58 protein-coding genes and 1 other annotated feature (1 of these 59 cut by a window edge) are annotated in these 57,671 nt (G+C 36.3%); of the genes, 36 read left to right on the top strand and 22 right to left on the bottom strand.

Annotation, left to right across the window (positions count from 1 at the left end; translation table 11 throughout):
• Nucleotides 1-716, top strand: partial view of an LTA glycolipid anchor biosynthesis glycosyltransferase, IagA/BgsA family gene (locus ACIQ38_RS11360; RefSeq protein WP_402822570.1) — the 3' portion only. The gene continues 343 nt to the left of window position 1, outside the view; the window shows 716 of its 1,059 coding nt (coding positions 344-1,059); its start codon lies off the left edge, out of view; the stop codon is at nucleotides 714-716.
• 81 nt (nucleotides 717-797) lie between these two features.
• Nucleotides 798-1,976, top strand: a complete 1,179-nt coding sequence (locus ACIQ38_RS11355) for a glycosyltransferase family 4 protein (protein WP_402822567.1) — start codon at nucleotides 798-800, stop codon at nucleotides 1,974-1,976.
• 274 nt (nucleotides 1,977-2,250) lie between these two features.
• On the opposite strand, the gene ACIQ38_RS11350 is transcribed toward ACIQ38_RS11355, so the two are convergent.
• Entirely contained in the window at nucleotides 2,251-2,622 is a 372-nt protein-coding gene (locus ACIQ38_RS11350) for a VOC family protein (protein ID WP_402822500.1), read from the bottom strand.
• Nucleotides 2,623-2,923: 301 nt separating this feature from the next.
• On the opposite strand from ACIQ38_RS11350, the gene ACIQ38_RS11345 reads away from it, so the two are divergent.
• The 4 genes from ACIQ38_RS11345 (at nucleotide 2,924) to ACIQ38_RS11330 (ending at nucleotide 7,678) form a co-directional block, all read left to right on the top strand.
• Entirely contained in the window at nucleotides 2,924-3,286 is a 363-nt protein-coding gene (locus ACIQ38_RS11345; protein WP_402822497.1) for a DUF1801 domain-containing protein, read from the top strand.
• Between the two features lie 50 nt (nucleotides 3,287-3,336).
• Nucleotides 3,337-3,555 (top strand) — a binding site (T-box leader).
• 46 nt (nucleotides 3,556-3,601) lie between these two features.
• Nucleotides 3,602-5,041, top strand: a complete 1,440-nt coding sequence (gene proS, locus ACIQ38_RS11340) for a proline--tRNA ligase (RefSeq protein WP_402822494.1) — start codon at nucleotides 3,602-3,604, stop codon at nucleotides 5,039-5,041.
• Nucleotides 5,042-6,303: 1,262 nt separating this feature from the next.
• On the top strand, nucleotides 6,304-6,816 hold the full coding sequence (locus ACIQ38_RS11335; protein ID WP_402822491.1) for an RNA polymerase sigma factor: 513 nt from the start codon (nucleotides 6,304-6,306) through the stop codon (nucleotides 6,814-6,816).
• Nucleotides 6,803-7,678 carry a hypothetical protein gene (locus tag ACIQ38_RS11330; RefSeq protein ID WP_402822488.1) on the top strand — a complete coding sequence of 292 codons (876 nt, stop codon included), beginning with the start codon at nucleotides 6,803-6,805 and terminating at the stop codon, nucleotides 7,676-7,678. The genes ACIQ38_RS11335 and ACIQ38_RS11330 overlap by 14 nt, the downstream gene beginning before the upstream one ends.
• A gap of 45 nt (nucleotides 7,679-7,723) precedes the next feature.
• Here the strand turns inward: ACIQ38_RS11330 and ACIQ38_RS11325 are convergent, their stop codons facing one another.
• The 3 genes from ACIQ38_RS11325 to ACIQ38_RS11315 form a co-directional block, all read right to left on the bottom strand.
• On the bottom strand, nucleotides 7,724-8,785 hold the full coding sequence (locus ACIQ38_RS11325) for an ATP-grasp domain-containing protein (protein ID WP_402822485.1): 1,062 nt from the start codon (nucleotides 8,783-8,785) through the stop codon (nucleotides 7,724-7,726).
• A gap of 265 nt (nucleotides 8,786-9,050) precedes the next feature.
• Complete coding sequence (locus ACIQ38_RS11320; protein WP_402822482.1) at nucleotides 9,051-9,566, bottom strand: hypothetical protein; 516 nt, start codon at nucleotides 9,564-9,566, stop codon at nucleotides 9,051-9,053.
• Nucleotides 9,567-9,569: 3 nt separating this feature from the next.
• On the bottom strand, nucleotides 9,570-10,259 hold the full coding sequence (locus ACIQ38_RS11315) for a B3/B4 domain-containing protein (RefSeq protein ID WP_402822479.1): 690 nt from the start codon (nucleotides 10,257-10,259) through the stop codon (nucleotides 9,570-9,572).
• 55 nt (nucleotides 10,260-10,314) lie between these two features.
• Between ACIQ38_RS11315 and queG the strand changes: the two genes are divergently transcribed.
• From queG to ACIQ38_RS11295, 4 genes are all read left to right on the top strand, one after another.
• Complete coding sequence (gene queG, locus ACIQ38_RS11310) at nucleotides 10,315-11,454, top strand: tRNA epoxyqueuosine(34) reductase QueG (protein WP_402822476.1); 1,140 nt, start codon at nucleotides 10,315-10,317, stop codon at nucleotides 11,452-11,454.
• 12 nt (nucleotides 11,455-11,466) lie between these two features.
• Nucleotides 11,467-11,940, top strand: coding sequence for a tRNA (uridine(34)/cytosine(34)/5-carboxymethylaminomethyluridine(34)-2'-O)-methyltransferase TrmL (gene trmL, locus ACIQ38_RS11305; protein ID WP_402822474.1), 474 nt, complete (start codon nucleotides 11,467-11,469; stop codon nucleotides 11,938-11,940).
• Between the two features lie 300 nt (nucleotides 11,941-12,240).
• Nucleotides 12,241-12,423: a hypothetical protein gene (locus ACIQ38_RS11300; protein WP_093270605.1), complete on the top strand. Its 183-nt coding sequence runs from the start codon at nucleotides 12,241-12,243 to the stop codon at nucleotides 12,421-12,423.
• Nucleotides 12,424-12,462: 39 nt separating this feature from the next.
• Complete coding sequence (locus tag ACIQ38_RS11295) at nucleotides 12,463-13,293, top strand: aldo/keto reductase (protein WP_402822470.1); 831 nt, start codon at nucleotides 12,463-12,465, stop codon at nucleotides 13,291-13,293.
• 32 nt (nucleotides 13,294-13,325) lie between these two features.
• Here ACIQ38_RS11295 and ACIQ38_RS11290 read toward each other — a convergent pair whose 3' ends face one another.
• Entirely contained in the window at nucleotides 13,326-13,898 is a 573-nt protein-coding gene (locus ACIQ38_RS11290; protein ID WP_402822466.1) for a hypothetical protein, read from the bottom strand.
• Nucleotides 13,899-14,878: 980 nt separating this feature from the next.
• On the opposite strand from ACIQ38_RS11290, the gene ACIQ38_RS11285 reads away from it, so the two are divergent.
• On the top strand, nucleotides 14,879-15,592 hold the full coding sequence (locus ACIQ38_RS11285) for a hypothetical protein (RefSeq protein WP_402822464.1): 714 nt from the start codon (nucleotides 14,879-14,881) through the stop codon (nucleotides 15,590-15,592).
• A gap of 65 nt (nucleotides 15,593-15,657) precedes the next feature.
• On the opposite strand, the gene ACIQ38_RS11280 is transcribed toward ACIQ38_RS11285, so the two are convergent.
• From ACIQ38_RS11280 to ACIQ38_RS11270, 3 genes are read right to left on the bottom strand one after another with little or no spacing between them, the layout of a single operon-like run.
• On the bottom strand, nucleotides 15,658-16,506 hold the full coding sequence (locus ACIQ38_RS11280; RefSeq protein WP_402822462.1) for an RluA family pseudouridine synthase: 849 nt from the start codon (nucleotides 16,504-16,506) through the stop codon (nucleotides 15,658-15,660).
• A 51-nt stretch (nucleotides 16,507-16,557) separates the two neighbouring features.
• Entirely contained in the window at nucleotides 16,558-17,028 is a 471-nt protein-coding gene (locus tag ACIQ38_RS11275) for a thioredoxin family protein (protein WP_402822459.1), read from the bottom strand.
• A 2-nt stretch (nucleotides 17,029-17,030) separates the two neighbouring features.
• Complete coding sequence (locus tag ACIQ38_RS11270; protein ID WP_402822457.1) at nucleotides 17,031-17,456, bottom strand: disulfide formation protein C; 426 nt, start codon at nucleotides 17,454-17,456, stop codon at nucleotides 17,031-17,033.
• Nucleotides 17,457-17,587: 131 nt separating this feature from the next.
• Here ACIQ38_RS11270 and ACIQ38_RS11265 point away from each other — a divergent pair, with 131 nt between their 5' ends.
• The 5 genes from ACIQ38_RS11265 to ACIQ38_RS11245 all read left to right on the top strand — a co-directional run bounded on the left by ACIQ38_RS11265 (nucleotide 17,588) and on the right by ACIQ38_RS11245 (nucleotide 23,207).
• On the top strand, nucleotides 17,588-19,129 hold the full coding sequence (locus ACIQ38_RS11265) for a GNAT family N-acetyltransferase (protein WP_402822454.1): 1,542 nt from the start codon (nucleotides 17,588-17,590) through the stop codon (nucleotides 19,127-19,129).
• Between the two features lie 18 nt (nucleotides 19,130-19,147).
• The gene (locus ACIQ38_RS11260) at nucleotides 19,148-20,869 is read left to right on the top strand and encodes a phospho-sugar mutase (RefSeq protein WP_402822451.1); all 1,722 of its coding nucleotides are present in this window, start codon (nucleotides 19,148-19,150) and stop codon (nucleotides 20,867-20,869) included.
• A 175-nt stretch (nucleotides 20,870-21,044) separates the two neighbouring features.
• The gene (locus tag ACIQ38_RS11255; protein WP_402822449.1) at nucleotides 21,045-21,152 is read left to right on the top strand and encodes a putative holin-like toxin; all 108 of its coding nucleotides are present in this window, start codon (nucleotides 21,045-21,047) and stop codon (nucleotides 21,150-21,152) included.
• 280 nt (nucleotides 21,153-21,432) lie between these two features.
• On the top strand, nucleotides 21,433-22,548 hold the full coding sequence (locus ACIQ38_RS11250) for a GAF domain-containing sensor histidine kinase (protein ID WP_402822446.1): 1,116 nt from the start codon (nucleotides 21,433-21,435) through the stop codon (nucleotides 22,546-22,548).
• A gap of 11 nt (nucleotides 22,549-22,559) precedes the next feature.
• On the top strand, nucleotides 22,560-23,207 hold the full coding sequence (locus tag ACIQ38_RS11245; protein WP_402822443.1) for a response regulator transcription factor: 648 nt from the start codon (nucleotides 22,560-22,562) through the stop codon (nucleotides 23,205-23,207).
• Nucleotides 23,208-24,067: 860 nt separating this feature from the next.
• Here ACIQ38_RS11245 and ACIQ38_RS11240 read toward each other — a convergent pair.
• Both ACIQ38_RS11240 and ACIQ38_RS11235 read right to left on the bottom strand, forming a co-directional pair.
• Nucleotides 24,068-24,955 (bottom strand): cation diffusion facilitator family transporter, encoded by an 888-nt coding sequence (locus ACIQ38_RS11240; protein ID WP_402822440.1) that lies wholly within the window; start codon nucleotides 24,953-24,955, stop codon nucleotides 24,068-24,070.
• Nucleotides 24,956-25,036: 81 nt separating this feature from the next.
• Entirely contained in the window at nucleotides 25,037-26,377 is a 1,341-nt protein-coding gene (locus ACIQ38_RS11235; protein ID WP_402822438.1) for a hemolysin family protein, read from the bottom strand.
• A gap of 237 nt (nucleotides 26,378-26,614) precedes the next feature.
• Between ACIQ38_RS11235 and chrA the strand changes: the two genes are divergently transcribed.
• From chrA to ACIQ38_RS11215, 4 genes are all read left to right on the top strand, one after another.
• The gene (gene chrA / locus ACIQ38_RS11230) at nucleotides 26,615-27,757 is read left to right on the top strand and encodes a chromate efflux transporter (protein ID WP_402822564.1); all 1,143 of its coding nucleotides are present in this window, start codon (nucleotides 26,615-26,617) and stop codon (nucleotides 27,755-27,757) included.
• A 389-nt stretch (nucleotides 27,758-28,146) separates the two neighbouring features.
• The gene (locus ACIQ38_RS11225; RefSeq protein WP_402822435.1) at nucleotides 28,147-29,889 is read left to right on the top strand and encodes an ABC transporter ATP-binding protein; all 1,743 of its coding nucleotides are present in this window, start codon (nucleotides 28,147-28,149) and stop codon (nucleotides 29,887-29,889) included.
• The gene (locus ACIQ38_RS11220; protein WP_402822432.1) at nucleotides 29,886-31,625 is read left to right on the top strand and encodes an ABC transporter ATP-binding protein; all 1,740 of its coding nucleotides are present in this window, start codon (nucleotides 29,886-29,888) and stop codon (nucleotides 31,623-31,625) included. The genes ACIQ38_RS11225 and ACIQ38_RS11220 overlap by 4 nt, the downstream gene beginning before the upstream one ends.
• An 885-nt stretch (nucleotides 31,626-32,510) precedes the next feature.
• Nucleotides 32,511-33,767 carry an MFS transporter gene (locus tag ACIQ38_RS11215; RefSeq protein ID WP_402822429.1) on the top strand — a complete coding sequence of 419 codons (1,257 nt, stop codon included), beginning with the start codon at nucleotides 32,511-32,513 and terminating at the stop codon, nucleotides 33,765-33,767.
• Between the two features lie 32 nt (nucleotides 33,768-33,799).
• Here the strand turns inward: ACIQ38_RS11215 and ACIQ38_RS11210 are convergent, their stop codons facing one another.
• Entirely contained in the window at nucleotides 33,800-34,003 is a 204-nt protein-coding gene (locus ACIQ38_RS11210; protein WP_402822426.1) for a YheE family protein, read from the bottom strand.
• 72 nt (nucleotides 34,004-34,075) lie between these two features.
• Between ACIQ38_RS11210 and ACIQ38_RS11205 the strand changes: the two genes are divergently transcribed.
• The 5 genes from ACIQ38_RS11205 (at nucleotide 34,076) to ACIQ38_RS11185 (ending at nucleotide 39,527) form a co-directional block, all read left to right on the top strand.
• The gene (locus ACIQ38_RS11205) at nucleotides 34,076-34,465 is read left to right on the top strand and encodes a ferritin-like domain-containing protein (RefSeq protein WP_402822423.1); all 390 of its coding nucleotides are present in this window, start codon (nucleotides 34,076-34,078) and stop codon (nucleotides 34,463-34,465) included.
• A gap of 66 nt (nucleotides 34,466-34,531) precedes the next feature.
• Entirely contained in the window at nucleotides 34,532-35,674 is a 1,143-nt protein-coding gene (locus ACIQ38_RS11200) for a DUF445 domain-containing protein (RefSeq protein WP_402822561.1), read from the top strand.
• Nucleotides 35,675-35,689: 15 nt separating this feature from the next.
• Nucleotides 35,690-36,034, top strand: a complete 345-nt coding sequence (locus ACIQ38_RS11195) for a YlbF family regulator (protein WP_402822420.1) — start codon at nucleotides 35,690-35,692, stop codon at nucleotides 36,032-36,034.
• Between the two features lie 118 nt (nucleotides 36,035-36,152).
• Nucleotides 36,153-36,932: an enoyl-CoA hydratase gene (locus ACIQ38_RS11190; RefSeq protein WP_402822418.1), complete on the top strand. Its 780-nt coding sequence runs from the start codon at nucleotides 36,153-36,155 to the stop codon at nucleotides 36,930-36,932.
• A 468-nt stretch (nucleotides 36,933-37,400) separates the two neighbouring features.
• Nucleotides 37,401-39,527, top strand: a complete 2,127-nt coding sequence (locus tag ACIQ38_RS11185) for a sensor domain-containing protein (protein WP_402822416.1) — start codon at nucleotides 37,401-37,403, stop codon at nucleotides 39,525-39,527.
• Nucleotides 39,528-39,699: 172 nt separating this feature from the next.
• Here the strand turns inward: ACIQ38_RS11185 and ACIQ38_RS11180 are convergent, their stop codons facing one another.
• Nucleotides 39,700-39,885: a YhzD family protein gene (locus tag ACIQ38_RS11180; RefSeq protein WP_402822413.1), complete on the bottom strand. Its 186-nt coding sequence runs from the start codon at nucleotides 39,883-39,885 to the stop codon at nucleotides 39,700-39,702.
• 140 nt (nucleotides 39,886-40,025) lie between these two features.
• Here ACIQ38_RS11180 and ACIQ38_RS11175 point away from each other — a divergent pair, with 140 nt between their 5' ends.
• The 6 genes from ACIQ38_RS11175 (at nucleotide 40,026) to yhaM (ending at nucleotide 45,710) form a co-directional block, all read left to right on the top strand.
• Nucleotides 40,026-40,223, top strand: coding sequence for a helix-turn-helix transcriptional regulator (locus ACIQ38_RS11175; protein ID WP_402822410.1), 198 nt, complete (start codon nucleotides 40,026-40,028; stop codon nucleotides 40,221-40,223).
• A gap of 2 nt (nucleotides 40,224-40,225) precedes the next feature.
• On the top strand, nucleotides 40,226-40,537 hold the full coding sequence (locus ACIQ38_RS11170) for a DUF2178 domain-containing protein (protein WP_402822407.1): 312 nt from the start codon (nucleotides 40,226-40,228) through the stop codon (nucleotides 40,535-40,537).
• Between the two features lie 26 nt (nucleotides 40,538-40,563).
• Nucleotides 40,564-40,761: a hypothetical protein gene (locus ACIQ38_RS11165; protein WP_402822405.1), complete on the top strand. Its 198-nt coding sequence runs from the start codon at nucleotides 40,564-40,566 to the stop codon at nucleotides 40,759-40,761.
• A gap of 97 nt (nucleotides 40,762-40,858) precedes the next feature.
• Nucleotides 40,859-42,061, top strand: a complete 1,203-nt coding sequence (locus tag ACIQ38_RS11160) for a metallophosphoesterase family protein (protein ID WP_402822402.1) — start codon at nucleotides 40,859-40,861, stop codon at nucleotides 42,059-42,061.
• The gene (locus ACIQ38_RS11155) at nucleotides 42,058-44,775 is read left to right on the top strand and encodes an ATP-binding protein (RefSeq protein ID WP_402822399.1); all 2,718 of its coding nucleotides are present in this window, start codon (nucleotides 42,058-42,060) and stop codon (nucleotides 44,773-44,775) included. Before ACIQ38_RS11160 ends, ACIQ38_RS11155 begins: the two co-directional genes overlap by 4 nt.
• Complete coding sequence (gene yhaM, locus ACIQ38_RS11150) at nucleotides 44,772-45,710, top strand: 3'-5' exoribonuclease YhaM (protein WP_402822396.1); 939 nt, start codon at nucleotides 44,772-44,774, stop codon at nucleotides 45,708-45,710. The genes ACIQ38_RS11155 and yhaM overlap by 4 nt, the downstream gene beginning before the upstream one ends.
• A gap of 48 nt (nucleotides 45,711-45,758) precedes the next feature.
• Here the strand turns inward: yhaM and ACIQ38_RS11145 are convergent, their stop codons facing one another.
• Nucleotides 45,759-46,721 carry a peptidylprolyl isomerase gene (locus ACIQ38_RS11145; protein ID WP_402822393.1) on the bottom strand — a complete coding sequence of 321 codons (963 nt, stop codon included), beginning with the start codon at nucleotides 46,719-46,721 and terminating at the stop codon, nucleotides 45,759-45,761.
• A gap of 137 nt (nucleotides 46,722-46,858) precedes the next feature.
• On the opposite strand from ACIQ38_RS11145, the gene ACIQ38_RS11140 reads away from it, so the two are divergent.
• Nucleotides 46,859-46,963: a YjcZ family sporulation protein gene (locus ACIQ38_RS11140; protein ID WP_402822391.1), complete on the top strand. Its 105-nt coding sequence runs from the start codon at nucleotides 46,859-46,861 to the stop codon at nucleotides 46,961-46,963.
• A 123-nt stretch (nucleotides 46,964-47,086) separates the two neighbouring features.
• On the opposite strand, the gene ACIQ38_RS11135 is transcribed toward ACIQ38_RS11140, so the two are convergent.
• The 6 genes from ACIQ38_RS11135 to ACIQ38_RS11110 all read right to left on the bottom strand — a co-directional run bounded on the left by ACIQ38_RS11135 (nucleotide 47,087) and on the right by ACIQ38_RS11110 (nucleotide 50,865).
• Nucleotides 47,087-47,272: a hypothetical protein gene (locus ACIQ38_RS11135; RefSeq protein ID WP_402822388.1), complete on the bottom strand. Its 186-nt coding sequence runs from the start codon at nucleotides 47,270-47,272 to the stop codon at nucleotides 47,087-47,089.
• 69 nt (nucleotides 47,273-47,341) lie between these two features.
• Complete coding sequence (locus ACIQ38_RS11130; protein WP_402822385.1) at nucleotides 47,342-47,887, bottom strand: DUF3267 domain-containing protein; 546 nt, start codon at nucleotides 47,885-47,887, stop codon at nucleotides 47,342-47,344.
• A gap of 115 nt (nucleotides 47,888-48,002) precedes the next feature.
• Nucleotides 48,003-48,536, bottom strand: coding sequence for an HTH-type transcriptional regulator Hpr (locus tag ACIQ38_RS11125; protein ID WP_402822382.1), 534 nt, complete (start codon nucleotides 48,534-48,536; stop codon nucleotides 48,003-48,005).
• 781 nt (nucleotides 48,537-49,317) lie between these two features.
• On the bottom strand, nucleotides 49,318-49,692 hold the full coding sequence (locus ACIQ38_RS11120; RefSeq protein ID WP_402822379.1) for a YtxH domain-containing protein: 375 nt from the start codon (nucleotides 49,690-49,692) through the stop codon (nucleotides 49,318-49,320).
• A gap of 102 nt (nucleotides 49,693-49,794) precedes the next feature.
• Complete coding sequence (locus ACIQ38_RS11115) at nucleotides 49,795-50,319, bottom strand: tryptophan transporter (RefSeq protein WP_402822376.1); 525 nt, start codon at nucleotides 50,317-50,319, stop codon at nucleotides 49,795-49,797.
• A gap of 120 nt (nucleotides 50,320-50,439) precedes the next feature.
• Nucleotides 50,440-50,865: an HIT family protein gene (locus tag ACIQ38_RS11110; RefSeq protein ID WP_402822373.1), complete on the bottom strand. Its 426-nt coding sequence runs from the start codon at nucleotides 50,863-50,865 to the stop codon at nucleotides 50,440-50,442.
• A gap of 112 nt (nucleotides 50,866-50,977) precedes the next feature.
• Between ACIQ38_RS11110 and ACIQ38_RS11105 the strand changes: the two genes are divergently transcribed.
• Entirely contained in the window at nucleotides 50,978-51,727 is a 750-nt protein-coding gene (locus ACIQ38_RS11105; RefSeq protein WP_402822370.1) for an ABC transporter ATP-binding protein, read from the top strand.
• Complete coding sequence (locus tag ACIQ38_RS11100) at nucleotides 51,711-52,907, top strand: ABC transporter permease (protein ID WP_402822367.1); 1,197 nt, start codon at nucleotides 51,711-51,713, stop codon at nucleotides 52,905-52,907. The genes ACIQ38_RS11105 and ACIQ38_RS11100 overlap by 17 nt, the downstream gene beginning before the upstream one ends.
• A 30-nt stretch (nucleotides 52,908-52,937) precedes the next feature.
• On the opposite strand, the gene ACIQ38_RS11095 is transcribed toward ACIQ38_RS11100, so the two are convergent.
• The gene (locus tag ACIQ38_RS11095) at nucleotides 52,938-54,107 is read right to left on the bottom strand and encodes a M20 metallopeptidase family protein (RefSeq protein ID WP_402822364.1); all 1,170 of its coding nucleotides are present in this window, start codon (nucleotides 54,105-54,107) and stop codon (nucleotides 52,938-52,940) included.
• A gap of 263 nt (nucleotides 54,108-54,370) precedes the next feature.
• On the opposite strand from ACIQ38_RS11095, the gene ACIQ38_RS11090 reads away from it, so the two are divergent.
• Both ACIQ38_RS11090 and ACIQ38_RS11085 read left to right on the top strand, forming a co-directional pair.
• On the top strand, nucleotides 54,371-55,264 hold the full coding sequence (locus ACIQ38_RS11090) for a DMT family transporter (RefSeq protein ID WP_402822361.1): 894 nt from the start codon (nucleotides 54,371-54,373) through the stop codon (nucleotides 55,262-55,264).
• 133 nt (nucleotides 55,265-55,397) lie between these two features.
• The gene (locus ACIQ38_RS11085) at nucleotides 55,398-56,615 is read left to right on the top strand and encodes a transglycosylase SLT domain-containing protein (protein ID WP_402822358.1); all 1,218 of its coding nucleotides are present in this window, start codon (nucleotides 55,398-55,400) and stop codon (nucleotides 56,613-56,615) included.
• Between the two features lie 173 nt (nucleotides 56,616-56,788).
• On the opposite strand, the gene ACIQ38_RS11080 is transcribed toward ACIQ38_RS11085, so the two are convergent.
• On the bottom strand, nucleotides 56,789-56,998 hold the full coding sequence (locus ACIQ38_RS11080; RefSeq protein ID WP_402822355.1) for a DUF6440 family protein: 210 nt from the start codon (nucleotides 56,996-56,998) through the stop codon (nucleotides 56,789-56,791).
• Between the two features lie 68 nt (nucleotides 56,999-57,066).
• Nucleotides 57,067-57,555 (bottom strand): antibiotic biosynthesis monooxygenase family protein, encoded by a 489-nt coding sequence (locus tag ACIQ38_RS11075; protein ID WP_402822352.1) that lies wholly within the window; start codon nucleotides 57,553-57,555, stop codon nucleotides 57,067-57,069.
• Nucleotides 57,556-57,671: the final 116 nt, after the last annotated feature.

Below are 57,671 nucleotides of genomic sequence, written 5' to 3'. Positions count from 1 at the left end.
ATTCTAAAAGGCTCTTAGAAGGATACGGTTTAACTAAGCCTATTGTGAATATATCTAATGGGATTGATTTGCAATATTTTACGAAAAATAATCAATATAGTAAGAGGTTCAGAGAAAAGTATGGATTAGGTGAGCACGATAAGGTTATTATGTCAGTTGGACTTTATATAGAAAGAAAAGGAATATTAGACTTTGTGGAACTTGCAAAATCGATGCCAGAATATACGTTTATTTGGTTTGGTTATACAAATATAAATGTGGTATCAGCTAAAGTGAAAGCTGCAGTAGAAACTATTTTACCGAATTTATTTTTCCCTGGTTATGTTGATCGTGAACAACTGCGAGATGCATATAGTGGAAGTGATTTGTTTTTATTTCTGACACATGAAGAAACAGAAGGAATTGTACTACTGGAAGCATTGGCTATGAAAATACCAGTATTGGTTCGTGATATTCCAATTTACGAAGACTGGCTAACTAATAAAGAAAATGTGTATAAAAGTAATAATTTCGAACAATTTCAAGGAACCATTAAAGGAATAGTAAATAATGAATTCCCTTCTTTAGTGGAGCAAGGCTACGATGTAGTAAAAGAAAGGGATATTCGATTAATAGGACAACAATTAGAAAAAGAATATAGGAAGTTGATGGCCGCTTCAGATTTAGGATATATCATGAAGAAAGTAAAAAAGCTTAATGCAGATGATACTTTTTAAGTTTTAAAACAAGCGGAGAAAATTTACTCTACTTTACTAAAGGATGATTGGACGATCAGCTAAAAAAGAGGGTGCTTTGTGATGAAAATTGGACTTTTTACCGATACCTACTATCCACAAATTAATGGAGTAGCGACTTCTGTCTTAATTCTAAAAGAAAATCTAGAAAGACTAGGACATCAAGTGTATGTATTTACAACGACCGATCCGAACGCAATAGAAGATGAAAGCAATGTTTACAGAATGCCTAGCATTCCATTCGCAAGTGCAAGACGCTTAGGAATGTTCTATCATAGTGGTTTAGTAAAGTTTATAAAAGGACTAAAACTGGATATTATTCATACGCATACCGAATTTTCGTTAGGAGTTTTTGGAAGATCAATGGCAAGAAAATTAAATATTCCCCTTCTCCATACATACCATACCATTTATGAGGATTATACGCATTACATAGTAAAGTTTAAACTATTCGATTTTATTGCCAAAAATACAGCAAGGAAAATTAGTGCTAATTTCTGTAATTCTGTAGATCGAGTCATTGCTCCGACGGAAAAGGTGAAAGAATTACTACGTTCATATAAAGTAAATCAACATATATCTGTAATTCCAACGGGTATCGAGCTTAGTAAGTTCTCTTCATTTGCCAAATCATCCATGGCAGTTAAAAACTTGCGTACTGAATTAGGCATCAGAGAAAAAGATAAAGTGCTTTTATATATTGGAAGGATTTCAGAGGAAAAAAATATTGGAGAGCTACTAGTATCGATGCAACCCTTATTGATTAGTAACACTGACATAAAGTTTGTGCTAATAGGCGATGGTTTAGAAAAAAGTAATTTAGAAGAGCTGGCCATAAAATTAAGGATCAAAGACCAGACAATCTTCGCTGGGGAAAGACCTTGGGATTCCATAGGGATGTATTACCAATTGGGGGATGTTTTCATTAGTGCTTCCCAAAGTGAAACACAGGGGCTTACTTATATCGAAGCACTGGCTTCAGGACTGCCTCTTGTAGCAAAAGCAGACCAATGTTTAGATGGTGTTCTGCAAAATGGTGTAAACGGTTATACGTTTCAAGGGAAGGACGATTTTTTACAATCTATAAATGCAATTTTAACTAATGACAGCTATAAAGAACTAATGTCTATTGGAGCTGTCCAATCAGTAGAAAAGTTTTCTGCTAGGCATTTTGCTCTAGCTGTTGAGGCTGCTTACATGAATGTTCTTGTGGAGTGTAAAAGTTATCATAATGTTTCCTAATGAATTCAATTATTTTAGCGCAAAGTCATCCTTTTAATAGGGCGGCTTTGTGCTTTTTTATGCAAAGTATTACGATGGTTGCCGAGTTGGACAATAAAACATGAGAAGTGGACAATCTTAACTGATAGTTGGACAAACTTTCAAAATATGCTCCCTTTGCTAGAAAAAAGTATGTAAGCATTATTAATATGACAATATCTTAAATAAAAAGCGCATTCTTCTACTAATGACTGTAGAAGAATGCGCTTTTGTTCTTGGATTCAGCGATACTTTTTTAACGATGTTGATCTACAAGAATTTGATTGCCGTCTGGATCTTCGATTGTAAAATGTGCTGGTCCTTCACTAGTTTCATCTGCTTCTGTTAGCATCTTGATTCCTTTTGCTTTATACTGCTTTTGAATTTCACGAATATCTGTAAAAGAATCGAGATTCTCTGCATTTTGATTCCACCCTGGATTAAAGGTCAGAATGTTCTTCTCAAACATTCCTTGAAATAGTCCGATAACGCAATCACCATTCTTTAAAATAAGCCAATTTTGAGTGATGTCCCCACCTAAAACTTCAAAGCCAATGTTTTCATAAAAAGTTTTGGATACGTGAATGTCTTTTACATTCAAACTAACAGAAAATGCACCTAAACTCATATTTTCTCCTCCTTCGATCAATAGAATATTCAAGTAATTTATTGCACGAAATAATCAATTTGTTTTAAGTATAAATGAGGATATTAAGTTGTACAACATTTACCATAATAGTAGTAAGAATTTTTTTATAATTACTATCTGATAGATTTGAATGTCTTACTAAACTATTTAAATATCCGCTTGTTTTTGTATAAACAAGGACTTCCATATGGCATAATGGAAGTTAATACTGAAGCATAAGATAATGCGTTGATAAAGATGCTCGAGAGATTAAAAAATAAATAATAATAGGTGATAATTAATGGATGAAAACGTAAGGACTATTGAAGAGGTTGATCAATACATTTCGAATTTACCGGATGATATTCAACACATTACAGCTGAATTGAGAAATATCATTCTTAATTCTTCTTCAAAACTTACTGAAGAGTATAAATGGTCTATGCCTAATTATTCTTGTAATGGATTAGTTTGTTATTTGCAAGCATCCAAAAAACATGTGAATCTTGGTTTTCAAAGAGGTAATGAACTACTTGACAAGAACAAATTATTACAAGGCATGGGCAAAACTATGAGACATATTAGAATAAAAAAGATGGAAGATATTCAATCAGATGCTTTTACTTCATTAATTATAGAAGCACTTGCATTGAATGAGAATTAAGCGATAAAGGAATTGTATTAAATACTTCTATTTGGTATATTATTAAGTATATATAGTCTTTGAAGTGACCAAGTAAATGAGAATTGTGAAACAGAAAATATAGCAGCTTGCTGAGAGCTATATCACCGCTTCTTGTTGAAACCTACCACGGAGATGTTATGCAAACATAACCGAGTCGTTTTCGTTAACAAACGTTTAGAGGGCTAAATAATGATTTTAGCTAAACTAAGGTGGTACCACGTCTATTCAAGCACAGAGACGTCCTTTTATTAGGGCGATTCTGTGCTTTTTCATTATTTTAAGGAGGATTTTAAAATGACAAATCAACAGCAAAACGATTTTTCAAAATGGTATATCGACACAATTCAAAAGGCAGATTTAATGGATTACACACCAGTACGTGGATGTATCGCATTTAAACCAGATGGCTTTGAAATTTGGGAACATATCCAAGATGAAATGAACAGACGGTTTAAAGAAACAGGACATCGCAATGCATACTTTCCAATGCTTATTCCGGAGTCTTTCTTCCAAAAAGAAAAGGATCATATCGAAGGATTCGCTCCTGAGCTTCCATGGGTAACAGAGGCAGCTGGCGAGAAGTTAGAAGAACGTTTGGCACTTCGCCCAACATCTGAAACAATGATTGGACATTTGTATTCGGATTGGATTAAAAGTTATCGTGATCTTCCAGTACTTATTAACCAATGGGCGAACGTATTCCGTTGGGAGAAAAAAACACTTCCTTTCATTCGTACTTCTGAATTTTTATGGCAAGAAGGGCATACTGCGCATGTAGACGAAGAAGAAGCACGTCACGAAACAATGCAAATGCTTAATATCTATAAAGAGGTTGTAGAAGAACTTTTAGCTATTCCAGTGTACGATGGTCAAAAAACTCCTTCTGAACGCTTTGCAGGAGCAGTAGATACGTATTCCATTGAAGCTATGATGAAGGATGGTAAAGCTGTTCAAGCTGGTACATCTCATTATCTTGGAACTAAGTTTGCAGAAGCATTTGATATTAAATATTTGAACAAAGAGAACAAACATCAGCATGTGCATACAACTTCATGGGGTACATCTACACGTTTAATCGGTTCAGTTATTATGGTTCATGGAGACGAGCAAGGGCTTGTACTGCCACCACGTGTAGCTCCAACTCAAGTTGTATTAATACCAGTAGGACCATGGAAAAAGAACCCTGCTATTATGGAAAAACTGGATGAAGTATTTGCTGCACTAAAAGCAAAAGGTATCCGCGTACGTTTAGATGATTCTGACCAATCTCCTGGCTATAAATTTAATGAGTGGGAGTTAAAAGGTGTTCCAGTTCGTGTTGAATTAGGACCTCGTGATTTAGAAAACAACCAAGCATTAGTAAAAGCACGTGACGAAGCTGATAAAGTGTCTGTAGATATTCCTAATTTAGTGGAGCGTATTGAAGAAGAACTAACAACAATGCAATCACGTTTACTTGAAAAAGCTCGTGCATTCCGTGATGAGAACTCCCATACTAATGTGGATTCTCTAGAACAGTTAAAACAGCATCTGACTGATTCAACTGAAAAAGGAGAAATCCCAGGATGGATTCTTGCAGGATGGTGTGGGGATGACGCTTGTGAAGAGAATGTGAAGAATGAAACGAAATTCACGACACGTAATATTCCATTTAATCCACCAGCTGAAAAAGCAACATGCATCAACTGTGGTAAGGATTCGAAACATACTGTATGGTTCGGTCGTGCTTACTAATTAAATAGGAAATATAGATAAAAAATCAACCATTGCTTGTTAAATGGTTGATTTTTTATTGCTTAGAAAACAATAAAATATGGATAACTTTTACATATCGTAAATAAGTTATGTCTTTTTAGATCGTGCGTAGTATAGGGTTAATGCGAATTAGCAAGCTCAATTGGGTGACTGCTGTATTTCCGCTGGGCAAGTGATGAGCGGCTACGTCGCTAACGCACTTGCAGGGTCTCGCACCGTCGTGCAAAATACCAAAGAATGGCTAAGGGCAATCAAACAGCTATTGAAAGCAACTAGTTGGAGTTCGAGAGCAACTAAAATGAGTAAAAGAGCAACTAAATTGCAGATGAAAGCAACTAATTCTTACAATAGCTCTTTACTTGGAGTGAGACGACTATGATTTCAACCTATTATAGGGATAAGTAGTTTAAAAGCCAGCCGAACTCGCTAGAGATGGCTCATTTTGCTCACTTATTCCGACTGGAGTCAACGCTTGCATCGAAAATCAATGGAAATCACTTGCTTATTCAATATTTGCTTGCTAATACCAAAGAATAGTACATCTTATGGGCCCATTTTATACAGTAAATGGCTTAGAGCAAGCAACCATTCATTGGAAGCAACCAATTCCAGTCTGAAAGCAATCAAATCATCACGAGAGCAACCAAATAGCCGATGAAAGCAACTGAATTCTTAAATCAGCAAGTTTACTTAGGGTGAGACGACTATAGTTTCTATGTACTATAGGAACAATACGTTATAGAGCTGTCTGAGCACGCGAGCGAGTATCCGGATATACTGGGGTTGTCGTGTTCAGCTACCATATTTTCTGTTTCGGTGTGTGCATTGTAATGTTCGGAGTTGTGATTGTTGCGCACACTGTGGATATTGTCTCGTTCAACCAATTCATGTTAATTTGGGACACCGATAAGTCAGTGTTTTATCATTGATTTTCGCAGCAGGGAGGCGACTCCAGTAGGATCAAGTGAGTAAGATGAGACTTCACAACGTACGCGCGTAGGCGCGGCGGTGAAGGCTCATCACTCACCCCACGGAAAGCGTCCGCCCTGCTGCGAAAATCCCTGCGGACACTTCATACAACTCACTATCTCCATTAAATGAGACATCCCATAAATATTTTTCATTTACATTTACCGTATCGACGAATAGATAGTTACTTTAGCGTTTTGTTCTTTTTTTCAATATTTCATGTAAGATAAATGAAATACATTCGTCTAATTATTAGAGAAAGGGGGGATCCCTTGGAGAAGAACTTGATAGAAAAGTGGTTTGAGCTATATGAAAGAGATATTACTAGCTTTCTAATGTACTACACTGGATCAATGGACATTGAAGATATGGTACAAGAAACATTTCTTCGTGCATGGAGCAAAATAAATAAATATAACGAGAGCTCTCATCCAAAAACATGGCTCATATCCATCGCTAGAAATATGGTAATCGATCGTTACCGAAGAAATCGACTTTGGAGCAAAATTAAGCAGACGTTATTACAAGAGCAGAATTTTTCTATTAGTACAGAACAACATATCATTCTAAATCAAGAAAACAGCCATTTATACAATGCTATTAGTAAGCTGCCATCAAAGGATAAAGAAGTCATTATTCTTAAAGGGATTTTGGAGATGTCATCTAAGGAAGTTGGACGTGTTATGAAAAGTAATGAGAATAATATTAATGTAATGTATCATCGCTCCTTGAAAAAACTGAAGGCACTCTTGGAAAAGGAGGGATATGAACATGGAGGATTATAAGGAACTGCAAAATCATTTGAAAAACCTTCCTAAATATTCACTGGAGAATGAACAAAAAGAGAAATTATTAAATACGTTAAAATCTAAGCAGAATTTACGTAAGAAACCATTCTTATTAAAACCAATACTGACCATTGCAGGCATATGCTCTATTCTTCTACTTCTTTTATTAACGCATGAAGATACTTACAAATTAAGTGCACAACAAGGAACAGTTTTTACATTACCAGATAGAGATCAAGAAGTACTGGGAGTGGAAGGTAGGATAGGGATTCTTGTTTTTAATGAACAATTTGTTGCAGAGGACAAGAGAAGAGTAGCTAAGATGATGCTTTACTTCTGGGGAGATGAGCATGCGCTTGTGGACAAAAATTTCCGAGTAGAAGCGGAAAATACAAAAAGAGAAAAGATTGTGTTAACAGAAGGAGTACTCTCAAGCGGCCTTTATAGTGAGGATGCTCATACATTAGCTAGATTTGTTCCGTTCCCATCGGAAGGGGAATGGCAGTTATCCTTTTATGTGGAAGATACACTATTCGAAGCATTTACAGTTAATGTCCTCCCGCCATTCCCTAAAACGGCAAACTATGCACTCGTTGATTCTCCAAAGGAAATTCCAATCGGTGAAGCTTATGAAGTATTTTTAGAAACCGCAATGGGAGAAAAGGAAATTATAGAGGTGAAGTTACTCGATAACAAAGGGAGAGTAGTGGAAACTACCGTTTTTAAGCAGGACAGTAGCGTGATAGACGGTGGAGGGGCAGGAATAATTTATTATTACAAAGGCGAACTTACATGGAAGGAGCACGGAAAGTGGAAGCTCCTCATTGATGGAGAAAAAACGGGAATATTTGAGAATTAGAATAAAGACGTTCCTTTATAAATGAAAAAGGAACGTCTTTATTTATTATGCTAATACAACAGAATCTTCGATGGATGATAAAATAACAGGTTGTTCAATATGGGTTGCTTTTACCCCGTATTTAGCATGCAATGTTTCTACTTGGCCACCGAGTAATAGTTTTACTGCATAATAAGGAATATTAATATCTGATAGACAACTTATATGTAATCCTCCGCTCATACGAGGGTTAATCTCTAATAGCTTGGGAATACCATCTTTATATTTGACTTGGATATTGAAAACAAAAGGAATCTTATATTGTCGGGCCATTTTCTCAGCGATTTCTATTAGTTCTTCATTGTATTCAATTTCTCGAATACGTCCATTCCCTTTCTTTCTAGGAAGAGCGACTAATAATGTACCGTCTGCCCCTGCTAAACAATCAATACTATATTCGTAGCCATCTAGGTATTCCAATACCATTAAGTCAGGGAAGTGCTTCTGTGTTTGTAAAATCTTAAAAGCTGTGTCGTAGGAAATCTTTTGAGAAGAAGCTGTATTGAATATAAAGGGAATAGTATCGGCCTCATTATCGATTATACGAAACCCGCTTGCTCCTTCTCCTACTATTGGTTTAATACATAGTTTCATATTATCTTTTCCTAATTCTTCATAAGCCTGTTTGAAGCCTTCTACATCGTTTACAATTCGGTAAGAAGGAATAGGAACGATATATTGTCCTTCTTTTTCAAGCTCCTCTAAAGAGCGATACATGGCCGCTTTGTCATCCATCAATCTCATTAAGTCACCGTTAGGACATACTAACACCTTAACGCCAATCTCTTCGAACACTTTTATATTTTGTGAGATGAGTACATTTTCTTTTCGTGGAACAAATACATCAATATTATTTTGTAAACAGTACTCTAAACAAAATTGAAGATATTCCTCACCGTCAATATCTGGCTCTGTTCCTGATACATCACAATTTTTAAAGTAAACAGTATCTGGATTAGGATGCGTACCGTAAATCATAAATTGTTGTTGATCTGGATTATGTCGAATCAATTCCATATAATGTGCTACAGTTGAAAACCATCTATTGAACCAAATATTAATCGCCATATTAAATCCCCATTTTCTATGTATTATTTTTAGAATAATTCAAGATTAGAATGTTTTAAAAACGCTCCTTCACCAAAAGTGAAAAGGAGCGTTCTCATAGTAGGAAATCGGAAAATACACTAATTGGGTATCGTTTGCAATTGCAAAAGGATAGTCATTAGTCATTGGTCACAAAGTGAATGGTTAGAGGTTATTGGTTTGTCTAATTCAATTTGAGAGTGATTTCCTAACTATGCCTTGGTAAGGAGTCTCACCTTACCAAGGATCATGCATATTTTTCATCATCAAAATTAATGGTAATAGAATAATTTTTTGCATTTATGTTGCTGGATAATTTATTTGCATCTTTTTCAAATTGAAGAGCTTTCAACCGGTAATTTTCCGGTTCGAATAAAGCGACTTGTACATAAGTAGCACCATCGCCGTATCCATACTGCACTACTTGTTTTTCAGCAGCTCCTAGCTGTTTATAAATTCTAGCTTGGGCTCGCAATTGTGTAGCAAGTTCGATTGCTTCCACAATGGTATATTCTTTTTCCTTAAAGGAAACGTTATTTTGAACATTTGCTTCGTAAATTAGTTTGTCGAGCGTTCGAATATCTTTTCTAGTTTCGGTTAATTCCAAGTCTACATTTGCTACATTGCGAGGTCCTATAACTGGAACACTATCTTTTTCGATTACTGTATATGCAACTCGCATCATTTCTTCTTCTAGTTCATGCACTCTTTTTAGTAAAATACTTTTTAGTTTAACAGCTTCTGCTAGTGAGATATTGGACATGGATCAGTTCCTCCATTCTTTATATTCATTAGATAATAGGATGGAATTTACTTCCCCACCATGTATTTGATGGAACATATCGCCTATTGAATGTAATAGCTTCTCTCCTTCTTCTTGACTTATGGAAGGGCGAAGAAAAACGACTTGAATTGCTTCAGTAGTATCCTTTGTAACTGCAGTTCGGATGGAATCTACAAAAGGACTTCCAAATGCTCCAGCTGTATCATGGAGGGCAATGATATTTTTTAGTACATTTTCCCGTCCATTTAATCCTGCATATTGGGAGTCTTCTGTTCCAAGGGATATGGTAATATCTCCTTGGATTTTATGAAAATCGTATATGCCCATTGGTATTTCATATTGTAAGGAGAAGAAGTTATTTAAATCTACTGCAGAATGCATTGGTGTGATATAATTTTGTTTTGCAATTCGTCGATATAATGCTTCCGTGGAGTGGCGATATCTGTTTGGGTCAGCACCAAACTTTTTCCATAATGCTCGCCATTCTTTAATGCCGTTAAATTCGGTTACTTTTTTTTCCTCCATTTCAAAGAAAAGCTGTTCTTGAAATAATTGGAGGCGACCTTTAAGCATTTGAGGCGAAGGAGAAACGACAATTTTGGTATAATGAATAATGCCTATTTTAAATGTAGGTTCGATTTGCAATAAAGAATCATCTAACGTAACAATCATAGCAACCATCCTTATAACTATTTTCTTTAGTGTATCATAAGAAAGGAGAACAATCGTGAATATCAATCAGTTTCAACAACAATTAATAGAATACGCAGCCTCCATTGGAATTGATAAAATTGGATTTACGTCTGCTTCTCCATTTCATGAATTAAAAAATAGATTAATTCGTCAACAAGAGCTAGGATATGCTTCTGGTTTTGAAGAACCGGACATTGACAAAAGAACAAATCCAGAACTTTTGCTTTCAGAAGCAGAAAGTATTATTGCTATCGCCATTGCTTATCCTTCCAAGATGAAAGACGCTCCGCAAAGTGTAAAAGGTGCTAGACGTGGAATATTTGCCAGAGCTTCTTGGGGGACTGATTATCATACGGTATTACGCGAAAAACTAGCCCTATTAGAGCTATATATATTAACACATATGCCAAATGCTCGATTGCGTTCCATGGTAGATACAGGTGAGCTTTCAGATCGGGCCGTTTCAGAGCGAGCTGGGATCGGTTGGAGTGCGAAAAACTGTGCAATTATTACACCAGAATTTGGTTCATATGTATATTTAGGGGAGATGATTACGTCCATTCCTTTTGCACCAAGCGAGCAAATGGAGGATCAGTGCGGAGATTGCACACTTTGTTTAGATATCTGTCCGACAGGTGCTTTAATCCAAGGCGGACAGTTAAATGCACAGCGTTGTATAGCATTTATCACACAAACAAAAACAATGGTACCAGATGAGTTTCGAACGAAAATAGGGAATCGTATATATGGCTGCGATACTTGCCAAACGATTTGTCCGAAAAATAAAGGAAAAGCGAATTTGCATCAAGAAGCATTTACACCTGAACCAGAGCTTGTGAAACCACTGCTCCTACCATTGCTGAAAATGACGAATCGTACATTTAAAGAAACGTACGGACATATGTCTGGTGCTTGGAGAGGGAAAAACCCGATTCAGCGAAATGCTATTATAGCGCTTGCGCATTTCAAAGAAGTTTCTGCTGTCCCTACATTGATCGAGTTAATGGAAAATGATGCTCGTCCAGTCATAAGAGGCACAGCAGCTTGGGCAATCGGAAAGATAAACACGGATGAAGGACTAGCAGCTTTAAAGAAAGCAGAGCAAAATGAAGAAGTGGATGAAGTGTTAGAAGAAATACGTAAAGGACTTCAATTTTATATTTTAGAGAATTAGGAAGTGGAAATAGTGAGTATTAATATTGTATTATATCAACCAGAAATCCCGGCAAATACAGGGAATATCGCTAGAACATGCGCAGGAACAGGTGCAAAACTACATCTAATCAGACCACTTGGATTTTCAACAGATGACAAAATGCTTAAACGAGCAGGATTAGACTATTGGGAACATGTAGATATTACGTATTATGATGGGTTGGATGAATTTTTTGCGGCACATCCAAAAGCAGAATATTATTTGATCACGAAGTTTGGGGCAAAACCACATACTACTTATAACTTTAGTGATGTGGAGAAGGATCATTTCTTTATTTTTGGACGTGAAACGAAAGGATTGCCAGCTGAACTGATTGAAGCTCATCCAGACAGAGCACTTAGAATCCCTATGAATGATAATATTCGTTCCTTAAATTTATCAAACACTGCTGCAATACTAATATATGAAGCTTTAAGACAACAAGATTATCCAAATCTACACTAAAAAACGGACGCAGCCTTAAAAGGCTCGTCCGTTTTAATATACTATCTTACTTTTTAGATGCACCTGGTTTGTCATCGTATCCAGCAGTGAAGATGGCAGATAGGAATGCTACACAAACGCCAAGAACTAGGATTAATCTCATATTAAGCGCCTCCTCCAGTATATTCTGTAATTAGTATACCTTACTTTAAGCTAAAAAGAAATATTGGCAAAAATGAATTTATGGCGAAAATGGTACCTCTAAAGAGTTGCATCTGTCTAATAATTCTACTAGGATATAGAAAAGGAGTGATTTTTTAAATGAGTAATTTGAAAAATGGTCCAGAAAACGGTTCGATGGCAACAAATATGGAAGAAGTAAAGCAACTAGGCAAGCAAATGGAGAAACTCAGAGATGACAACGAGCTAGAAAAAGATCATCGAGTATCCGATCCAGCCCAATCAGATGATACTTCTTCTATGAAACAAAGGAAAAACGACTGATTTTTTCAGTCGTTTTCTTTAAAAGAAAGGAAGAGAGATATGGAATTACATAAAAATTCAACAAAACGTTTAGCAAATGGCATAGAAATGCCACGTATTGGTTTAGGAGTTTACAAAATGACCGAACCAGATATTACGCTACAAGCAATATCCACTGCACTAGACAATGGCTATCGTCATATTGACACTGCCTCATTTTATGCAAATGAGAAAGAAGTCGGGGAGGCAGTTCGTAACTCTAAACTTGCTAGAGAAGATATTTTCATCACAACCAAAGTTTGGAATACAGATCAAGGGTACGACCAAACATTAAAAGCTTTTGAAAAATCACTAGAGTTACTTGGATTAGAATATGTAGATTTATATTTAACCCACTGGCCAATAAAAGAAACATATGTCGATACATACCGCGCAATCGAGCGTTTATATGAAGAAAAACTAATCCGTGCAACAGGTGTTTCTAATCACCACCAACATCATTTAGAAGCAATTGCCGCAAAAGCAAACATACAGCCAATGGTCAATCAAATTGAATGTCATCCAAGACTAACACAAGTGGATTTGCGACAATATTGTGCTGAAAAAGAGATTGCAATTACTTCATGGTCCCCATTAGCAAGAGGAGGACTACTCGAAGAACCGATTTTACAGGAAATCAGTAGCAAATACGGCAAATCACCAGCACATGCAATTATCCGTTGGCATTTGCAAAGTGATTTAATCGTCATTCCAAAATCTATAACACCTTCTAGAATAATAGACAACTTGGATGTATTTGATTTTGAATTATCTGCTGAAGATATGAAACGGATCGACGCACTAAATTTAAATGAACGAACTGGTATGGACCCAGATAATTTAAAGTTTTAAAACAAAATTAGAGGTACATGAATTATTGCGATTCATGTACCTCTTTTTGTCTTTTTCTTTATTTGTTCCATTTGTTCCTTATATTCTTTTTCTACTTCTGTTGTAGTCGGGATAAATGGCTGCTTATTATGATCAGTTCGTTTGCCGTATCGGAACATTTCATAAATAATCATTCCATTATTAGGCATACCATTTAATGTTTTCATTGGTACCAAATCAAATAGAACATAGTAGAACGCATAAAAAATAAATCGTTCCCAAAAAGTTTGGTACTCTTCTAAGATGTCATTAGCTAGAAGTGCGTTAATGATCAATGCAAGGAAGAGGTTAACGGCAATAGGGCCAGCATAAATACAAATATAAGCAAATTTACTTTCTCTTCTTATCGCATCATAAGAAAACCAACTATATAGATGGTAATATTTCCGAATGTCAAAAATTCCTATTTTAATAATTCGAGGGCCAGATCCGATTGTGAGTCTTGGGTTTTCTACACCTAACATTTTACTAACAATTAAGTAACCAGTTTCTCTTAAAAATACTACGATAGGCAAGATGATGAAAGCTGAAATAATGACCGATAGTAAATCTGAAAATCCGAACAAGTTTATCGCTTCCCTCTGCATTGTGATATCGCTTTATTTAATTGCATACCCGCCATAAGTGAATTAAACCTTGTAAGATATTTCCTAGTCTTATATAAAAAAGTATCGGTGGCATACCGATACTTTTTTTGCTTTGGAAAATCTAGTTATTAAGGGGATTTTTCCAATAAAAAAAAGATATGCTATTTTTATTTCATACGCCTTATAAGGTTAATGTGTCTTAGTGAGATGTATGAAGTGTCCGCAGGGATTTTCGCAGCAGGGCGGACGCTTTCCGTGGGGTGAGTGATGAGGCTTCACCGCCGCGCCTACGCGCGTACGTTGTGAAGTCTCATCTTACTCACTTAATCCCTTCGGAGTCGCCGCCCTGCTGCGAAAATCAATGGAAAATACTCACTTAGCAGTGTCCGAAATTAACAAAAAGTAGTTGAACGAGACAATATACACTGCGAACGCGACAAACTAGTCTAGCTGATGCCGGCTAGGCGAGTTCGGCGGGCTTTTAGCATATTATTCCTATAATCTGCCTGAATTATGGTCGTCTCAATCTAAGTAAAGAGCTATTGTAAGAAATTAGTTGCTTTCAATGCCTATTTAGTTGCTCTCATGCTGATTTTAATTGCTTTCATACTAAAATTAGTTGCTTTCAATAGCTATTTGATTGCCCTTAGCCATTCTTTGGAATTTTGCACGACGGTGTGAGACCCTGCAACAGCGTTAGCGACGTAGTGGCTTGTCACTCGTCCTGCGGGAATTTATCTACCTTCTTATTGAGCTTGCTACGACGCTTTATCCCTATTATGTGCAACACTCCATTCATCGTTTCTGTTTGTCATTTCGGTTAGAAACCCGTGCTTGAGTTTTGATGTTGCGTCCAGCAAAGGTATAGGCATTATTGATATTTAGTTTAAACAATTTGGGGCAGGGAAGATAAATAAAGAGAATCTTTTTAAATAACTATCAAGAAAGGAATGGGAATATTGGATATGAACGAACAAAACAATCAACCATATGCCGATCAGTTGAGCGCACAAGAACGATTACAAACAGCTGCAATTGCGATGGAATCTAACAAACAACTACATGCCACTGATATGAATGGAAAAAGAGGGACGGATACTACAGTGGATCTAGAGGTAGTCGAACAATTAATAGAGGATTGGCCAACACTTTCTAAAAAAGTAACGAAAAAAATGATGGAGTTTTATGGCCCACCGAATGACACTACATATTCAACAGTTATTTGGTATTATAATGGTCCATGGAAGAAAACAATTGTTTATAAGGAAGGGGTTCCTCATGATTTTCCTGAACCTCATGTAGATATGCTAGAACAATCTATTGATTATCATGTACCAGCAAATAAAGCTGGAGAAATAGCAAAACTAGAAGGCAGCCTTGTGATTGATAGAACGAGGGGAGAGGTCTCCGTACATTGTGATAATGAAGGCGCAAATACATTGTCTATGAATATGATGCATGAAATAGTAACTGGGAAAAGGACTGCTGAAGAAGCACGAGAAAAAATTGCGGAACAAATTACCGAGTTTTTAATGAACAGACCTGCACCGTATGCGGAAAAGTTTCAGTTTGAACTTCCTCAAAAGGAACAAGTGGATCCTGATGTGACAATTGTTAAAGATGAGGAGCTTATGCAAGCCGTGGAAAGTACAAAGAAAGAATTAAATTTGTAAACTAAAAAAACAGTATCAGAGAGTAACCTTTCTGATACTGTTTTTTTATGGAGAAAAAGGCATCTCTACCTTTTGTCTTCCACCACAATCATTTCCCCTGTTATTGGGTGCACAAACTGTACTTTAAAAGCATGCAGTTCATACGTTTTAGTAGCTGTTTTCTTCGCTCCATATAAATCATCCCCAACAATTGGATGGCCTAGATGGGCAAAATGTACGCGGATTTGATGGGTGCGACCCGTTTCTAAAATAGCATGTACCTTCGTAAACTGCGGATGTCTGCCGACTACTTCGTAATGAGTGATAGCTTGCTGACCAGAGGGAGAGACCCGCTTTCTCGTTGGGTGATGGCGATCGTTTCCAATTGCTGCACGTATAGTACCATGCTGATTTTTTACTTGTCCTTCTACAATGGCTTCGTATGTGCGAATAATTGTTTTAGTTTCAAGCATACGATCGAGCATCCCTTTGACAATAGGATTTTTCGCTACTACTACTAATCCTTTCGTGCCTTCATCAATTCGGTGGACATGTTCCCCATAGCCTTGCCCCTTACCTGATAAGTAATGGGTTACGGTATTCATGAATGTATGATTTTGACCAGCTTCGTTTGGATGGGTAGCAACGCCACGAGGTTTGGAAGCTATTAATAAATACTCATCTTCGTATGCTACATATAAAGGAAGTTGATCAGAAGGGAGATAATTAGATGATTCTCCTTCCCATGTAAAAACTAATACATCGCCTTTTTGGTTTGGCAATTTCCATTGTAAAAGTTCCCCACTAGTATTACTTACTGCTTTTTGCATACGTAAATCATGAATTAATTTTTTTCCAAGTTTCCATTTGTCTTGTAAAATTGTTTCGATTGTTAGACCATCTTCAGGTACTGTAAATGTTAAAGTATGTTTCATCCATTATTCTCCTTTAAAAAAGGTCATGTCTATAGGACACGACCTTTCTAATTATTTCAATACTACTTGATCAAAAAACGCTTGAATATTTTCATTTGGTTGAGCACCAACCATTCTAGCTACTTCTTTTCCATCTTTAAAATAAATAGTTGTCGGTGTAGCTTCGAGTACATAATCGTCCCAACCTTGATCATATTCCAGTACATTATATTTTACAATATCTACTTTATTTTCCTCTGCAAGTGGCGTTAGTCTTGGTGTCATTTCTTGACAATGAACACATTCTGGGCTGAAGAAATAAGCAGTAACAGGTTCCCCGCTATCAATTTTCTTTTTTAAATCCTGTGGAAGAATGATGTTTTGATAGTTTGGATCTTTTATCAAATCGATTGTAGACTGTCTTAAATCTTCTTTATCATAAGGGTTGTCCGATAATGCTTGCTTGTTTTTTTGTCCGTTCAAGACGAAGATTAATACGAAAACAAGTACAATAATTCCGCCGAATATGGCTAATTTCTTCATATTTATTTTTCCTCCTTCAAACTTCTTAAAATCATTGCACTGCTAACTGCGATTAAAATAAATGCAATAAGTGCTAGAAATGGAATTGTTATAAATCCAAAATAATTTATGTATTCACCGGTACAAGGTACTCTACCACAAGCTGGAGCAGAATCTTGCATAAAGTCCAACTTTTGAATGCTATAATGGTATGCGGAAATACAAGCTCCTATTATGGAAAAAGCAAGAGAAGTAACCGCGATTCTCACATTTTTTTGAACGTATGCGATTCCAACTATTAATACGAGTGGATACATTAGAATGCGTTGATACCAGCATAATACACAAGGCTCGTACTGTTTTATTTCGGAAAAATATAACGAACCAAGTGTAGCAGTAAAAGCTACCACCCACATAAATAGCATTAGATTTTCGACTTTTTTTGTCATATGTTTCTCCTTTTAAATACTTTGAACTCAAATCAAAGTATAAGGGTTCTTGGAAAACATGTAAAACATTTTAACTGCCAGGAAAAGAGTTATATAATAGAAGTTAGTGAAAAGTTTGAGGAGTGGATAGTATGTCGGAAGAATTTGATTTATCGCAATTTGAAAAAAGCATGGTTATAAGACAAACGACTTTTTCTGATATTGAATCTATTTTAGAAATACAGCGTTTGTGCTTTCCGGGAATGGACCCTTGGGAAGTAGCGCATTTACGTAGTCACTTAACAATTTTTCCGGAAGGTCAATTAGTAGCGGAACTAGATGGGAAAGTAATTGGCTCTTGTTCTAGCTTAATTATTAACTTTGATGAGTATGATGATCGTCATTCTTGGTCTGACGTAACCGACTCAGGTTATATTACGAATCATAATCCAGATGGATATAATTTATACGGAATTGAAGTAATGGTACATCCTGAATATAGAAGAATGAAAGTCGGGCAACGTCTATATGAAGGAAGAAAAGATATAGCAAGACAGTTCAATTTAAAATCGATTATCATCGGTGGTCGCATTCCGAACTACCATAAACATGCAAATGAAATGTCACCACGTGAATATGTAACAGCTGTTTCGCGCCATAAAATTTATGATCCAGTATTAACATTCCAGTTGATGAATGGGTTCACATTAATGCGTATTAACCCGAATTATTTACCAGACGATAAAGCGTCGGTCAAATATGCGACATTAATGGAATGGAATAATGTAGATTATATTCCACTGTCGAAGCGCCATTTCAAAACGAGCTACCCAGTTCGTATTTGTGCAGTGCAATACATGATGCGCAAGATTAATTCTTTTGAGGAATTTGCCCATCAATGTGAGTATTTTGTGGATGTCGCCTCTGATGCACAATCAGATTTCGTTGTGTTTCCGGAGATTTTCACGACACAGCTTATGTCTTTCCTAGATGAACCATCTCCAAGCCAGGCAGTTCGTAAATTGACCGAATACACGCCACAGTACATGGAATTATTTGCGGATTTAGCTGTGCGTTACAATATTAATATTATCGCTGGTTCTCATTTTGTAGAAGAAGAGAATGAAGAAATATATAATATTGCTTATTTATTCCACCGGGATGGTGGGATTGATAAACAGTATAAAATTCATATTACACCAAACGAACGAAAATGGTGGGGGATTAGTGCGGGAGATTCCGTGCAAGTATTTGATACAGACTGCGGTAAAATCGCCATTCAAATTTGTTATGATATTGAATTTCCAGAGCTTGCTCGAATTGCAACTGATATGGGAGCTAATATTATATTCACGCCTTTCTGTACAGAGGATCGTCAAGGCTATTTACGCGTACGTTACTGTGCACAAGCTCGTGCTGTCGAAAATCAAATATACACAGTTATTTCTGGTACGGTAGGAAACTTACCACAAACGGAAAATATGGATATCCAATACGCCCAATCGGCTATCTTCGCGCCATCTGATTTTGAATTTGCAAGAGACGGTATTGTTGGTGAAACGGAGCCGAATGTTGAAATGGTGTTAATAGGAGATGTCGACTTAGAAATATTAAGACGTCAACGACAAGACGGGACAGTTAAACATTTAAAAGACCGTCGCCATGACGTATATGGTATAGATTATAAAAAATGAGAAATGGGAGTTTCATGAATGTCTTATAAACAATTATTCGAACAATGGAATAGCTATTCCGATTTAGATCCTGTTTGGCAGGAAAATCTACAGCTTTTGGCTAGCGATGAAAAGCTAATGGAAGACGCATTTTACCGAGATTTAGAATTTGGTACAGGTGGAATGAGAGGAGAAATAGGAGCTGGTACGAATCGTATGAACACATATACGATTCGTAAAGCTACTACAGGCCTAGCTTCTTATATAAAAACAGCAGGAGAAGATGCGATGAATCGGGGCGTAGTCATTGCCTACGATAGTCGCAGATTTTCCCCTGATTTTGCGCAAGAAGCAGCAGAAACACTTGCTTCAAATGGGATTAAAGCATATTTGTATAAGGAACCTAGAACGACGCCGCAGTTGTCTTATTCAGTACGTAAACTGGAAGCATTTATGGGGATTGTCATTACGGCAAGTCATAATCCACCTGAATATAATGGTTACAAAGTATATGGGGAAGACGGTGCACAGCTAAACTTGGAGGATGCGGATGCTGTAATTCGCTATGTTAATGAAGCGGGAGATGCGCTCCAAATAAAACGGAACGACTTTGATGCCAATTTAATCATCCATTTAGAGGAAGAAATAGATAATGCCTATATAAATGAATTAAAAACGGTTCAAGAAAATCCAGAAATAGCTTCTAAAACAAATTTAAAAGTAGTATTTACTCCACTTCACGGTGCTTCTGGTAAAACAGTGAAACGAATTCTAAGTGAGGTTGGCTACGAGCATATCCATTATGTCGAGGAGCAAATGGAACCAAATGGTGAGTTTCCTACGGTTAAATCACCAAATCCAGAGGAGCAGAGTGCTTTTGAGTATGCTATTCGTGACGGGGAAAAACAGGATGCAGACATTTTGGTTGCAGCAGACCCGGATGGAGACAGAGTTGGACTAGCCGTGAAAACAGCAGAAGGATACAAACTATTAACAGGCAATCAAACCGGGGCTATTTTAATCGAGTATTTATTGACACAGCGAAAAGAAAAAGGAACGATGCCTGCAAACGGTCGTGTCTTTAAAACAATTGTCACATCAGATTTAGGACGAGTGATCGCAGAGTATCATGGTGCAAGCACCGAAGATGTGTTAACAGGATTTAAATTTATCGGTGAAAAGATTAAGCAATATGAAGAAACGAAAGAATATGAGTTTTTGTTCGGCTATGAAGAAAGCTATGGCTATTTAGTTAAAAGCTTTGCGCGTGATAAAGATGCCATACAAAGTGTGTTAGCGATTGTAGAGGCTGCTGCTTACTATAAAGAAAAAGGGATGACACTTGTCGAAGTTTTACATGCATTATACGAGCGACATGGCTATTATTTAGAAGGACTGGTATCAGTTACGAAAAAAGGAGTAAGTGGTGCGAATGCGATTCAAAACTTACTAGCTCAAGTTCGTATCAATCCAATAAGCGAAGTTGCAGGAATTGCAGTTTCATCACAAGAAGATTATTTAAGCTCCCTTCGAACAATTACAGATGGTCGGAAAACGGAGCAGATTTTATTGCCAAAATCGAATGTATTGAAGTACTTTCTTGCCGACGGTTCATGGGTTTGTGTTCGACCAAGTGGAACCGAGCCAAAGATAAAATATTATTTTGGTGTGACAAGTGGGTCAGAAACGGAAAGCATAGAAAAACTAGAAGTATTAAAAGAAGCATTCTCAGCAGAAATGAATAAATATTTAGAGGACTAAAAAAGAGGAGCAGCGATGCTTCTCTTTTTTTCAAGTGTCCGATATAAGAATATTAATGGGTACTAGCTTTTAGTAATTTCATAGATTTTAGAATATAAAACTGATAAACTTAGCGTTAGCAACTCACATAAAGCAAGGTGGCGGCTGAACTCCCTTTGAAACGGGGGTGAGGCGGATGACGATATATGAGGCATTTAGTTTAATTGCACAGTTTAGCTTAGTGCTAATGGCGGTACTTACACTAATGATAACAATTGTCGTCTATCTAAACAAAAAGAAATAGCCACCCTGCTCATCCAAAGTTAGGTGGCTATTTCTTATAAGTCATAAATTTTGGTCAGCCGTTATTCATGCGGCATGTAGTTGCATTGACTGAGTGTTAGCAGCACTCGGTCTTTTTTATTCTATGTTTAGTTTATCATAATTATACCAAAAATCAAATCAAGAGGAGCAGCGATGCTTCTCTTTTTTTCAGTCAAAAGTATGATGTCCTCAAAGCACAGAAAAGCTACGATAAATGATATGATGAAAGTAATCGTACTAGAGTTGAAGGAGTTTTTTTAGTGCAAGCAAACGAACGCTCAAATATTGAATTATTAAAAGAAATAGCAGAATTTCTAAACGAAGAAACGGAAATGGAACAAATGTTGCAAGGTGCGCTTCGTAAGTTGTTAGAAGGCACACTTTTTGAGACTGGATGGATATTTTTTATCAATGAAAAAGGCAAACAAGAACTAATCGCACATGAAAATTTACCGAATGCATTACAAAAAAATGACTGTAGACTTTTGCAAAAGGGTGGTTGTTGGTGTGTTTCCAGATTTCAAAATGGTGAGTTAGATAAAGCTTCCAACATTATTGAGTGTAAAAGAATCGTCCACTCTCGAAAGACAAGCAGTAAAGACTATCATGATATTACCCATCATGCGACAGTCCCATTACAATCTGGGCAAGAACAATTTGGTCTCTTAAATGTGGCTACACCAAATACGATTCGTTTTTCCGATGGAGAACTGGCATTATTAGAGTCCGTGGCATTTCAAATTGGTTCAGCAATCAAGCGAATCTTACTCACAAAGCAAGAGCAGCAAGTGGCACTTGTGCAAGAAAGAAATCGGCTTGCTCGGGATTTACATGATTCGGTCAATCAATTGCTATTTTCCGTCACACTAACTGCACGTGGTGGAATAGAAATGACGGAACAGCAGGAAATAAGAGATACCTTCAAAGAAATCCAATATTTAACACAAGAAGCATTAACGGAAATGCGAGCACTCATATGGCAGCTTCGTCCGAAAGGTTTAGAGAATGGAATAATAGAAGGTTTAAAAGGATATGGAGATATACTAGGCTTAACACTAAGTGTAAATGTCAAAGGAGTCATTAACTTACCTGCAAGAATTGAAGAGACATTATTCCGAATTGCCCAAGAAGCAATGAATAATGTGCGTAAGCATTCAGGCGTCTTGCAAGTAGAGTTGTATTTAACGATTACTACGACGGATGTTTTATTAGTAGTAAAAGATGAAGGCCGTGGATTTCATATGAATGAATTGAACAGCCTTCGGTCATTAGGATTGCAGAGTATGAGAGATAGAGCACATGCGGTTAGTGGAACAGTCGACTGGGTAACAGAATGGGGTAAAGGGACGGAGATATTAGTTCGTCTACCGTATTAGGGGGGATAGGAATGATACGTGTATTAATCGCGGATGATCATCATGTAGTGAGAAGGGGCCTAATGTTCTTTTTAAAAACACAAAAAGATATGGATATTGTAGGGGAAGCCTCTAATGGTAAAGAAGCGGTGGAATTGACTTCCGAGTTGAAGCCAGACGTTGTGTTAATGGACCTTGTGATGCCCGAAATGGATGGCATCGAAGCGACCAAGCGAATAAAAACAAAATATCCAGCAATACAAATATTAATGCTGACAAGCTTTTCCGATCGTGACCATGTTATTCCGGCATTAAATGCTGGAGCAGCAGGATATCAGTTAAAAGATATAGAACCGGATGATTTGGCAGAGGCTATACGTGCCTTGATGCGGGGGGAAAATACATTACATCCAGAAGCAACTTCCCAACTACAAAAAGAAGTGGAAGTTGTGCCACTTTCCCCACATGAAGAGCATCCATTAACACCAAGGGAACAGGATGTTTTGTCAGAGCTAACAAAAGGAAAAAGCAACCGAGAAATTGCATCGTCTTTATTCGTAACAGAAAAAACAGTGAAAACACATATATCAAATATATTCGCCAAGCTACAAGTTCAAGATCGCACACAAGCAGCATTATATGCAGTCAAACACGGTCTTACGGAGCCAAGTGGACAATAAAGTGAAAAGGAAGGACGCAAAAATCTTGCGTCCTTCCTTTATTATTGCCTGGGAAATTGTAACATTCTATAAACATGAATAACTATTTATAAGAAAGTTAAGTCACTTTTTGCTAACGCATTCTAGGGATAAAGTGTCGTAAAGAGTAGAAGGAAGTGTCCGCTATAAAAATGGAAGTTACTAACAAATAAAGGGTTAGAATAAACAATTAATGATGTAACGCGACAATACGCACCTCGAACGCGACAACACTATTCTAGTAGAGGTAACTCAGCAAGTTCGGCGGGCCTTAAGATATATAATTCCTAGTATGTATTGAAATCATTTCGTCTCATTCCAAGTAAAGAGCTGTATCAAGAATTAGTTGCTTTCACCAGCAATTTAGTTGCTCTTGCACTGATTTTAATTGCTTTCAGAGTAGAATTAGTTGCTTTCAATGCCCGATTAGTTGTCCTAAGCCATTTATTGGATTCACATAGTCGAAAAATTGTAGAAGGTTTTATTTTTAGCAAGTCGAGACTAAATAAGCAAGCAATTTGCCGATGATTTTCACTGCAGGACGGCGACTCCGAAGGAGGCCAACAGGAGGTTGGTCACAAAGGCGTTGCCACACGATGTGGCGTTCTTAGCATTTGTTCCTCTGTTTGAGTAAGATGAGACTTCACAACGTACGCGCGTAAGCGCGGCGGTGAAGGCTCATCACTCACCCCACGGAAAGCGTCCGTCCTGCAGCGAAAATCACAGCGGTCACCTAATAGAACTCGCTACGACACATTATCGCCATTATGTGCTACATCCTATTAATAATAAGGCATATTACGGAAGTGATCAGCGCTTTACTCTCCAAAATGATAAATCGATCAATCAATAACTTCTTCTTTCGATAAGTCTGGTTCGATATGCACAAGCACTACGGAAAAAGGCTTTACTTTCATTATTTTTTGCTCAATTTCTTCGGTTATACGGTGGCTTTCAATGACGTTAAGATCAGGATCTACCGTAACAGTTAAATCGACGAACATAAGATTGCCATGCATTCTGCCTTTACAATCCTTTAAAGTTTTTACGCCATGCACAAGTTTAACGATCGTAGATAAACTCTCAGCTTCTTCTACATTAAAGCCATCCGATAATGTATAGGCAGCTTCATGAAAAATAGTATAAGCCGTATAAATGATAATGAGTCCAACGATTAATGCAGTAATCGCATCTAAAATAGGAAAGCCAAAGATGGAGCCCAATATTCCAATCGTTGCACCAATACTAACTAATGCATCTGAACGATTATCATATGCGGCTGCTTTTAGTGCTGTACTATTGATACGAGTAGCTAGTTTTAAATTGTATTTATAAACGATATACATGGCAAGCGCACTTATTAGTCCGACGATTGCAGTTAAAATGGAAGGAGCTTGTTGGACTGGATTAGCTATATGTTGAATCGCTTGAATAATTACTTGAATACCAATGGATGCCATTATAAAGGCAGCAATTAATGAGGCTATTGTTTCTGCACGTAAATGACCATATTGATGATGATCATCGGGTGGTTTTTGTGAAATCCGCAGTCCGATAAGTATGGCAATAGATGCAATAATATCCGTGAAGTTATTTAACCCATCTGCTTTTAACGCTTCCGATGAACCAAGAAAACCTGCACTAAGTTTGAAAGTACTTAACAGTAAGTAAATGCAAATACTAACCCAAGCACCCTTTTCCCCTTCACGTAAATTTGTATATAGCTCCAAAGTGTTTCCTCTTTTCAACATTTATTGGCATACGAAAACGACCCTCAAATTGAGAGTCGTTTCACATTATTACATCATATTCTATTGTTCTTCAGGCATTTTTTCTAGCTCAACATTAGCTGGAGTGGCTTTAATGATTTCCAAGTATTGAATATGATGCCCATCAATATCTTTGACCATGAAATCATATCCTTGTTCGACAATTTTTTCGCCTTTAATCGCTTCAAAGCTCTTTGTCATAAACCATCCACCGATTGTATCAATATCTTCTTCATCAATGTTGATACCAAGTAAGTCATTCACATTTTCGATTAACATTTTTGCATCGATAATATAATGATTTTCAGCTAACTTTTGAACTTCTGGAAGTTCATCCGTGTCAAATTCATCGCGAATATCACCAACGATTTCTTCAATAATGTCCTCAATCGTAACAAGACCAGAAGTACCACCATATTCGTCCATAAGAATGGCCATATGAATACGTTCGCGTTGGATTTTAAGCAATAAATCCGCAATCGGCATATTTTCAATCACTCGAATAATTGGCTGCATATAGTCAATTACCGGAGTAGATGCATTTGCAGGATCTTTAATATAGGCTGTTAATAAGTTTTTCATATTAACGAGTCCAATTATATGGTCTTTGTCCCCATCTGTTACAGGGTATCTTGTATATTGTTCCACTCCGATTAACTCAAATACTTCGTTGAGTGTTAAATCTTTTTCAATCGAAATAATTTCGGTACGCGGAACCATAATTTCTTTCGCAATACGATCATCAAATTCGAAAATTTTGTTTACGTATTTATATTCGGCTTGGTTTATCTCTCCACCTTTAAAACTGTCAGAAAGAATCATACGAAGCTCTTCTTCTGAATGGGCCACTTCCGACTCTGATACGGCCTTTAAGCCAAAAACTCGTGTAGCTAAAAATCGGGCAGACCCATTCATACCGTGAATAACCGGGTACATAAGGCGGTCAAAAATGATAAGCGGTTTTGCAACAGCTAATGTAATTGCTTCTGACTTTTGAATTGCCATTGTTTTTGGTGTTAGTTCCCCAACAACTACATGTATAAATGTTACAAGAGAAAATGCAATGATAAATGAAAGTACGGAGGTAACACTCTCCGGAAGGGCGAAATACTCAAAGACTGGATGTAATATCGCTTCTATTGTTGGTTCCCCAAGCCAACCTAAACCTAAGGCTGTGATGGTGATCCCAAGTTGGCAAGCAGATAAATATTCATCCAAATTAGAAACAACTTTTTTTGCATTTATTGCCCTAGTGTTTCCTTCAGCTATTAGCTGATCAATTCTTGTCGTTCTTACTTTTACAATTGCAAATTCACTAGCAACGAAAAATGCAGTGAATGCGATTAAGACAGCAAATGCTGTCAATCGTATGGCTATGTCCAAATAATTACTTTGTCCCTAACCCAAATGAGGGGTAGAACAAAGTGTACACCTCCTGTTTTTATAAAAAATAGTTTATACGTTTAATAATAAAATATATAAAAAGAAAATACAAATCTTTCTTCTCGATGGAAGCGGGTTTCTTTAGAAAATTAACATAATCTTATCAATCTAATGACTTCAAAAATACGATAATAGTAGTTGGAGAGATAGGGGGATAAGCAATTGAAGAATAAATACATGGAAATAATAAAAGTAGCTATCAAGCTTGGGTTAACTTCATTCGGAGGACCAGCGGCACATATTGGATACTTTCGAGAAGAATACGTTCAAAAGAGAAAATGGTTAGATGATAAACTGTATGCAGATATCGTGGCACTATGCCAGTTTTTACCTGGTCCAGCATCATCTCAAGTAGGAATATCGATTGGGTTGTTAAGAGGAGGTATTCTTGGAGGATTCCTTTCTTGGTTAGGCTTTACATTGCCTTCCGTTATTATATTAATGCTTTTTGCTACCTTCGTCTTAAACACAGGATCATTTGAGAGTGGCTGGATTCATGGTCTGAAAATTGTTGCTGTGGCAGTGGTTGCACATGCATTACTTGGTATGCAAAAATCACTTGCTCCTGATAAGGTACGTATTTCTATTGCGATAGCATGTGCTATTTTGACCTTGCTTATTCCTACTGCTGTTGGACAAATTAGTATTATCGTTGCTGCGGGAATATTTGGCTATTTATATTACAAAAGAGAGGTAGTTGAGCCCGCTCCAAAAATGGCACTCACTTTTGGGAAAAAGACAGGAATTATTAGTTGGATACTCTTTTTGGGTTTACTGATTTCATTACCTCTTTTGAAGCCATTTTTTTCGTCTGTCTATTATTCTATTTTTGATACGTATTATCGAGTTGGATCAATTGTGTTTGGTGGGGGACATGTCGTTTTACCAATGCTTGAGCGAGAAGTAGAAATTGCACCGGATGTATTTCTTGCTGGATACGGAGCGGCTCAAGCAGTTCCCGGACCACTGTTTACATTAGCAGGTTATTTAGGGCAAATGACTGCCGGAATTCCCGGTGCTCTTGTGGCAGTTATTGCCATGTTTTTGCCGTCATTTTTATTAGTGATTGGAACTTTACCGTTTTGGTCTTATATTAGGTCCAAAAGGGGAATACAGTCAGCGTTAAAAGGTGTCAATGCAGCAGTAGTTGGGATTTTACTTGCTGCATTATACGATCCTGTATTTACGAGCGCAGTTACAAATACATTGGATTTTATTATAGTATTAATTACTTTTACGTTATTAGTCGTGTATAAATTGGCGCCGATTAAAATAGTATTAGTAAGTATACTACTTGGAGCAGTTGTTCACTTAATCTAATTAATTTATTTTTCTAAAAGTATTGACAGCGGAAATTTCTGTATGCTAATGTTAAGGGACACTAAATAAATGGAAATGGAGGTATGAATAATGATTCGTTTAAAAGATAGCTTACAAAACTGCATAATTTGTTCATACCTACCATTTAACGAAGAATGATTTAATAAGTAGACGTATAAAGGAATCATCCTGTCTATTTTTAAAGCACATTGCCGTAATATGGGTAATGTGCTTTTTTGCATTCATTTATTTCCATTTTTTGGTGAAAATACAGTGAGGAGTGTTGGGTATGTCTATTCAACGAACAAAACAAATTTTATTAAAAGAATATCTAGAAGGCGGATAGCTGAATATTTAGGAAGATCTAAAGAGAAAAGAGGGATTAGAGAATGTTTTCGGTTTTATTTAAATTAAAATGGTTTTTTAAAGATAATTGGGTGCGTTATACGGTTGCAGTTGGATTGCTTATCGTGGCAAGTGTTGTAGAAATTTTACCTCCTTGGATTGTTGGAAACGCCATTGATACCATTACTTTAGGAGAAATGACAACAAGTCAATTATGGCAATACTTTTTCGTGTTTTTAGTTATTATCGTTGTAGCGTATATACTCAATTTTATATGGCAATATCAGTTATTTGGTGGATCAATCTCCATTGAGCGAATTTTACGGACGAAATTAAATCGTAAATTTTTACGTATGACACCAACTTTTTATGAAAAAAATCGAACGGGCGATCTGATGGCTCGTGCAACAAATGATTTAAATGCGGTATCCCAAACTGCGGGGTTCGGAATAATGACATTGATCGATTCTACGATGTATATGTCCGCACTTATACTTGCAATGGGTTTCATCATTTCATGGAAGCTTACATTCTTTGCACTTTTACCGATACCAATTCTGGCATTTATTATGCAATATTTAGGGAAAATCATTCATGAAAAATATATGATCGCACAAGATGCGTTTGGTGAATTAAATGACCGCGTGTTAGAGTCAATCGCTGGAGTACGAGTTATTCGTGCGTATGTGCAGGAACGTGCAGATGAAAAAAAGTTTGCGGATATGAGTGAAGATGTTTATCAAAAAAATATGGTCGTGGAACGAATTGATGCATTATTTGGACCGATTACAAAAGTCGGTACAGGTATTAGTTATGTTGTTGCTTTAGGATATGGCGCGTACTTAGTTTCTAAAGGTGAAATGACAGTTGGTAACTTAATCACTTTTAACGTTTACCTTGGTATGGCTATCTGGCCAATGTTCGCAATTGGTGAGTTGATAAATGTGATGCAACGTGGTAATGCTTCCTTAGACCGTGTGCAAGAAACATTGGATTATGAACAAGATGTCAAAGATCCGAAGAATCCAATTACGTTACAAGACGCAAGCTCTATTGGATTTGAACAAGTTGGATTCCAATATCCATTGTCCCAAGTGAAAAACTTACAAAATATTCGAGTGAATCTAGAAAAAGGGCAAACGCTTGGTATTGTCGGGAAAACAGGTGCTGGAAAGACGACTTTTATGAAGCAATTATTAAAAGAATATCCGATAGGTACAGGGGCATTAACAATTGGAGAAACTGCCATTTCTGAACAAACAAAAGATCAAGTTTTAGAATGGATTGGCTATGTTCCGCAAGACCATGTGTTATTTTCTAGAACGATTCGCCAAAACATCCTATTCGGAAAAGAGGATGCAACGGAGCAAGAGCTAGAAGATGCAATCCGCTTAGCGCATTTCCAACAAGATTTGATGAATCTTCCGATGGGACTAGAAACTTTAGTAGGAGAAAAAGGTGTTTCCTTATCGGGTGGTCAGAAGCAGCGCGTGTCCATTGCACGAGCACTTATTAAAAATCCAGAAATTTTACTACTAGACGATTCGCTTTCGGCAGTAGATGCAAAAACAGAAGCGAAAATTATTGAAAATATCCAAACGGAACGTAGTGGGAAGACAACAATTATTACGACGCATCGATTATCTGGTATTCAGCATGCAGACCATATTATCGTGCTAGATGAAGGACTAATTGTAGAAGAAGGTACACATGAAGAACTTCTTTTGCAAAATGGTTGGTACAAAGAACAATACGATCGTCAACAGCTTGAGGGGGTGTCGTCATGAGTACAGGAAAACGACTCTACCATTACGCATTATTTTATAAAAAGCCAATTTTGCTTGGTTTAGTCTTTTTAACCATTGCTGTAATAGCCGATTTAACTGGGCCATTCATCGCTAAAACAGTTATTGATGAACATATTGTAGAAGGTACGATTGAATTTCAACCGATTCTACTATTACTAGCACTGTTTTTTGGTTTAAGTATTGTGACAGCAATTTTTCGATACTTTATGTTTATTCAGCTACAAATAGGGGCAAATCGGGTGATACAAAAATTACGAAACGATGTATTTCAACATATCCAAACGTTACCGATTCAGTACTTTGATAACTTGCCAGCTGGTAAGGTTGTCGCTCGTGTAACAAATGATACGGAAGCAATTCGTAATTTATATGTGCAAGTATTATCACAATTTGCAACGAGTATTATCTCGATAATAGGTGTTTACGTTGCACTTTTCATCTTAAATGTTCAAATGGCTTTAATGGCTCTATTTGTTCTTCCAATCATATATATTTGGATGATTAGTTACCGGAAATATGCGTCTAAATATAATCATATCGTTCGAACGAAAATTGCGGATTTAAATGCAATGCTTAATGAATCGATTCAAGGGATGTCCATTATTCAAGCCTTTAAACGAGAAAAGCAAATGGACCGTGAATTTGAAGAGATGAATGAAGAGCATTATCGCTATCAAAAGAAATTATTAGTATTGGATTCTGCTACATCATTTAACTTAGTTAGTGTTTTGCGTTCGATTATGTTCGTTATGTTCATTACGTATTTCGGCTTCCAATCAATGGAGCCAAGTACTATCGTTTCAGCTGGTATGCTTTATGCATTTGTGGACTATACAACACGATTATTTAACCCAATTACAGGTATAGTCAACCAGTTCTCACAATTGGAAAGATCACTTGTAGCAGGTTCACGTGTGTTTAGATTGCTCGATGAGTCAGGTGAAAAAGTCGAAGATACAAAAATGGAGCGATACGAAGGAAATGTAGAGTTTCAAAATGTTTCATTTGCATACAAGGAAAAAGAATATGTACTGAAAAATTTAAATTTTATAGCTAATAAAGGGGAAACTGTAGCGCTTGTAGGTCATACAGGATCTGGTAAAAGCTCTATTATGAATTTATTGTTCCGCTTCTATGATCCATCGAAAGGGAAAATTCTAATCGATGGTACCGATATTACGACAGTACCAAGACAAACAATTCGCGATCATATGGGAATTGTCTTACAAGATCCGTATTTATTCTCCGGAACAATTGCATCGAATGTGAGCTTAAATGATCCGAACATTTCTCGTGAGAAAGTAGAAGCTTCATTAGCCGCAGTCGGGGGAGAACGAGTTTTGAAAAACTTAGAAAAAGGGTTAGATGAACCAGTTATTGAGAAGGGGAGTACATTATCCTCTGGTCAAAGACAGCTTGTCTCTTTCGCAAGAGCACTTGCCTTCGACCCAGCTATTCTAATTCTAGATGAAGCAACTTCTAATATTGATACGGAAACAGAAGAAATTATCCAACATGCGATGGATGTACTGAAAAAAGGCAGAACGACTTTTATCATTGCGCATCGACTTTCTACTATTAAAAACGCAGACCGCATTTTAGTATTAGATCGTGGAGAAATTGTAGAAAGTGGGACGCACGACGAATTGTTGCAACTACAAGGACGCTATGAGCAAATGTATAAATTACAAGCAGGAGTATCTTCACATGCATAATGCGTGTGGGGATATTCCCTTTTTTATTTTATTAAGTGCATATTGTAGAGATAATGCGCAGTAGTGAGTTGTATGAAGTGTCCGCAGGGATTTTCGCAGCAGGGCGGACGCTTTCCGTAGGGTGAGCGATGAGCCTTCACCGCCACGCCTACGCGCGTACGTTGTGAAGGCTCATTTTACTCACTTGATCCTACTGGAGTAGCCTCCCTGCTGCGAAAATCCAATGGAGATTACTAACTAATCAATGTCCGAAATTAACAATAAGTGGTTGAACGAGACAATATACACTGCGAACTTGATAATAAGACAGCTGAACACGACAAACTTGTCGAGCAGATACCGGTCTGGTAAGTTCGGAGTTCTTTTAGGTATATTATTTCCATAATGCGCCAAAATCGTGGTCATCTCAACCGAGTAGACTTGCTTATTTAAGAATTTAGTTGCTTTCATCGGCTATTTGATTGCTTTCAAACTGGAACCGGTTGCTTTCCATGAATGATTGGTTGCTCTAAGCCATTTACTGGATAAAATAGACCCATAAAATGTAGCAAGCTTTGTTACTAGCAAGCAAATATTGAATAAGCAAGTGATTTCCATTGATTTTCGCTGCAAGCGTCGACTCCAGCCGGATAAGTGAGCAAAAAGAGACATCCCAACGTACGCCTAAGCGGCGGGGATGGCTCATCGCTTACCCGGCGGAAAGCGTACGATTGCAGCGAAAATCTTAGCGGCCACCTAATAGGGCTTTACGACACATTATCCCTACATTATGCAACCAATCCTTTAGAGAAGATTTTTTATTAACTAACAATCACTGCCTATTGAATTTTTCTAACGAAAATCGTATATTTAGAGAATCGAAATAAAATAAAAAAGAGGTCCTCTATGTTAACTGCGCTACAGGATTGGAAAATCAAAATAGCTTCCTTCAATCGAAATATTCGATTGTTTATGCTTGCAAATATGTTCATACAAATTGGAATGGGCATATTTGCCGTTATGTATAATTTATATATTAAAGAATTGGGATTTCCCGAAACGCTAAATGGAACGGTTATCTCGATGACTTCGCTTGCAACGGCTATAATACTTATTCCAGCAGGATTTCTAAGTGATCGATACGGGCGAAAAGGAATGATTATTCTTGGGACGATTGTTACGGTATTAACTCTTTTTTACCGCAGCGTCACGGTAAGCGAACAGTCCATTATATACGCTGCGTTTCTAACAGGTTTGTTTATGGCGTTAGTCCAAGTTTCAGGTGTCCCTTTTCTTGCGGAGAACTCTCGTGCTAGCGAGCGAATGCACTTATTTAGTATTCATTTTTCATTAGTTACTATTGCAAGTGTTATTGGAAGCTTAGGTGGCGGGGTATTGGCGGATGTATTACACGTCTATGCAAATATGTCCGTGCTTGTTTCGATCAAGTGGGTATTAATAATAGGGTCCATCCTATTTGGATTAGGGTTAATTCCCTTATTCCAATTAAAGCCAAGTGAAAAAACAGAAGAAATAGAAAAACCGACAGAAAAAGTAGTAAAAAGTGTGCCGAGTAGTTTTAAACGAAATATTACCGTTATATTACTGTTTGGATTTGCCAATTTACTAATAGGAACGGGTTCAGGCTTAGTCATACCTTATTTGAATTTGTATTTTTCCAATCGATTTGATGCATCGAATGCATATATTGGTTTAATCTTGTCACTTGGATCTGCAATGACTGCAGTTGCTATGCTATTAGGGCCGGCTCTAGTGAAAAGAGTGGGGCAAGTCCGTGCCTTAGTTATATTTCAGCTACTTTCCATTCCATTTTTGTTTTTAACGGGTTTTACAAATTCACTAATTATTGCCTCGCTTGGATTTTTACTACGTCAAGCGTTGATGAATGCTGGTAATCCGATTCAAAGTGCGATTGCGATGGATCTTGTGCATGATAAATATAAAGGGCTTGCGAATTCAGTGAATCAGATGGTTTTTCATGTCGGATGGGCAAGTACTGGTGGGATAGCTACAGGTCTTGTAATGGCGCACGGTTATTACTGGGGTTATGCATTTGCATTTTCCATTACAGGAGTTTTATATATTATCGCTTCTACTTATTTTTATATTTTATTTGGAAGAAAAAAGTTGGGAGCTACATAAAAGGCGCGAGGGAAAAAATCCCTTGCGTTTTTTTAGTCATATACATGAAAAAGCATAAGCTCATGAATCATTTTCTTGACAGTCTCTTCGTCGCCAGGCGCATCGCCAATCCATTTGATCGTGCCATCAGGCTCATATTCAGCGGCGTATCTCGTTCGTTTATAAAAGAAAGAAATAGACCAACCTGGTAATTGTTTGTTTTCATATAAGGGTTTAAAACTAAAATGCTGTAGCAATTCTATCAACCTTTCATGTGGCATAATTTATTCGCATACACTAGTAGAAATGACTAATGAAGGAGCGTCTAATTGTTTACTGATAAATTAAAACAAGCAATACTAAACGAATATGAAGATTATCACTTTTATCGTTCTATGTATAAATTAACGGATGATCCGTATTGGCAGAGCTTTATCGAGCATGTCTATATAGATGAAAAAAGCCATTACGAAATGTTCCAACAATTATATTATATGCTGACGGGGACATTTGTTCAAAATTTCCCGGAGCCTAAAGAGTGTTTTGATCTAAAAGAATGTGCAAAAAGTGCAATTAAAGACGAGTTAGAAGCAGCCGAAATGTACAAAGAAATGCTGCTCCAAATACCGATTCAGCAGGCATACGCTCCGCTGTTTGTGGCGATGCATGACGAAACAGAGCATGCTATTCGATTTTCGACCATGTACAACGCATTGTAAATTCTTTTAGTGTTTGTCCTTCCTCTGCTATAATAAATTTGAAGCTAGAGGAAAAAGGTGAAACAGATGAATTTTATATGGACAATCGCATTTATGGCAGTCGTCGGCGCAGCTATTGGAGCAGTAACGAATCATTTAGCGATTAAAATGTTATTTCGACCACATCAGGCAAAATATATCGGATCCTGGCGTGTTCCATTCACACCCGGTTTAATACCAAAAAGACGAGATGAACTAGCAAAACAATTGGGAAATACAGTGATTAATCACCTATTAACTCCTGAAATTTTTAAAAGAAAATATTTTAATGAAGATATGCAAGAAAAGGCAACTAAATTGATCGTCCGTCAATTGAATGAAAAGATACTTCTTTCCGATAAAACAATTGCAGATTGGTTAAAGCTCGGTGGTATTGAAAATATTGCGTCCATGGCAAATGGAAAAATTGAAAATCAAGTAGATCTCCAGTTTAAACAATTAAAATCTAGATTCGAACAGGAAACAATCCGTGAGTTAGCACCTGTCGACTGGCAACAAAAAGCAGATATGAAAGTTGGCGAAATTGTTGCTTATATTTTGGAAAAGGGAGAAGACTTTTTCGAATCGGAACAAGGCAAAATGACAGTAAAAAACTTAATTGATGATTTTCTTTCGACTAAAGGAACACTCGGTAGTATGATTCAAATGTTTGTTGGAGAATCTTCCTCACTTGCAGGAAAAGTACAACCTGAAATCTTGAAATTTTTAAAAGCTCCTGGAACAAAAAATATGTTAGAAAATATTGTCCGTAATGAATGGGAAAAGTTAAAAGATCGTCCAATTGTAGAGATGATTGATGGCTTTGACTTTGAACCGGTCATTGGAAATGTGAAGAAATATTTAACTGAACAACTGGCAATAGAGGAACGTTTAAGTCACAGCTTAGTTTTTTATTTCCCAGAAGCAGCAGAATGGACGCAAACAAAGCTAGTTCCTAAGCTTACTAATTTTGCTTTTATTGAAGCCGAGGCAAAATTAGAAGAAGTATTGCGTAAAATGAAATTAGAAGATATGGTAAAAGAGCAAGTCGATTCTTTCCCAGTAGAACGTTTGGAAGATATTGTACTTGGAATTTCGAAAAGAGAATTTAAAATGATTACCGTTTTAGGCGGATTTCTTGGAGGTCTTATTGGGATTGTTCAAGGGATTATCGTATTTATTACGGGATAAAAGGGGCTAACTATAATGATCAATATTTATGACGACATTAACAAACTAGAAGCAACATTACGCAAAACAACTGAGTTCGCTAACGTAAAGGCAGCCGTCGATGCTGTAAAAGCTGATGCAGAAGCATTAGCACTATTCCAAAGTTTTCGCAAAATCCAATTAACCCTTCAGGAAAAGCAAATGAAAGGCGAAGAAATTGCTGGCGAAGAATTAGAATATGCTCAAAAAACTGCGCAGCTTGCCCAAAACAATGCAAAAATTGCACAAATGCTGCAAGCAGAAATGGCATTAAGTCAATTAATCGAAGAAGTAAATCGTGTGCTCATCAAACCTGTACAAGATTTATATGAAGGTATCTAATGAAAAGGATCTCCCCACAATTGGGTGAGATCCTTTTTTATCGTAAAGAAGGAATATCGTGAATGATGGCGAATGTAATAATAATGAATAACTATTCATTTACAAAGGGGAGAATGGAATGTTTACTTCGATTAATTTAGAAAAAGAAGGAAGAATCGCCACTTTAACATTAAATCGACCAGAGTCAATGAACTCGATGAATGAAGTGATGATGATGGAGCTTGCAGATTGCTTGGAATCCATAAAAGAAGATACTTCGGTGCAAGTACTGCTGTTAAAAGGAGAAGGTCGCGCATTTTCGGCTGGTGGAGATATTAAAGCGATGATTGATCCGGAGAATTCATTAAATATAGAAGAAGCGATGAAATATGTATCACGTATTGCATTAGCATTGTATACTTTACCACAAATTACAATTGCATCTGTTCACGGAGCGGCAGCAGGGCTTGGTTTTAGTATGGTACTTGGTTGCGATTTAGTCATTGCCGAAGAAAATAGTAAATTGGCTATGAACTTTATTGGCATTGGACTAGTGCCAGATGGTGGAGGCCACTTTTTCTTAAAAGAAAGAGTTGGAATTCCAAAAGCAAAACAACTAATGTGGAATGGCCAGCTATTTACTGGGAAAGAGGCAAAAGTAATCGGCTTAGTGGATGAAGTTGCATCCGATGGACTAGGATGGGCAACCGCAACGTCCTATGCACAAAAGCTACTACAATCACCAATAGCGGCAATGATTGCTTCAAAAGAAATCTTACATGCAGTACAAATAAAAGAGCTAGAGTCTATATTAGAGCAAGAAGCAATAACTCAAACAGCAATGCGTAAAACGGCAGATCATGTAGAAGGGCTAAATGCATTTGTTTCAAAACGTAAGCCTGCATTCAAAGGAGTATAAAGTTGTTCGTTGAAATGAGTGAAATAATTAGCAGCAGAAGATCAAGAATTTGCGATCTTCTGCTTTTTTTGTGGGTAAAATATCCTTTTACAACTAACATAGAGGATTTAAGAAACTTCAGAACAAGGATTCCAAGCTTGTGGAGCGGTGTTATAACGGACCAAGTCAAAGTGTTTTTAAAATTGAAGGATATAAAAGAAATTCGGAGTGTTCAACTGGGCGAAATCACCTATTGGAATTGGGATGAATAAAGAAGTATCAATAATAAGTAGCGGTCATTAAATAGAAACCGGTCACTGTTTTATTGATAAATATCCATAAAAAAAAATATAAGGCATTAAATGGATTATTAACAGTGAAAATTATTCTCATTTACTGTGATAAAAATCATATCTTTTCATATGATAAATAGATATAATATCATATGTGTGAAGTCCTAAAATGGATGTATAGGATGTGTGTAAAATTATGTCAAATAAGACCTTTCGAAACCTTGAAAATAATACTAATCATAACAGCAGTCTCTTTAATGCATCAGCCTATTCGGAATCGTTGAGAATCTCCAAAATTGGTATGTGGGAATATGATTTACAAACTGGGTATTTACACCTAAGTGAAGAACTTATCGAAATGTTGGGTTATCCTGATATGCCAAAAGTACTTCCTATAACTACATATATCAATAACTATGTTTATGAGGAAGATAGAAAAAGCGTGATAATGCAAGCTAGTTCCTTATTTGAAGGTAATGTGGAACCTCGACTCGTAGAAAATGAATATAGAATAATTCGACAGGATGGATCGTTAATTCACGTGCTTGTGAAAGCGAATCTTCACTATATAAATGAACAAAGAGTTACTGGAATTACACAAGATATTACTGCTCTACGCGAGACTCAAATCCAGTTGGATGATACGCTTCGCCATTTGGCAGATATGAAGTATGCATTGGATGAATCGACACTTGTCACCTTTACGGATATACACGGAAACATTACGTATGTTAATGATTTGTTCTGTAAAATTTCAGGATATAGTCGGAATGAATTAGTTGGGAGTCCTCATACTATGACTAATTCTGGATATCATCCGAAAAGTTTTTTTAATGAAATGTGGAAAATTATAAGAAATGGCAGTATATGGCGAGGAGAAATATTAAATAAGAAAAAAAATGGAGAATTATATTGGGTGGATACAACCATTGTTCCCTTTTTAGATAAAGAAGGTAAGGTGTATCAATATACAGCTATCCGCACTGACATTACGAGTCGTAAAGAAGCTGAACTAAAAATCTCTCATATGGCTTATCATGATTCACTAACTGGACTTCCTAATCGCAGGTTTTTAACGGACCGCATATCTGAAATGTTAATGAATAGAGAATCTGATCATTTAGTGACAGTTATTTTATTTGATTTAGATAACTTCAAATATATAAACGATCATTTCGGTCATCAAGCTGGCGATGACTTATTAAAAATAGTATCTAATAGATTACAACAATTTGTTCTTCCGCATGAAGTGATTGGACGTCTCGGTGGAGATGAATTTGTTTTGGCCACACCTAATGTTACTTCTAAGCAAGAGTTGATGAGCCGTTGTAAAGCTTTAATTGATTATATGAATGAACCTTATGTAATCGAAAATCAAAGTCATTATATATCGCTGAGCATTGGTGCCACTTTTTCTCCAGAACAAGGAAACACTGTAAAGGAACTTTTAAAGAATGCGGATTTAGCCATGTATGAATCTAAAGCAAACAAAAGCCGCAATAACGGTTTTCGTATATTCGAATCGGATTTACTTTTTTCTCCATTGAACCGCTTTAATATCGAAAGCAAATTGATTAATGCTATGGAACATCAAGAATTTACTTTGCACTATCAACCTAAAATAGAAAAAGATTCGCAATTAGTAGGTTTTGAAGCGTTAATACGTTGGCAAACCCCTGATGGACAAGTGATATTCCCAAATGAATTTATTCCCGTCGCTGAAAAAAATGGAATGATCAATCAAATTGGCAGTTGGGTAATGAAGACCGCAATTAGACAAATAAGAGAATGGTTGGATATGGGACTTCCACCAATGGTTATGGGAATTAATATATCGCCAAAACAATTTGAGCAGAAGGATATAGTAAACCAAATTATTCAAACAATTGAAGAACACGATATTCCTCCACAATTAATAGAACTCGAAATTACAGAGGGCATATTAATGGACTTTCAGACTGAAACAATCAATAAACTGAAAATACTAAAAGATTATGGTGTTCAACTTGCAATTGATGACTTTGGCACCCAATACTCATCATTGTCCTATTTGAAGAATTATCCTTTCGATATTCTCAAAATAGACCGGATGTTCATAAAAGATATTGAGAGTGATCCTAAAGCAAGGGCTATCATTCATTTGATCATACAACTTGCCCATCGCCTAGGAATGAAAGTAACAGCAGAAGGAGTAGAAACAGAGAGTCAACTAAAATTTTTAACAGAAAACTTTTGTGACTATTTCCAAGGTTATTATTTTTCTAGACCCGTAGAATTATGGAAAATAACAGAAATGCTTGTTAAAAAGAAAGAAGCATTCTAAGTATTAATGATAAAATAAAGCAGCGACCTGTTAATCGAACAGGTCGCTTTTTGGTGGGAAAAATCTAATTTTCCAACTAACCACCCAAAAATTCCAACTAAACTCATTTCTTAAGAAATCACACCACACAAAAAAGGACTAAAACCACAAAGGTTTTAGTCCTTTACCATTCTTACACATGAAACAAAACAAGCTTCCCAGCGCTGTTTACTAAACGATGTGTGGAATCTAGTAGCCCTTTTTCTTCAATTGCTGCTTCCCCTTTTTTCTTTGCTTCCTCGTCGTTTTCGAAAGTCCATGTTTCTTCGGCAATAAGCTTTCCTGTTGGTTCAAATGCTGTAAATTTATACGTCTTCATTAAAACACACCCCTTTATTCGTCTTAAATATATTATACATTAAAAATTCTAAAAATAAATGTAAAGTAAGCTTGACGTCTTGTTGGATAGTAAAGTATACTTTACGTAAAGCTAGCTTTACAAAGAAAGTAGGAATTAGGATGGAAAATTTAGTGAGGGAAAAGCGAATGGCACTTGGGATGACGCAAGATGAATTGTCGATTTTGTTGGATGTTTCTAGACAAACGATTATTTCATTAGAAAAGGGTAGATATAACCCATCCATTACATTAGCTTTTAAGCTTTCAAAATTGTTCCAATGTACAATAGAAGAAATATTTATCTATGAGGAGGAATAGGAATGTATGAAAACTTTGATTTATTATCCTTTTTGTTAGGTTTACCGCTTGCGATTTTAATCATGGCAATTGTATTTTTAGTTATGAGAAGTGTAGGAAAGAAAAGAAGATGGTTTGATGAACGATATATGAAGATTCATGAAAAAGCCCGTTCCTTATCTTGGACTGTTACAACAATAACCATTTTAATCGTATGGCTGATTGTTATTTTTATGGAAGGACCAGGATTAGCATTTTTCTTAATGACGGCGATTTGGGTTATCCATATGCTTTCATATGGAATTGGATCACTCATTGCTAATAGATCTAACTAGAAAACTGAGATGGGGGAGTTATGATTATGAAAAACAATACGAAACTAGCGCTAATTATTTCCTTATTTGCATTGATTGGAATTCCGGTGATTTTCCTATGTGTTTCATTAATAACAGACAATTGGAAGTTTTTACTCTTTAGTATTTTCCCTGCTTTTTTAGCAGGATTCACTGGTTTAATGGCAACTTTACAACAAATGAAAAAAGAACATCATGCTAACTAGCAAAGGATAGAAAGATTGTATATATTCATTTGTATACAGTCTTTTCTTTATGATAAAATTAGAACAAATATTCGTTTTTAGAAATGAGGTGGAAGCAATGACAGAAATTCGATTTCTACATATTGCTGATTTGCATTTGGACAGCCCTTTTAAAGGGATTTCCTCCATTCCGCAAAGTAAGTGGAAAGACATACGGGAAAGCACCTTTCATGCATTGACTAATATTATAGAATTTGCAGTGAAGAATAAGCCAGATTTCGTGTTAATAGTTGGGGATATTTATGATGGGGAAAATAGAAGTTTACGTGCCCAAGCTTTATTTCAAAAAGGAATGGAAGCATTGCAGGCAAAAGGGATTCCTGTTTTTATTTGTTATGGAAACCATGATCATTTAAGTGGCAATTGGGTACGGTTTCAGCTTCCAGATAATGTGCGGGTATTTGGAGAAGAAGTGGAAACGAAAACACTCCATATTAAAGGCAATGAAATCCATATATCAGGATTTAGTTATAAAGAGCGACATATTTTGGAGGAGATGCACAATCATTACCCAGTCTCAAATGGCCAACATATTCACATTGGGATGCTGCATGGAAGTGTGATAGGAAACGACGAACATGATGTATATGCACCTTTTCGAAAAAGTGATTTAATCGCAAAAGGATATAATTATTGGGCACTTGGTCATATTCATAAGCGTCAAACTTTGCATAGTGATCCTCCAATTGTTTATCCAGGTAATACGCAAAGTCGGCACCGAAACGAGCAGGGCTTAAAAGGGTTTTATGAGGTTACATTAACAGAAAATAAGGAAATACTTCAATTTATCCCTTCCTCTGCATTTATATATGATGAAGTAGAAGTTTCTTGTGAGGGAATTGTCCATGCCAATGAATTAATAAATCATCTGGAACAAACGCTCAAATCCTACAGGGAAGCAAATGGAAACGCCATCGTCGAACTTACTTTAACCGATATCTCAGATGAGACGAGTGAGCTCATACAAGGATCCTCTAAAGAAGAGTGGTTATCTCTTATTCAAGAAAGTATAGAGATGGGTCAATCATTTATAATCTTGAAGGAATTGCATGTAAATCTTCCTAAAAAAGAACGAAAAGAATCGAATATGTTACTAGAAATGATGAGCGAGTGGGATACTTTTGAATGGAAACATGTATTACAAGATTTATATAGACATCCAAAAGGTAGCAGATATTTGCCAGTTATTGATGAACAGTTTATCGATGAAACGATGCAGGAAGCAGATCAAATCCTTTCAAAAGTGGTGGATAATCAATGAAAATAGAAAAAATTCATATTTACGGCTTTGGAAAGCATGAAAATGTAGAAATCGATTTGAAAGATGGCATTAATGTCTTTTATGGGGAAAACGAAGCAGGGAAGTCTACGATTCAGCAATTCATTTTGCATATTCTTTTTGGATTTCCACAAAAAAATGCGCAACTCCTAAGATATGAGCCGAAAAGTGGGGCCATGTATGGTGGAAAACTTCATTTAGTAGATGAGCATGGAGCTCGTGTCATAGTAGAGCGGGTAAAAGGGAAAGCAAGTGGGGATGTAGTGCTATACTTTGAAGATGGTAGGCGTGGTGGAGAGAAGGAGCTTTCCGATCTACTTCATTCCTATAGTAGGACAGATTTCGAAGCAATTTTTTCTTTTTCATTGCTTCAATTGCAAGGCTTTGAAAAAATGACAGAAGAAGAGCTAACAAGAACACTGCTCACCTCAGGAACTACTGGGATGGATATGCTAACAAATGTGGAAACTCAATTTGTTAAAGAAATGGGAGAACTCTTTAAACCAACAGGCAAAAAGCCATTGATCAATCAAAAAATAGAAGAGTTACGAGAATTAGAGTTAGAATGGAAATCACAGATGGAAGAAGTACAAAAGTATGAGCCTTCCATCAAACGATTACATGAACTGGAACTGATAATAGCGAAAATGATTGAACAGGAAAAAAGTATTACCGATCAATTACAACAGTATTTACGTTGGAAGCAACTAAAACCCGTTAAGGAAAAAGAAATAGAGCTTGAACAAGCTATAGAAAAAGTGAAGCATTTAACTTTCCCGGTAGATGGAATACGTCGCTATGAGTCCATCAAAGATAAAGAAGTTAGTGTGAAAATTACGCTGGAACAATTAAAAGAAGAACTTGCTACTACAACAAGTAACCAACAAGTCCTGACCCCAGAAGAATTAGAAGCATTACAATCCTATTTGAATAATGAAACACAGTGGCATGAGCTCAGAGCAAAGCGAATACAAATAGAAGAGGAACAAAGTAAAACATTGCAAAGCCAAATGCAACAACTTTCCTTAATTGGAGTAGATTGGGAAAAAAGTTTAAACCATATTATGGATGTTGATGTATCTATACAACAAGAGGATCAGCTCGTTTCTATAATTCAAAAACAAGATGAACTAGAAAGACAGTTGCAGCAAGAAAAACGTCTACTGCAAATGAAACAAGAAGATTTCAATAAGCATCAAACTCGTGTAAACGAATCGAAGCGCACGAGCAGATCATCTTCTGGGAGCAAAAATGCTAAAGGAATAGCTCTTCTTTTTATAGGAGTTATTATGATAATCGGTTTAACGCTTAGTTTCTTCCAAGCGAATTGGATCATTGCACTTGTAACTGTCATTTTTAGTGCAATTATTTATATAGGGTTTATGTTTATGCTAGAAACAATGCAACAAGCAGGGGATATGCAAAAGTATGAAAGTCTATTAGTGAGGGAACAGCAAACGTTAAAAGAGCAAATAGATCAATTGGAATATACGATCAGTAGATTAATACAAGAGAGAGAAGAAAATCAATATTTAATATACGCATTTTTAAAAAGATATCATATTAGTGAACAGCTCTCACCTAGTTTATTGCCAGAAGTATTTAATAGACTTCGAATCATTCAAAAACAACAACTCGAATTAGATCAAATGGAAACAAAATTATATGAAGTGAGAACTAGACTTCAACAACTATTGGGACGAGCCCAGGAAATAGCAACGATCCATTTAATAGAAGATATGCTTTTCCATCAGTTACGTGAATATTATTTAACGGAAAAGAAAAAAGCAGAAGATCAACAGTTTTCAGCTAAAAAAATTGGACAACTTGAGACAAAACTACAGGAAACAAGATTATTGCTTACTGCATACGTAGAAAAAATAGCCGAACTCTTGAAAGAAGCAAAAGTAGAAACAGAAGAAGGGTATTATACGACTTATCATTTGTATGAAGAAAAACTCACATTAGAAAGAGAAATCGAACGGATTCATATGCAGCTAGGGGAGCACCCTGTAAGTCTCCATGCTTATGAAGAAAGCTTTGAAGAGGAATGCAAAGAAAAACTGCAGAACCTTCAACAAGAACGAAACGAATTACTACAAGAAAAAGCATCCCTTTTATATAAAACGAAAAAGTTAATCGAAAACGAAGAACAAAGTGAAAAACTACAACAACTGGAACAGAAAAAAACAGAGCTCAAAGAGCTAGTAAAAAAGTGGGCTGCTTATAAGGCTGTTGTAGAAGCGATTAGAAAGACAATGATGCAGTTGAAGGAAAAACGTCTTCCAGAAGTGTTAGAAAACGCACAGCATTATTTTCGGACGCTTACAGACCATTCCTATGACGCGTTAATATTAGCACCAGAAGGAAGCTTTGAAGCGGTGAAGGCAAATGGGCAACGTTTCAAAATAGCGGAGCTTAGTCAAGCAACAAAAGAGCAAGCATATATATCGCTACGAATTGCACTTGCTGTGTCATTAAAAGAAAAGACAGCTTTTCCTATTATAATGGACGATCCTTTTGTACATTTCGATCGTTTCAGGCTGCAACACATGGTACAATTAATGACAGAGCTACAAAATAAACATCAACTACTTTATTTTACATGTCATGAAAATATACGATATGTCTGGAATGAAGCACATATCGTCCAAGTAGCGGACATTTTAGCCGGAAGTGGAGGGAATGTGAAATGAAAGGTATTACACAACTACGAGTAGGGGATCCAGTAGATCACTTCTTACTAATCAAACAATCAACAAAAGGAATAACGACTGTTGGCAAACCATTTATGTCACTAGTTTTACAAGATAAAAGCGGGGATATCGAAGCAAAACTGTGGGATACGAATGAGGAGCATGAAAAACTATATGCAGCAAGTCAAATCGTTCGTGTCGGAGGAGAAATTCAAGATTATCGAGGGAAGTTTCAACTTCGAGTAAAAAGCATTCGACCAGCAAAATCGGATGAACAAGTAACGATTAATGATCTTGTACCTTCTGCTGAAAAGACAAAAGAAGAACTGATGGAAGAACTGATGCAGTTTTTCTTTGAAATGAAAAATCCATTGATTCAACGAATTACTCGCCATTTATTAAAAAAACATCAACCTGCTTTCATGACATACCCAGCAGCGACGAAAAATCACCATGACTATGCATCTGGACTAATCGACCATGTTGTATCTATGTTAAAACTTGCGAAAGCATTATGTGATTTATATCCAACACTTAATAAAGATCTTTTATATGCGGGCATTATTTTACATGATGTCGGAAAAGTAATCGAATTATCTGGTCCAGTCGCAACAACATACACTACAGAAGGAAATTTACTTGGCCATATTACGATTATGGTCAACGAAATTTCAAAAGCAGCAGATGAACTTCAAATAGAAGGAGAAGAAGTAATGCTTCTCCAACATATGGTGCTTTCTCACCACGGAAAAGAAGAATGGGGAAGCCCTAAACGTCCGATGGTTAGAGAAGCCGAAATCTTGCACTATATTGATAATATCGATGCAAAAATGAATATGCTCAACCGTGCATTAGATAAAACAAATCCAGGAGAGTTCACGGAGCGATTATTCCCACTTGAAAATCGTTCCTTCTATAAACCAACATTTGAATAACAAAAAAAGCGTAAAGGCACACGTCCTTTACGCTTTTATTATATATAATTATTTGCTTTCTTCTGTCGATGCATCTGCATCGTCCGTTGTTTTATCAGCATCTTCTGTAGTTGCGTCAGTTTCTGTTGGTGCTGGTGTATCAGCAGCTGCTAAAAATTCATCTAACGCTGTTTTTAAATCTTCATCTTTAATTTTGATATTAGCATCTTTCATCATTTTCGCTACTTTTGTTAGTAACGCTGAAGTATCTGCTTTTTCTAATTTTAATTGTTTTTCAAGTTCTGCTTTTTTATCTTCGTAAGATTCTTTGATTTCTCGCTTGTCTGTTACTTCAATGATGTGATAGCCAAAGCTAGATAAAATTGGATCACTAAGGACGTTTTTCTCCAATGCGAATGCACCTTCTAAAAACTTCTCATCCATATTAGCTGCTCTGTTAAACCAACCTAAATCTCCACCAGTTGTTTGCGCTGCTTGTTCAGTAGAATACTCTTTTGCAGCTTCAGCAAAGTCTTTTCCTGCTTCAATTTCTTCTTTCACCTTTTTAGCAGTCGCTTCATCTTCTACTACTATATGACGAGCTTGGATTTCGTTTTTAATATTTTCGTATTGGGCTTTAATTTCATCTTCGGTTACATCAATGTCTTCTATTAATGCTTTTTCTTGCATTAAGTTAAGTTCGATGAATTTTTTGTAAGAAGTTTCTGTATACCCTTGTTGTGCGATAATTGCATCGAAGCTATCGCCATATTGTTCTTTGTCTGCTTCTAATTGTTTGTTTACTTCATCTTCTGTGACTTCATATTTGGATGCTAGCACTTTTTCAATCATTAGAAGTTGAAATGCTTGATCTCCGATTGATGCTTTCATTTCCTCATATAAATCATTTTGCGTGATATCTCCAACTTTAGAAGTAGCGATTACTTCGCTGTTAGATGCCGAATCATTACTACAAGCACCTAGTGCAAGAACGGATGCTGCAAGTGTAAATGTTAATACTGTTTTTTTCATGAAATTCTCTCCTAACTTCTTGTTGCTGCAGTTGTTACTATAACATAAACGAAATAAAAACAAAAATGGTTCCCGTTCATTTGCCTACCGATTGTTCAAAAAATCGCATAGGATACATGGAAAAGGAGGTGTTTTAAATGGGCGGACAATATAACGGTGGTTATGGTTCTGGTTCTGGTTTTGCTTTGATTGTTGTTCTATTCATTCTTTTGATCATTGTAGGGGCAGCGTTTATCTACTAATGAAAACGTGAACTAAGATCGTGTAAAATCGATCTTAGTTCCCTATTTGTTTTTTTCTATGAAAATTAGACAATAAAGAAATGACCCTAAATCATTCTAATGATTTGGGTCCATTTTTTTCTCTTAAACTGTGTAAAATAGTTCTACATAGAAGGAAACAAGAAGAATCGTAATAAGTATATTAATGGTACGAAAAATCTTCGGGTGTTTTTCTTCTGGAATTTCTTTTGACATAACTAAAGCATATGTCATTCGATTTATTTGATACAAATAAAATGCTGAGAATAGAACTAACGTAAATATGATCATGTCCAGACTCCCTTCATATACTAGTAAGCATATCAAAGAAGATGTGAATTTTACAAGTGTTACTTCTTGCTAAAAATGTGTCGGAGTGATCAGAATTTCAAATCCAGCTTCCGTTTCTTCAATATATGCACTTTTTGGAGACTTGCTTAGATGTTTCACATATATTAAATCGATCAAGCAAATACCGCAATGATACGCAAATAACATAGTGAAATAATGTGAAAAGATGGGAATAAGTAATGCTCCTATAATTAAAACAAGATTAATAAAAATAAAAGGGGCGAGCAAAGAAAAAATAAATCTATTTTTATTAATAGGTTCTACGACTCTAACTGAAACAGTAGGCAAAAATCCAAATTGTTTTTTGTTTATAATCTTCACCTTATCACGTAACTTATAAAGTGGTATGAAATGTAATAACTTATGCAGTGGATAAATGCTTAAAAATGCTAGTGTGAATACTAGAAAGTAATCATCTGATTTATGTGTATCATTAATAATTCCTAACAAAACGTATGCGAAAGAAAAAACGATTATAACTAATAGAGAGGATAATAAAAATAGCCTTTCCAAGCCATATTGTTTTTTTACATTAATTGTTTTCCAACAATGCAAAGTGTATGCAACTCCTAAAAAGAGAATGAACTTCAGATACATACAATACGACTTTTACATGTAAAATGCAATACATAAATTATTAAAAATTATAGAGCGCTTACACGGATAATAACTAGTTTTTTTGGTTGAAGGATTCATCGATATTCTTAATAGAACGTTCAAATATTTCCATGAAGTCATCTCCATAAATATTTCGTATTACAGCCATTACATCTAAAAATTCTGGAAATTTACCGTATAATTGTTTCATTGAACGGGAGCCCTCGATAACAGAGTGAGGTGTATCGTGATAATTATCATACATTTCATCGAGTAATGTTTTTCCTTTTGTAGTAATCTCTACGTAAGTGTTCCGTTTGTCCTCATCTCTTTTGGAAAAAGCAAGTAAACCACGCTCTTCTAGCTTTTTAGAAAAATTAAAAGCAGTTGAAACATGCATAACCCCAAATTTTGCTACCTCCGATACCGTAGCACCTTGTAAATGATAAGAAATCCATAAAATATGGTGCTCATTAATATTCAAGTCATAAGGTTTTATCCATGCTTGCCAATCTTTTTCTACAGCTTTCCATAGTGCTTTTGATAGTTGTGCGATGCGCTGACTGTAGAGCATAGCTTCTTTCATCGTATAAAACTGTTCAGTCATTTGTATACCTTCCTTCTCTATTATTATCTTTCAGATATTATAGCAAGAAAGTATGTAACTGGATAGATATTCTCAAAAATAAATGATTGTTATTTATTGTTAATATAGAGATAATGCGTCTGAAGGAGGCTCAATGCGGAGGCATCTATATTTCCTCCGGACACGTGACAATTCGCTACGTCGCTAACGCTCTTGCAGGGTCTCATACCAACGCGAAAATTCCAAAGAATGGCTAAGGGCAATCAAAAGGTTATTGAAGGCAACCAATTTCAGTATGAAAGCTACTAAAATCAACATGAGAGCAACTAAATTGATGATGAGAGCAACTAATTTCTTACAGTAGCAAGTTTACTTGTATTGAGATGCCCATAATTTCGACATATTATAGGAATAATAAGCCTAAAAGATCGCCAATTTCGCCTGGCTGTCAATTGCTCGACAAGTTTATCGTGTTTAAAGGCACGATTGTCTCGTTCAACCATTTATTGTTAATTTGTGACACTATTAAATTAGTTTTTTTCCATTGATTTTTGGCTGCAGGGCGGCGACTCCGAAGGGATTAAGTGAGTAAGATGAGACTTCACAACGTACGCCTAAGCGGCGGTGAAGGCTCATCACTCACCCCACGGAAAGCGTCCGTCCTGCAGCCAAAATCACAGCGGTCACCTAATAGAACTCTCTAAGACGCATTATCCCTATATTGCCCTTAAAATATAAAAAAAACAGGCCATTTCTTGTTTTAAGTCAAACAAGAAATGGCCTGTTTTATTTGAACTTGCCCTTAATTTGTGGCAGCTTCTTTTTTCTTTGGTAATGCTTTTTCCATCTCTTCGATTGCCGACTGGATCGAGGAAATTTCTGCTTGTAGCTTTGCTTGTAGTGGGGCAGTTTCGTTTTTCCATTGCTCCACGTCTGCTTTTATTTCTTCTATAGCATTTGGAATTACTTCTTTTGACTCTTTCGTTAGATTGCCGATAGAGTTTTTAAGGTCTTGCATTTGATATTTAATATCAGATAACTTGTCCCGAAGGTCGTTTGAAGTTGATTTTAAGGATATGCGTACTTCGCTACCCGACTTTGGAGTGGATAATAATACTGCAGCAGCCCCAGCTATCGCTCCCGTTGCAACTCCTAAAAATAATGGTACTATTTTCATGTGCGTTCACCCCTTATGTAATTTACTATTCCTTTTTATATCTTAATTAAAACATAATAATCTGAACAAAAAAAGCTTTCCTTCGAAAAGGAAAGCAATAATTTAAACTGTAAGGGCTGTTTGGAATTTGGAACGTTTGATCAACTTTGCAATAATTGGATAAATGATAAAAAATGCTATAGCATTAATAGCAATTGCAGGAAGCACTACTAAAACAAATAGTTCTGTGAAAACTGCACCTGCTCCAAAAACAAAAATCGCAGTTGATAAAAATACTGTTCCTGATACGAGCGTACCTACACATGTAAGAACGATAGCAACCGGTAATTTGTTTGCATATTTAGTAAGCAATAGCACTAATCCAAAGAAAACAAATGCTGTTACTGATTTATCAATGATATTCGGTACAAATCCACCTGGGAATGTAGAAAACAATCCAGAAATAACACCTGTGGAAATACCAAGTAAAAATACACTTTTTACTTCAGGGAATAACAGAATTCCAATAAACATCATCGTTAACATGAAATCTGGTTTCATCCCACCATTAAATCCAGGGATAATAATATAAAGTACTGCACCGACCCCAATTAGTAGGGACATTAATACTAAATTTTTCGTATTCAATTCTCATCTCTCCTCAGCTTTTCTAAGCTCAATTTGTTAAAATCCCTCTAACGTATCCTCTTGATCGTTAGCAAGAATCTTACTAGTGATTATAAGTCTTTTTTCCCGTAATTGCAATAATTAGTTTGCTAGTTTTTCAGCTAATTCTTTTGCCAAATCTTGAATAACTTCCGTAGTAAATGTTTTTTCCTTTGTCATCCAAGTTGCACGGAAGCCGTCCGTTTGATCATAACGAGGGATAAAATGCAAGTGAAAATGGAAAACACTTTGTCCAGCAGGAGCACCATTATTATTAAGCAAGTTCATGCCGACAGGACCAAATGTTTCTTTCAAAACAGAAGCAATTTTTGGAACTACTTTAAATAAATTACTCGCTTCATCTTCGGATAAATCATATACAAATTCTTTATGATTTTTTGGAATAACGAGCGTATGACCTTTTGTCAGGGGCTGGATATCCATAAAGGCATACACATGCTCGTCCTCATAAATTTTCGCACTTGGAATAGAACCGTCAATTATTTTACAAAAAATACATTCACTCATGAAAAAACCTCCTATTCATTGTTACCAATAGTTTAGCATATAATAGGACAACTTAAAGAAGATTTTTCGTATAGGTTTTGGTAAACTATTTAGAAGAGATGAGGTGCCAGAGATGACAGTATTAGAACTAACGAACGTAACAGGTGGTTATACAAGAAAGCCGGTGCTACATGATCTAACTTTTTCTATTGGAAAAGGGGAGTTAGTCGGTTTAATAGGACTAAATGGAGCAGGGAAGAGTACAACGATTAAACATATTATCGGAACGATGAACGCTGCAAAAGGGGAAATTCTGCTAAATGGAAAGTCATTAAAAGAGGATCCGGCAACGTATCGTACTTCTTTTTCGTATATACCGGAGACGCCAGTATTATATGATGAGCTAACATTAAAAGAACATTTAGAGCTAACTGCCATGGCTTATAATTTAGATCAAACAGTATTCGAAGCTAGAAAAGAGTCTTTACTAAAAGAGTTTCGAATGGAGAAACGATTGAACTGGTTTCCAGCACACTTTTCAAAAGGGATGCGCCAAAAAGTAATGATTATGTGTGCGTTTTTAGTAAACCCTGACCTTTATATTATTGATGAGCCTTTTGTAGGGTTAGATCCATTAGGTATTCAATCGTTACTTGATCAAATGAAGTCACGAAAAGACGAAGGTGCTTCTGTTCTTATGTCGACGCATATTCTATCGACAGCGGAGAAATATTGTGACCGAATCCTTCTGTTGCATAATGGGAAAATACGTGCACAAGGAACGATGGCAGATCTACGAGTCGCTTTTAATAAGCCACATGCGACATTAGATGATTTATATATCGAAATGACGAAGGAACAACAAGATGAACAATTTGCGTGAAATATGGGCTAAACGCTTTGTCTACTATATAAATGAATTACAAAAATACTTAAAATTTATCTTCACTGGCCATATAGCGATTGTACTTGTTTTCGTCATAGGTGCAGGGGGATATTCGTATAGTGAGTGGCTTAATACAGCTCCAAAAGATTTTCCCGCTTTTTTAGTTGTAGCTTTCATTTTAAGTATTTTATTGGCGATGAGTACACCAGTTACTCTGATGAAGCATGCGGATAGTGTATATTTTTTACCATTAGAAACGAAGCTTAAAGAATATTTAAAGCTTGCGCTAAGATGGACCTATTTTTCGTCTATTTTTCTATCGCTTGCGGCTTTTGTTGTTTCGATACCGTTACTTACGAAAGTTGCGGGTGCTACAAAAGAGGAGATTTTGTCTTTTTTCGTTTTTATTGTAGTGATGAAGTATTGGAGTATTCACGCGGAATTTAATTATCGTTTTGCTTCGAATGGAAGATCGGTGTGGGTTGACCGTTTTATACGTTTTCTTCTATTATTTGCGGCACTCTATTTCCTATTGAGTGGTAATTATGTATTTTTAGTCGCGATTGTTGTTATTCAATTGATATATGCAATTGTTTGGCAGAAGAAAAAGAGCGAGGTACCGTTTCCATTTGATCATTTTATCGAAGTGGAACAATCTCGCATGATGCGTTTTTACCGATTTGCTAATTATTTCACCGATGTTCCGCATATAAGAGGAATGACGAAAAGAAGAAAATGGTTGGATGTTATTTATAACGTTGCTCCATATGCGCAAAAAAATAGTCAACTATATTTAGTGTTGCGGACTTTTATTCGCACAAATGATTATTTCTATTTATGGGTACGACTTACAGCATTATCTGTTGTTGGTGCGTATTTTATTCCATTTCCAATTGTTGCAATTATTTTCACAAGTGCGCTTGCATTTGCAACAGTTGTCCAATTGCGCCATGCTTTGTTATCTGGCCATGAATTCCGAATGGATCAGTTATTCCCGGTAGATTCGAATGCTAGAAAATGGGCAGTCAATAAATTAATGCGTGTAATTCAATTTAAACAAGCAATTTTGGTACTTATCGCCGTTTTAATAAAAGGTGAGTATACCTTACCATTATTCCTCGTACCAATTGCTGTCTACATTGTTTCCGAATTAACTATTCGAATGAGCAAGAAATAAGAAAAAGGCTGTCACTGGACAGCCTTTTTCTTATTTTGTTTGATATTGAATAGCAGCTGTTCCTAGTGTTTTTGCTGCAATAAGCATAGCGCGTTCATCGAAGTCGAAATTTGGACTATGATGAGGGAAAGCTTCCCCTTCTGGCATTGCTCCTGTAAAGAAAAATGTCCCAGGAATCTCTTCCATATAATAGCCAAAATCTTCTCCAATCATCAGAAGTTCTGACTCTTTTACTAGTTCCACACCAGGTACGTCCCCAGCAATAGTTGCTAAAAACTCAGTTTCTTCTTTATGATTAATAACCGGTGGATAGCCACGAGTATATTCCAGCGTATACGTACAGTCAGCAGTAAGGCAAGTACCTTCTAGTACTCTTTCTAACTCACGCTCCATTAAATCCCTTACGTCTGCATCAAAAGTTCGAACTGTGCCAGCTAGTTTTACATTGTCTGCAATAATATTAAAAGCATTTTCCGCTACAAAAGAACCGACAGAAAGAACTGCAGATTGTGTTGGGTCTACTCTTCTTGCTACTAATTGCTGTAAGTTTACGACAAGTTGAGAGGCAACTACGATTGCATCAATTGCTTGGTGCGGATTAGCTCCATGTCCGCCTTTCCCTTGAATGGTAATTTCAAAACGGTCCGCTGCCGCCATTATTGGACCAGATTTATATTCTATGGATCCAAGAGGGAATAAAGACCATAAATGCGTACCGAAAATGGCATCTACTCCGTCAAGACATCCTGCCTCAATCATAGGCTTGGCTCCACCTGGCGCATATTCTTCCGCATGCTGATGAATAAATACATACTCTCCAGCTAACTCATCTTTTAATTCATTGATCGTACGTGCAAGAATGAGCAGGGTTGCCGTATGCCCATCATGTCCACATGCATGCATCACACCGTCTATTGTAGATTTATATGGAACATCTTTTTCATCTTGAATTGGCAGTGCATCGAAATCAGCTCGAAGTGCAACTGTTTTACCAGGTAAAGCGCCTTTAACTCTAGCGACAACGCCATTTCCACCGACATTTGCTTGAAATGGAATACCTAAATTCGTATAAAAGTCTTGAATATACTTGGCTGTTTTTGTTTCTTTAAATGATACTTCGGGATGCATATGTAAATAACGACGAATTTCAACCATCTCTTCAAATGCACTATCTAATTTTTCTGTTAATTGTTTTGTCATAAACTGTACCTCCATTTATCTTTTTACTATTATAACAAAAAAGTAGACGATTAGTTATGTTAGGTTTTTTACATCTTAAGCAATAAATATTTTATTAGAATGAAAGGATAGTGTTTTAATTTTTTCAAACTCCTAAAGGAATAGTAAGTATATTGAAATGAATTTGTTTACCTCAGTTTATTTGTTTTCAGAAAATTCTATAATGTGGTAGATTAATAGAACTAGTATTGCGATAACGAGGGTGCCAAAGGGGATTAAATTTTATGGGTTTTAAGGGTTTGATGCTAGGTCTATTATTTACTGTCTTATATGCTTCTGGAGCGGTTGCCATGAAATTTGGACTGCAGTCTGCTCCACCATTAACACTTGCGACGATGCGTTTTATTATCGCTGGAATATTGTTGCTGATTTATATTTATGTATTGCAAAGAGGAAAATATAGAATGCCCAATAAGCGAGAATTCTGGATCTTATTTTGGTTAGGTTTATTAAATACCTCTTTGTTTTTAGGACTGGGTTTAATAGCTCTTCAGACAATTTCCTCTAGTATTTTTAATCTTTTCGTGCCAGTAAATGCTCTACTCTATGCATTACTTGCATTTCTGTTTTTAGGGCAAAAGATTCGGCTTAAGGAATGGGGAGGCATAGTCATCTCTTTTACAGGATTATTCATCGCTTCCTATCCGTCATTAGTAGGTAGTCATGCTACAAATGGCGGGATTTTACTTTTAGCTGTTGCCATTATGTCGATGGCTATAGGAAGTCTTATCTACAAGAAAATGGATTTACAGTTACCATCCATTGTAATTAATACGTGGCAGGTAGTTTTTGGTGGTCTTATTTTAGTAATTCCTGCACTTCTTTTAGAAGCTGGCCAACCAATTAAGATGGATATGAATGTTATAGGATATTTACTTTGGTCAGTTTTTGCTCTATCCATTTTCAATTTAAGTCTTTGGTTTTACCTGCTCAAAAAAGACGCTATTACAGCAAATAATTGGTTGCTTTTAAATCCTGTTGCCGGTTATATTCTAGGAGCGATATTACTAGGGGAACCGATTACGCAACTTTCTGTAATTGGAGCGGTCTTAGTTTTATTCGGTCTATATCTGTCTGGAAATTTTAGCATAAAACCTACCAAGCCATCAGTTTCTTAAAATGTTGGGAGATCTTTTCTTCTTTGTTGTCGTCATTATGTAAAAGCATATGAGGCACCCTAGAATACATGGCTTTAGTTAACTATGGTAAAATATACTATATAAATATAAAAATAGAATGGAGAATGATTACATGAAATCTATCAAAATGGGAGTAGGATTCTTAACTTGCTTACTGCTCCTTGGTTGGTCTTCTGAAGAAACTTTTGCTACATCCACATGCTCGTCCTATGGTGAAATAAAGCCAAACGAAAATCCTACTTTTCAGCACATGAACTGCCTACTTACCAATGCTGCATTAGAAGCTAACATTCCTCCAGAAGTCGTAAAAGCTGTGGCTTCAAGAGAAAATGGGGCTTGGAAACAATTTGATGAAAATGGTCAGCCTGTCATTTCAAAAGATAATGGGATTGGTCTTATGCAAATTACCAATCAATCAGGCTATGATCAAGAGAGATTAAAATATGATATTAACTACAATCTTCAAGCAGGTGTTGAAATACTCGCTAGTATGTATAAACGTACAGATTTGCCTAAAATAAAAGGAGCAGGACAAGAAGTAATTGAAAATTGGTACTTCCCTGTTATGGCTTATAACGGTACAAAACCTGTTAATAGCCCGCTCTATCGATCTAGTGGATTGAACAATAGAGACGCTTACCAAGAAAAAGTTTTTGCGCATATTGAAAATGATAGTTATTTAAACGGCACGAAATTAGGACAGTTTCCTTTCCAAATAGCTGATTTTAAATATGACCCTAATAGCAGTGAAAATATTAAATTCAACAAGATGGAATATACAGTAACGGGTATCTTGCATCCCTCTGCTTATCAATTTAAAAAAGGAGACAAAGTATCGATAACAGCGGACAAGGTAAATTTAAGAACTCAACCTAGTACTGCTTCTGTAGCAAAAGCTGTAACCAAAAATACTACGTTGATTATTGATGGAAATTTCCAATATGACCAGTCCTTAACAAGTTTAAACCAATTTGTATGGTACCCAGTTAAAACCGAGGATCAAAAACTAGTAGGTTATATTTCTTCTGCTTATATTACGAAAAAAGTAGGAGGACCTGCTGTAAAAGTTATGTGGGGAAAAACAGAACTAAAATTAGGGCAAATAGGTAAAGTTACTATTCTATCTAATACCAATTTGGTGAAAATGGAGAGCAATGGTTCATTAACCACGGTCCGTCCATTGAAAAAAGGAGAAGAATATCGAGTTTATAGCTATAAGAGTGATCATGGCGGTTTATATGGTGTAGGCGGTGGAAGCTATGTTCAGAAGTCTGCGCAAGTAAAATATGAAACACCCTCTAAAAGCAAGTTGGCATTACTAGCACAATAACAAAGGTATAGCTCAGTTTATAAGACTGGGCTATTTTTATATGGAATATGTGTTAGGAGGTCAGTATTTTTATTTTTAAAAAAAGAAAAAAGTAAACCGCCCTGAAGTCGTAAGCCCAGGGTGGTTTACTCATGATAATTGCTGATTGCTTTTGTGGAACAGGGTAAAGTGTGTTATTCGTTAGTTGATTTTATTATTGGTTTTCCATCCTTATCTAATAACGGGGTAATGCCGCCTGAATATCCACTCCAACTAAATAAATAGTGAACTCCAGTTTCTCTATCAACTAATATTCTGTTTCCATTAGCCACGCCATTTTCTGAAAATATCTCTTCAAATCTCTTCTTTGAGGTCTTATTCTTCTCTGATTCTTTATTGAACATTTTCTCCCCCCTATATTCATTTAAAGTTTAACGCACCAAACAGTTTTTATAATGTTTAGATCTCTAATTTAATCGTTTTCATTTGTTGATGAGTAAGTAGAAACATAAGGTGCACCTGTGAAGAATTGTTGCTTATCGGCGACATTATCAAAATTCATCGGATGGGATTTTGCCCACATTTCATAGCTGTTCGGACCAGACCATTCTGTTAAAATAATATAAGTGTCTGATTTGATTGGTTTAAGTACGCGTAGTGCAATGAACCCAGGCTCATGTTCAAGGGTTTTAGATAAGTTTGTATATTTGTATTCGAAAATGGGTTTACCTTCCTCGGAAATGGGAATATGTTGTAAGGCGAAATATCCTTTTTCGGAGAACTGTCCGGTAGTCTCTAATATTTCATACTTTCTTGGAGCTTGAAAAACAGTTTTTTTAGCAGTTTCATGGATTAGTACGGAGTTCCCTATTCCGTGCAGGGCAAATATTTGCTCATTTGGATGTTTTTTTCTGATGGACTCCATAAATTCCGGAGTTCCGGAAGTTAAATATAAATTCATTTAAGTACCTCCTAATTGTTGTTTGTTTTATATACTTTTCCCTTAAATGCAAATTTAAAAACCATACGTCCCAAATTTGACGTTGAAACGGGACAAATTTATGACAAATACACTAT

It is taken from the genome of Psychrobacillus sp. NPDC096389 (assembly GCF_044762855.1).
In the GTDB taxonomy this organism is placed as follows: domain Bacteria; phylum Bacillota; class Bacilli; order Bacillales_A; family Planococcaceae; genus Psychrobacillus.
This window is presented reverse-complemented; position numbering and strand designations above follow the sequence as displayed.

What these genes read in the sequence shown, in the direction of transcription:
- ACIQ38_RS11355 (WP_402822567.1), top strand. Translation starts at nt 798, where the DNA reads ATGAAAATTGGACTTTTTACCGATACCTACTATCCACAAATTAATGGA.
- ACIQ38_RS11350 (WP_402822500.1), bottom strand. Translation starts at nt 2,622, where the DNA reads ATGAGTTTAGGTGCATTTTCTGTTAGTTTGAATGTAAAAGACATTCAC.
- ACIQ38_RS11345 (WP_402822497.1), top strand. Translation starts at nt 2,924, where the DNA reads ATGGATGAAAACGTAAGGACTATTGAAGAGGTTGATCAATACATTTCG.
- proS (WP_402822494.1), top strand. Translation starts at nt 3,602, where the DNA reads ATGACAAATCAACAGCAAAACGATTTTTCAAAATGGTATATCGACACA.
- ACIQ38_RS11330 (WP_402822488.1), top strand. Translation starts at nt 6,803, where the DNA reads ATGGAGGATTATAAGGAACTGCAAAATCATTTGAAAAACCTTCCTAAA.
- ACIQ38_RS11325 (WP_402822485.1), bottom strand. Translation starts at nt 8,785, where the DNA reads ATGGCGATTAATATTTGGTTCAATAGATGGTTTTCAACTGTAGCACAT.
- ACIQ38_RS11320 (WP_402822482.1), bottom strand. Translation starts at nt 9,566, where the DNA reads ATGTCCAATATCTCACTAGCAGAAGCTGTTAAACTAAAAAGTATTTTA.
- ACIQ38_RS11315 (WP_402822479.1), bottom strand. Translation starts at nt 10,259, where the DNA reads ATGATTGTTACGTTAGATGATTCTTTATTGCAAATCGAACCTACATTT.
- ACIQ38_RS11300 (WP_093270605.1), top strand. Translation starts at nt 12,241, where the DNA reads ATGAGTAATTTGAAAAATGGTCCAGAAAACGGTTCGATGGCAACAAAT.
- ACIQ38_RS11295 (WP_402822470.1), top strand. Translation starts at nt 12,463, where the DNA reads ATGGAATTACATAAAAATTCAACAAAACGTTTAGCAAATGGCATAGAA.
- ACIQ38_RS11280 (WP_402822462.1), bottom strand. Translation starts at nt 16,506, where the DNA reads ATGAAACATACTTTAACATTTACAGTACCTGAAGATGGTCTAACAATC.
- ACIQ38_RS11275 (WP_402822459.1), bottom strand. Translation starts at nt 17,028, where the DNA reads ATGAAGAAATTAGCCATATTCGGCGGAATTATTGTACTTGTTTTCGTA.
- ACIQ38_RS11270 (WP_402822457.1), bottom strand. Translation starts at nt 17,456, where the DNA reads ATGACAAAAAAAGTCGAAAATCTAATGCTATTTATGTGGGTGGTAGCT.
- ACIQ38_RS11265 (WP_402822454.1), top strand. Translation starts at nt 17,588, where the DNA reads ATGTCGGAAGAATTTGATTTATCGCAATTTGAAAAAAGCATGGTTATA.
- ACIQ38_RS11260 (WP_402822451.1), top strand. Translation starts at nt 19,148, where the DNA reads ATGTCTTATAAACAATTATTCGAACAATGGAATAGCTATTCCGATTTA.
- ACIQ38_RS11255 (WP_402822449.1), top strand. Translation starts at nt 21,045, where the DNA reads ATGACGATATATGAGGCATTTAGTTTAATTGCACAGTTTAGCTTAGTG.
- ACIQ38_RS11245 (WP_402822443.1), top strand. Translation starts at nt 22,560, where the DNA reads ATGATACGTGTATTAATCGCGGATGATCATCATGTAGTGAGAAGGGGC.
- chrA (WP_402822564.1), top strand. Translation starts at nt 26,615, where the DNA reads ATGGAAATAATAAAAGTAGCTATCAAGCTTGGGTTAACTTCATTCGGA.
- ACIQ38_RS11225 (WP_402822435.1), top strand. Translation starts at nt 28,147, where the DNA reads ATGTTTTCGGTTTTATTTAAATTAAAATGGTTTTTTAAAGATAATTGG.
- ACIQ38_RS11220 (WP_402822432.1), top strand. Translation starts at nt 29,886, where the DNA reads ATGAGTACAGGAAAACGACTCTACCATTACGCATTATTTTATAAAAAG.
- ACIQ38_RS11215 (WP_402822429.1), top strand. Translation starts at nt 32,511, where the DNA reads ATGTTAACTGCGCTACAGGATTGGAAAATCAAAATAGCTTCCTTCAAT.
- ACIQ38_RS11200 (WP_402822561.1), top strand. Translation starts at nt 34,532, where the DNA reads ATGAATTTTATATGGACAATCGCATTTATGGCAGTCGTCGGCGCAGCT.
- ACIQ38_RS11195 (WP_402822420.1), top strand. Translation starts at nt 35,690, where the DNA reads ATGATCAATATTTATGACGACATTAACAAACTAGAAGCAACATTACGC.
- ACIQ38_RS11190 (WP_402822418.1), top strand. Translation starts at nt 36,153, where the DNA reads ATGTTTACTTCGATTAATTTAGAAAAAGAAGGAAGAATCGCCACTTTA.
- ACIQ38_RS11185 (WP_402822416.1), top strand. Translation starts at nt 37,401, where the DNA reads ATGTCAAATAAGACCTTTCGAAACCTTGAAAATAATACTAATCATAAC.
- ACIQ38_RS11180 (WP_402822413.1), bottom strand. Translation starts at nt 39,885, where the DNA reads ATGAAGACGTATAAATTTACAGCATTTGAACCAACAGGAAAGCTTATT.
- ACIQ38_RS11175 (WP_402822410.1), top strand. Translation starts at nt 40,026, where the DNA reads ATGGAAAATTTAGTGAGGGAAAAGCGAATGGCACTTGGGATGACGCAA.
- ACIQ38_RS11170 (WP_402822407.1), top strand. Translation starts at nt 40,226, where the DNA reads ATGTATGAAAACTTTGATTTATTATCCTTTTTGTTAGGTTTACCGCTT.
- ACIQ38_RS11165 (WP_402822405.1), top strand. Translation starts at nt 40,564, where the DNA reads ATGAAAAACAATACGAAACTAGCGCTAATTATTTCCTTATTTGCATTG.
- ACIQ38_RS11160 (WP_402822402.1), top strand. Translation starts at nt 40,859, where the DNA reads ATGACAGAAATTCGATTTCTACATATTGCTGATTTGCATTTGGACAGC.
- ACIQ38_RS11155 (WP_402822399.1), top strand. Translation starts at nt 42,058, where the DNA reads ATGAAAATAGAAAAAATTCATATTTACGGCTTTGGAAAGCATGAAAAT.
- yhaM (WP_402822396.1), top strand. Translation starts at nt 44,772, where the DNA reads ATGAAAGGTATTACACAACTACGAGTAGGGGATCCAGTAGATCACTTC.
- ACIQ38_RS11145 (WP_402822393.1), bottom strand. Translation starts at nt 46,721, where the DNA reads ATGAAAAAAACAGTATTAACATTTACACTTGCAGCATCCGTTCTTGCA.
- ACIQ38_RS11140 (WP_402822391.1), top strand. Translation starts at nt 46,859, where the DNA reads ATGGGCGGACAATATAACGGTGGTTATGGTTCTGGTTCTGGTTTTGCT.
- ACIQ38_RS11135 (WP_402822388.1), bottom strand. Translation starts at nt 47,272, where the DNA reads ATGATCATATTTACGTTAGTTCTATTCTCAGCATTTTATTTGTATCAA.
- ACIQ38_RS11125 (WP_402822382.1), bottom strand. Translation starts at nt 48,536, where the DNA reads ATGACTGAACAGTTTTATACGATGAAAGAAGCTATGCTCTACAGTCAG.
- ACIQ38_RS11120 (WP_402822379.1), bottom strand. Translation starts at nt 49,692, where the DNA reads ATGAAAATAGTACCATTATTTTTAGGAGTTGCAACGGGAGCGATAGCT.
- ACIQ38_RS11110 (WP_402822373.1), bottom strand. Translation starts at nt 50,865, where the DNA reads ATGAGTGAATGTATTTTTTGTAAAATAATTGACGGTTCTATTCCAAGT.
- ACIQ38_RS11105 (WP_402822370.1), top strand. Translation starts at nt 50,978, where the DNA reads ATGACAGTATTAGAACTAACGAACGTAACAGGTGGTTATACAAGAAAG.
- ACIQ38_RS11100 (WP_402822367.1), top strand. Translation starts at nt 51,711, where the DNA reads ATGAACAATTTGCGTGAAATATGGGCTAAACGCTTTGTCTACTATATA.
- ACIQ38_RS11095 (WP_402822364.1), bottom strand. Translation starts at nt 54,107, where the DNA reads ATGACAAAACAATTAACAGAAAAATTAGATAGTGCATTTGAAGAGATG.
- ACIQ38_RS11090 (WP_402822361.1), top strand. Translation starts at nt 54,371, where the DNA reads ATGGGTTTTAAGGGTTTGATGCTAGGTCTATTATTTACTGTCTTATAT.
- ACIQ38_RS11085 (WP_402822358.1), top strand. Translation starts at nt 55,398, where the DNA reads ATGAAATCTATCAAAATGGGAGTAGGATTCTTAACTTGCTTACTGCTC.
- ACIQ38_RS11080 (WP_402822355.1), bottom strand. Translation starts at nt 56,998, where the DNA reads ATGTTCAATAAAGAATCAGAGAAGAATAAGACCTCAAAGAAGAGATTT.
- ACIQ38_RS11075 (WP_402822352.1), bottom strand. Translation starts at nt 57,555, where the DNA reads ATGAATTTATATTTAACTTCCGGAACTCCGGAATTTATGGAGTCCATC.